Origin of the sequence: Corynebacterium nasorum (genome assembly GCF_022347325.1) — a bacterium.
Lineage (GTDB): Bacteria > Actinomycetota > Actinomycetes > Mycobacteriales > Mycobacteriaceae > Corynebacterium > Corynebacterium kefirresidentii.
Map to the genome: position 1 here is coordinate 1 of NZ_JAKRDU010000013.1, position 55,315 is coordinate 55,315.

Sequence of the window (55,315 nt, forward strand, 5' to 3'; positions counted from 1 at the left end):
TTGCGGCTTCACGCCGGTACTCCGGCGTGTACTTCTTGCGCTGTTGATTCACAATGAACATCCTCTCCTACGGACACAAGATCCATACAAATAGGGTGTCCACTACTTGAGGGTAACCTCAAAAATTCACGTACAAAACCAGTACGCAACCATTTCACCAAACGAAAGGAAAACAAATGATTGCAGATCTCGTAACCAACGCACAAGAAGCAGCACACGCAGCCATCTCCAACGGCTGGGACATCCTCGAGCAGGCAAGCCTTTTCTTCCGCAAGCTGCCATACCTCATCCCTGACGCACTCAACGAGTTCAACCGCAACATCCTCGGCTTCTAAAACACAAGCCAAAACACCCCCGAGAACCGCGAACTGAACTAGCCCCCGAAAGTTGGACTGGTTTAATTCTAGGCGGTTAGGGGCACAAGGGTCTGGTTCCGATGTTGCATCGGGGTCAGGCCCTTGAGTCGTTTTTAGATGCGTTCGATGTTATACCATTTGATATATTCTTCGATAGCTTGAAGCTCTTCAACCGTGTCGAAGGCTTCACCGTGATTGATATCGATTCAAAGTAACCGAAGAATTTGGTCCTTGCCCCTGTTTGGTAGACGCTTAATGTCCAGCCCGGTTGGGTTGGCAAGAAAGGAAATCTACCACCATGCCTAGGTATTCCGAACAGTTCAAAGGTGATGCTGTGGCCCTCTATGAGAGTAATGGAGACTTCTCACTAACGAGCCTGCACGAAGATCATGCACGATGAAGCCGGACCCGACAAAATTAGTAATCCATTCCGATCGGGGTTGCCGCTATCGAGGTAATAGTTGGATCCAAGCCTCCCGAGACATCGGTTTTGCTCCTTCAATGTCGAAGAAACGGTGCTCAGGCCTGGCCCCCGGAAAGTAGACACGTCGGGGGGTTAGCTATGCTGCTTGGGTCAGTGTAGCTGAATTAAGCGTTTCGAAGTCATTGGGGGCTAGAAGGTTGCATCAGGAGTGCCGCCTGCGCGTGTTGTAGCGCATGCACCACAGGAAGATTTCCCGGCGGCAGCTGATTGGACTTTCAAAGAGTTTCCTATCACGCAGAACTTCACGCTTTAAAGTGGCGTTAAAGGATTCTGCTAGGGCGTTATCAGCACTGGTTCCAACTGCTCCCACGGATTGGTACACACCAAGTCGGGCGCAGTGGTCCCTAAATGCCTGTGAGGTGTACACACTGCCGTGATCGGAATGGAAAATTGCCCCTTTAAGGCTTCCGCGGACCTTTCTGGCACAAGACAAAGCTTCGATAACTAGCGATACCCGCATGTGGTCAGCAAGTGCATGACCGACAAGTTTGCGTGAGTAGACGTCAATGACCGCAGCAAGGCACATGTTCTTTTCACCCTTACACGGCAGGTACGTAATGTCGCCAACATAGGCGTGGTTCGGCCTGTCGGCGGTGAATTTACGGCCTACTAAATCTGGCATGACACGGTAACCATGCCTGCGCTTGGTGGCGATGCATCGACGCCGTTTCGTAAAGCCTTTGAAGCCCCCTAGATTTCATGATGCGTGCAACCTTCTTGTGATTGATCGGGCTGAAATCCGTATCATGGTTGAGACTTGCAGCGATGCGTTTAACACCATAAAGCCCGTGCTCATCATTGAAGATGGTCTTGATTTTTGCAGCAATAAGGGCATCGGAACACATCTTTAAACTGCGTTTTCACGGGTTCTGACCCATTTGTAGAACGAGGAGCGATTGAGCTTTAACACGTGACACATCCGTGTGAGCCGAGTACTCGGTTCGGTGGTCATAGAAAAACTGGAAGCCGATTACCAGCGTGTCTCTTTAAATAAAATGCTTCACGGCCTTGCGCGGGATATCGCGTTCTTCGCGCAACTTTGCGTTTTCCAGCTGGCGGATCCGCTGAGAATCAGTCGTCGCCTGAGCTTTATCACGCATGTTTTTCGAGCGGGCACGTTTGCCGGTGCCGTACTGCTTAAGCCAGGAATAAGGTGAAGAACGATTGATTACAAGCTCTATTGAAGCCGCGTGAAGTGGATAGGTCCTCATTGTTTTCGTAGACAGCCACAGCATCACGTTGGAACTGTTCGGAGCACCTAGGCATGGTGGTAGATTACCTTTCTTCCCAACCCAACCGAGCTCAATATCAGGTGTCTACCAAACAGGGGTCAGGTCCCTCACCCGACAATTCGGCGTGTGAGGGGTTGTCCGGCCGAATGAAAAATGCGATGTTCTATGGGCGTAAGTGGCGCCATCGTGAGGAATTAGAGAAAGCAATTCATGAATATGTCGGCTCCTACAACGACCGAAGAATCAGAGTTAAGTAGCAAAATGTGTGTCCGCTCGGCGTTTCGCGGGGCGGGTACGCGGTTGGTTACTTCATGGGCCTTTTCTGATTCCTATCGAGTGTTCATACTCGGTTGGGATAGCGTTGTCGTAGAAGGCTGGTCGGCCTGTTTCTTGGTCGGCTTTGTTGTGGTCTTCTTCGGCAAGACCGTTGACTTTGGCGAGTTGATCTTGACCAAAATTGCACTGCCTGGCGATATCTAGCGGATCGTCAGGCAGTTGCTTTTTGGTGTGGAGGTACCACTCGAGAATTTTTCGTTGGCGTTCCCCAGACCTGCCTCGATGCGCATCGGCGATGCGTTTGAGTTGGGCGCGCTGATTCCGCCTTCAAGACTGTTTGTCGTTGAAACCCAGCGTTTAAGATCAAGCGCATTCGGTGGTGGCTGCAGGTAGGTAAACAGCCAATTGTTGCGCGATAGGTGCAGCAGTGAGTTATAGGCTTTGCGCACCCGCAGATGAGTCCATTCCCACTGGTTATTGAGTGTTTGGCGCTCTTTGGGCACGGAGGTTTTCTCGTTGAGTAATGTCTTGAATGCCTGACCGAAGTCGTGTAGGCGCAGCGTCCACTCCTGTGCCTGGTCGAAAGTGGTGATACGGGTCAGTTTCAACGCCTGTGCGTAGATGCCTTTGCGGGGGTCGGTGCACGGCCGTGAGGTGGTGTAGCGGCGGATGACACGTTGCGCATGGACGAGACAACGCAGAATCATTGCGTTCGGCCAGCAGGCTTTAATCGCGGTGAGTGCGCCTTGTCCGCCGTCGAAGACAACGCAGAGCGGCTCGGCGATTTTGCGAAGTAGCTGCGTGTATGCGTGGACGGTTTCGTGTTTGGTCCAGTGCCAAGCAAGGACGTGGTCGCGGCTGGCTACCACAAGCAGGCAGCCAGCCGCCGCGTAGGTGTAGTCGATGAAGATCTGTTCGTGGACGCGCTGCGGGGCACCGTCGTTGGGGATGTCGATGAGCCAAAACGGTTCGAATCGGCGATCAAGTGTCCAACGACTCACCCTTTGTTGCTGAGCGAGTTCAGACAGCGTCGCTGTGGAGATGACATAGGACACGAAGTCTTTAAGGTCGCGGGCCTACGTGCGATCGGTGCGGGTTCGTGTCATGGCACTACCGCAGTTCGGGTCTTTGCACCGCCACCTAGTTGTGCCTTGGATGTGGTTCCATTTTCTTCATTTGCCCAGAACATACCGGGCATCGTGGTCTGCTTTTACTTACCCGGAAAGCACACCACCCCCCGACTAGCACATGCGGGTGCCAGTCCGATGGATTGAACACGAATCAGGTGGATATAAACATCGAGACCTTATACCCACCCGATTTACTCAGCCTGATCAGCAAGATTGCTGTAACTCAGACACACTTTTTGCTACTTAACCCAATAATCAAGCTTGAGTTCGACAGATTAATCATCAACCAACGCCGGCGCAAGCTGCTACTCTGAATATTCCTAAAAATGTCCGCATCCACTTTTGCTACTTTCCCCCTTTTCGAGGATGGGTCAGCGCTGATATGAAAAGTACTCGCGATGGTGCCCTTTATGGGCACCAAAACGCGGCTTCACCTAGGTTACAGATACAACACGCTAGCGAATGCAACAATGCGCTACCACGCGTTCATCACATTCAAGACCTGTGGCTTAGAACGATTGAGCTGATAACCAAACTGCTCCCAATTATGCAGCCCCTGAGCTGGATAACTTACAGTAGGATTCAATCCCTGTAGCCGAGCTGCACCTTCCCACACGTGAGTGGTTATATTAGATCCGACCTCCAAAGCCGCGCCAGCAGCTTGATGCTCCGGTAAATAGTGACTGTCGCCAGGCCCCGGAATACCAGAGGCTGATGAAATATATAGATTGGTGTTTCGCAACTGCGGAATTAACAACAGTGGGTCGTTTTGGAAACGCTTCGGATTAAATAGCGATCCGTACATTGCATTGATATTAAAGCCGCCTGCATCCAACATGGCTAGACGCATGAATGTCTGTGCACCGGGGACAGTTGTAGTCAAGAAGCCAGAGAAGGACAGCGCCTGACGAAATTGATTAGGGTGCTTCGCTGCGAGGGTTAGCGCAGCACCAGCTCCCATCGACAAACCTGCAATAGAGTTATTATTACGTGCCACGCCGAAGTTGCGCTCCAGATAGCCTGGGAGTTCGCTGGTCAGAAACGTCTCCCACTTGTAATTAACAGGATTTGACAGATCGTAGGTCGCAGGTCCCTGCCAGTCCGCGTAGAAAGAGGCGGCTCCGCCAACCGGCATCGCAAGTGTGATGTTGTGTGGTTCATAGGTCTTCGCCGCATTAACATCGTTTACCCACGCATTTGTAAGATTAGTTGCGCGCAGACCATCAAGCAGATAGAGTGCCGCATTTCCACCCCGCTTCGCCGGCTGTATCTGTACGGGAATATTACGGCCCATCGCTTGCGACCAAACGTCGCAGCGCTGGACCCACCAGGCAACCTTGTCCCACTCACACGTACCAGTGGCGTCACGGCGCAACCAGTCGCGGTTGGCGGCCTCTGCCGGCTGGGAACCCGCCACGACGGCTAGGCCCAAAGCTACGGCAACTGCCATGATGGCTGAAAGGACGCGACCCTTGATGGAAGCAGTCATCTTTCTCCTTCAAACTACTCGGTGATTGTCACTAAGTTCTATCGTCCGAACCCTGTATATCGTTAACGTCACGGATCGATAACAATGTCACAGGTTAGTGTAACTTAGGTTGGCCCTAAAGTCTGCATTTGAAGGAATTAGTGCAGGTAGTCCGAGGGATCCGAGGAGAAGGCTATGGTCCGCCCGTCTGTCAGGGAGAATTTAATATTTTTCCAGAAACGGTCCCAAGTTAAAGGATCCCTGTAGGTAGCGAAGAGTTTCTGAAAATCGGCGTCGGCAAGAGCGGCGCGAGCCTTGGCAGCCTCGTACTTATCAATCCACGCCGGAACCTCGTCAATATCGACGGCAGAGTCTGCCACCTGCCACGACGTATCCAAGCTCTTGTCGTGCCCAATGCGTCCACCCACGATGCGTGGCTGGCGCGCCGCCAAAGGATTGCTGAGTCCAATATTGTCCAGCACGCGAATATCCAGCGGTGCATTCATGGAAGAAAGGCCCAAATTGAGCAGGTAAACGGTCGGTGGGTCGGTGCGCGAGGGATCTGCGGGGGCCGCCGTCCACGAGAACCTATCTTCCCCCTTGATATAGCGGAAGGTCATGGCGTCGCCAGCCTCCAGCTCGTCGATGCCCTCTTGGTAGTCCTCCATAAACTTGGCGTCGAGGAATTCTTCGGCCCGCATGGGAGGATCCTCACGCTGGGTCGCGTTGGTCCAGAAATCGCGTTCATCCACGATGGAGATCTCGCCCTCGTAGATGCTGCGGTCCACCGGATGTCCGCGCAGAACGATAACTAGCGCCCATACCGCACAGAACACGGAGGCTATCCATGCTCGAACGCTCACCACAAAAATGGGAAGCAGTGCCGCAAAAAGTGGGAGCAAAAGCATGCGACCATGCATGAAATCTCCACCCACGCGCAGCACGTAGAGCGTGTGAATGAGCGCAGTGCCTTCAAAGAGATAAATAGCGGTGGCAGTAGAGCGCACCGCGGTGGGGCGCAGGTTTGCCTTCCATAGACCTGCCACGGCGAGCACGATAAGCGGCAGGAAGAGCCAGTATGGGCCGGCAAAATCCGCCAGGTAGGTAAACCCCTTGCCCCATTCGGAGCCAGCCGCGGACTTAGCCACAGCCGTGTGTGGGGTCAGCAGGCCGTAGTAGCCCATGCGGAAGACCTCATAAGCCAGCGGCAACGGCACCGCGACAGCGATAACTTTCCACGATCGATGAGACACGAGGAGAATGATTCCCACCAGACCGCCGTACAGGGCGAGCTCTGGGCGCACCAGCCAAGACAATCCGGCCCAGAAAGCTAGCCAGTAGGCGTCGCTATTGCTATTGGAATGGCGGGCCGGCCGCGACCAACGCAGCAACAGCGACCAGAGCACAGCTAGATAGAAAATGCAGAGGCCCCACTCCAGTCCCGAGGTGAAGAAGTCCCTGGCCGGCGGAAGGGCCAGATACACCAGCGCACCGGCCGGAAGAACAGCGCCAGAGCGAATGCTTGCCGACGCCCCCGTACCGACCACCATTGCTACTACCGCCAGGATGAGCCCCAAGTAAATGGCGATGCCTTCTAGGTTTGCGTGGGTCACCCAGCGCACCAGGAAAATGAGGTACTGCCACAGCGTGGAGGTATTGGCCTCTACGCGTTCGCCCATATTGAACACGGGCCCATTTCCGGCTTCGAGGTTGCGCACGGTGCGCAGGACAATGAGTCCGTCATCGGAAATCCAGCGGCGCGCAAAACCGCCCCACAAAGATAAAACACCGATCACAAGAACGACCGCCGGGGTACTCCAGCGGGCGATACTCTTGTGGTCGGTGTTAAGCACGGGAAGAAAGTTTATCAGCCCCGCGGAAAATTTCTATATCGATTCAGCTGTGTCTAGAACAACGGCATGATATACACCGCCATGGCGATGCAAGCGAGCCAAGCCAAAGCGAGAACCTGCAAAGTGCGGTCCTCCAGTGCAATCTCATCCGGAGCGCCACCCTGGCCGCGGTCCACATCGGCCGCATAGCGCAAGATGGCGATGGTAAACGGCACCATGGAGACTTGGTACCACACGCCACCGGTCTGGGCATCGTTAGCAAGCTCGAAGCCCCAGAGGGTGTAGCAGATAACCACCGCGGTGGCGGCTAGCGTCCACACGAAGCGCAGGTAGGTAGGTGTATAACCTTCCAGGGACTTGCGGATTTTCGCGCCGGTTTGCTCCACAAGAAGGATCTCCGAGTAGCGCTTGCCAGAGGCCATAAACAGCGAACCAAAGGCCGCCACCAGCAGGAACCACTGCGAAAGCTCGATGCCTGCAGCCACGCCACCGGCCATGGTGCGCAGCATGAAGCCGGAGGAAACTAGGGCGATATCAATCACCGGCATGTGCTTCCAACCGAAGCAATAGCCCAATTGCAACGCGATATAAATCGCCATCACGATTGCCAGCTGCGGGCCAGCGGTAGCAAGGAAGGATAGCCCGATGGACAAGCAGATGAGCACCACGGCCATTACATAGGCGAGCTTGATGGGCAGCACGCCGGAGGCAATCGGGCGGAAGCGCTTGGTCGGATGCTCCTGATCCTCGCGCCAGTCCTTCGCATCATTGATCAGGTAGATGGAGGAAGCGCCGAGGCAGAAGACGACGAAGGCCAAGAGGACATCGACAAGCACGCGGCCGTGAAATAGGGCATCGGCGCCGGCCGCGGCGGGGGCCGCCAGCACGAGGACGTTTTTGACCCACTGCTTGGGACGCAGGGCCTTAATCATGCCATCGACAAGATTCTTCGGCGGCTTGCGCTTGCGGCCGGTATCTACGCCAGAGGTGTGCGGTTCCGAATGGAAAAAGTGCTGGTTTCCATCATCACTCATGCTTCATTCCTTTCATCACGACCTCTGCGGTAGCAGCGCCGATGGCCGCACCCACTGCCGTATCTGTTGGGTAGTGCACTCCGAGCACCATACGCGATGCCATCATGACTGGCACGCCGAGAAGCGGCGCCTTGCAGCCGGTAAGGCGACTCGCCGCCACCAGGAATGCAGTAGTCGAGGTCGCGTGCGAACTGGGAAAAGATAGCTTGGAGGGAGTCTTTACCCCCACGCGCACGTACGGATAATCGGGGCGCTTGCGGCGCACGATGCGCTTGAGCACCACGCTAGCGGCGTGCGCGAGAAAAGCAGCAGCGCCCACCCGGATCCAGCCCTCGCGGCGGCGCTTGTCGACGCCCGCCCCTACCGCAGCGCTGCCCATCCAACCCAGGGCATGCTCGCCCCAGTGGCTAAGCCCGCGGGCGGTAGGAAGCACGCCGGGCACGTCAAAGGCCGCACCCTGGAGGGATTCGAGAACGCGCGATTCTGCTACGGAAACCTTATTGGGCATCGAAGACCTTCTTCCAGGACTCGCGCGAGGTTAGCTCCGGCTGCGCCGCACGGTATTCAGCGCGCAGGTCATCGAAGTTTTCCTCGATCTCCTTCAACAGCTCGCGGGTCTGCGATACGAGGTCCTTGGCTAGGTCGCGATCGCGCTTGCGGAAGGCCACGCCGGTACCACCTGCGGTGGAGACGGTGGCAGAATCCACGCGGGAAAGGGTAAACCAACGGGCCTCGTCCGGAGTGAGGTTAAGCTGTGGCGCCTCGTGGTGCGCAGCGTCTTCCTTGCTAACGAGGTGCTTGAGGCCCTTAATGGCCCACGGGATCTTCTTGATCTTGGCTAGGCGGCCGCCGATATTGCGCGTAGGCACGCCCGGCGCGCCGGTGGGAGCGGGCAGCTCATCGGCGGATTCCAAAATGACAGCATCGGAATAGTTCTTGCGAATTTGCGCGATGCGCGGCAACGAGGACTCCAGGATGTCAAAGAGATGGTCCGGCCCCGCTAGGAAGTCGCGCATAGCTTCAATCTGGATGGCCATGGTGGAGTATTCCATGCACATGGTGTGCTTGAGGGTGGACTTGAAGATGGACTTGGTAATGCCCTTGGCCGGTCCCTCGTGGTACATCGCAGCAACGATGAGGCGGTTGCGCAGGTGGAAATAGGCCTGCCAGTCAATGGCATCATCCTTATCGGCCCAAGCCATGTGCCAGATGGCGGCACCCGGCCAGGTCACCGTGGGGAATCCATTGCGCGCCGCGCGCAGGGAATACTCGGTATCGTCCCATTTAATAAAGAGCGGCAGTGGTTGACCGTTGGTTTCTGCCACGATGCGCGGGAAGAGGCACATCCACCAGCCGTTGTACTCCACGTCAACGCGGCGGTGCAGCGCGCGGGAATCGTACTTCTTCGGATCTATGTGGGTTTCGCGGGTACCTATGGCGCGCAGCGGGTACTTGGCAAAGTCGTGGTCGTAGACGGCGTGCGGTGCCGCGCCCCACATGAAATCGGCACGGTTGACGCGCTCGCCGGTGGTGCGCAGCTGGGAGCGCTCCTGCAGGTTAAGCATCTGGCCACCGACGATAATGGGCTTAGCGGCGTAACGGGCCGCTTGCACCGCGCGCAGCACGGAATCCGGCTCGATGGCGATGTCATCGTCCATATAAAGGATGAAAGGCGAATCGGTATTCTCCAGCGCCTCGTACATGATGCGGGAGTAGCCGCCGGAGCCACCCAGGTTGCCCTGACGGAACTCGCGGAAGCGCTCGCCAAAGTGAGCGACTGCCTCGTCATAGCCTGGCTCATCGGCAGGGTGCTGGTTGCCTTGGTCCGGCATGAGGACGAAGTCGATGATTTCATCGACTACTGGGTCCTCGGCCAATGCTTTAAGGGCTGCTACGGCATCGGTCGGGCGGTTAAAAGTGGGAATGCCTACCGCCACGCGCTTGTCTTGGGCCGGCTGCTCGGTGCCGTCCGGCAGCACCTGCGGGCCGGGGGCGTGGGGGGAGCACCAGGCGGCGTCGGCAAGCGTGGTGTCCTGCTCGGCGGTGATATCGAACCACAGCCAGCCGCCGTCCTCAAAGTTTTTGAGTGGCAGCTCGAACTCATGGTGGCCGGTGCTTACCAGGTGGTTGGCCACGGAAATGCGCTGGCCATCCTGCTTGGAGCGGTAGAGGGAAATATTTGCCTGGCCCTCAATGTCCAGGCTGAGGATAACGGAGCGCAGCTGGGACCAGCGGCGCCAGTAGGAGGCTGGGAAGGCGTTGAAGTAGGTTTCAAAAGAGGCTTCCTCGCCGGCCGGGATAGTAACGGACGTGCGGTTAAACCAGCTGAGGCGTTCGCGGTTTTGCTCGGCCTCGATGAGGTAGAGCATCCGCACATCAAAGGGCTCGCCGCGCTTAGGCAGCAGAATGCGCTGCAGGGGCTCATGGGCCTGGGTGTTGTTGGCAGTCACGATAACTTCGATTCTCCAAACGGTATAAACAGTAGTCAGCGATTTAGCGTAGTTGCTTTTGCATAACTACTACGGTTTACACGCGGAGCCCGTAAGATGGAACATCATGAGATGGGTTCCTTACGCGGTAGTAGTAGCTCTTTTTGCTGCAGCTGGCGCACCCGCCGCCCTCGCGAAGGACAAGCCCGCGGTGGAATTTTTGGACCACGCCCAGATTCTGAGCTCTTCGGACGAAGAGGCCGTGAAATCGCAAGCACAGTCCATGCACCTTCCAGATTCCGTGCACGAGGTTGTCTACGCCACGTATCCGAATTCGGGCGAGGATTTTTCCCGCACCCTTTTGCATGACTTGGCGCGCGAGCACCCACAATTCATCAGCAACGGTGAACTGCAGAAGAATGTACTCGTTATCGCCGTAGGCTTTGAGCCCAATAGCATGGCCGTGCGCTGTGGCGCCCAAGTGTGCCGAGACATCAAGATCTATGACGCAGGCCGCGTGGACGGCATCCTGGATCAGATGCGGCCGGCGCTGGAGGACGATGACTATACCGTCAGCATGATCTTGGCCACGCGCGCCGCCGCGGATCCGACCGTGCGCCGGCAATATGCGCAGGAGGCGCCCACGTGGTCTATGTTCATTGCCACCACGTCAGTAATCGTGGTCCTCGCCGCGGTGGGGCTCATTACTTACTTGCTCACCCGCCGCGCCCGCCTGCGCAAACGCTTTGACTATATTGCGGGAGTTCGCGATAGCGCCGAGGAGCTCATCGAGCGCACGGAGGCGCGCATTAATGCCCTGCAATCCCCCTTGGCGGGCGATTCCCTCAAGGTCCAGTGGCGTTTCCTAGTCAATCAGTACACCGATGCGCGGCCGACGCTCAAGGCCTTAGATCACGTCCAGGACTTTTCCTCGCATGCCGCCTCCATCAAGGAGTCCTATAAGGCGCTCAAGCAGATCCATACGGCCGCAGCGCAGATAGATTCCCTGGAAAAATTCTGCGATGGCGATACTGCGGTACGCGCCGGCGAGACGCAATGGCTGCTTAACGACGCCCAAACGGCCCTCTCCCGTCAACCCGACAACGCCAGCCTCCGCCAGATGACCCAGCGCATTAGTAACCTATCTCAGGACCTTTCGCGGGATGACTTTGACTTCGCCTTCGCTCGCCTCTTAGAGGACTACCACCCACTGGTGGGTGCGCTGCCAGAAAGGCTATATCCACAGCGCGACCGCCAGACTCCCCCGCTGTTGGGCACGCCGGGATGGCGCCCCGGCATGGGCACACACTATATGCCCTATAGGTTCGCGGGCTTCTGGGTGGCCAACAATAATGTCTCCTCCCAGCTGCCCAACCCGTATCGCTTTTAGACGTTGACCGGCTCAGTGACCGGATCAATGCCCAGCTTATTGAGCATGTAGAGCACGCGGGCTTCGAGGTCATCGGCCAATTCGCGCGCCTGCTCTACGGTATCCGCAGCAGGAATATCCCAGATTTTGATGTCTTTGCCTGCCTCATCGCGTTCGACCTCACGGCCTAGGAACACGATATAATCCGGCATCGCTACCGTCTGCACCTCATCAAGGTACTTATTTGGAGCCTCACCCATACCGCGCTCGTTCATGACGTGGGCGAGGTGGCCTTCTGCCTCGTTTTCCGGGTGGGCAACGGCGGTATCTACAAAGAGCGCCTCGCCGGCGTGCTTGCGGGTCAGTTCCGCCGCAGCCTGGGCCAGCGCATTATTAGTACCGGCGGCAAAGCGGATATGAAGGCGGTGAGCGCCGAAGTATTCACGCACCTCACGCTCCACCAATAGCGGCACGAATTCTTCGAGCTCAGCCTTCTTGGTGTGCTTGGCAATAACCTCATCGAGCTTGGCATCGATTTCTGCGGCGGTGTACTCGTGGCCGTAGTTTTCGTGCAGATCCTGACGCAGGGTTTCAAACTGGTTCATTGTTATCCCCTTTCTCGGATTATTGTCCCGTTTGCTAAGTGTTAACCTGGCGTTAACTTTACAGGTTAACGGTGGGTTAAGTCAAACGGTTGGGAGAAACCCAATAGTTTTCTGCACGGAAAATGCGGGAAGGCCCGCCGGGAGTTCCGGCAGGCCTTCTTGGACTGTTCCTTCTTTTTATCGGGAATGCGCGATGCACGGCTACGCAGTTTTAGATGCTCTTGCAGCCGCTCCGGCGACATTTTCCACATGCGGCGATCAGCCATACCGTCACCTCCTTCCTGTAGAGGTGATCAAGTTTAGTGGCCACGCTCCTGTTCGATAGCCTTGCCCTCGTTCCAGAATGGCGCGAGCTTATTATCAAACATGGACAGCGCGGAACCGATAGCCATGTGCATATCCAGGTACTGGTAGGTGCCCAAACGGCCGCCGAAGAGAACCCTATTGTCCTTCGATTCCTGGGCGGCGAGCTTGCGATAGGCCTCCAGCTTGGTGCGGTCTTCCGGGGTATTAATCGGGTAATACGGCTCATCGCCTTTATCGGCGAAGCGCGAGTACTCCTTCATGATGACCGTCTTGTCCTTCGGATACTTATCCTTACGCTCCGGGTGGAAGTGGCGGAATTCATGGATGCGGGTGTAGTCCACGTCCGCATCGTTGTAGTTCATCACGGGCGTGCCCTGGAAATCGCCGGTGTCCAGCACCTCCAGATCAAAGTCGAGGGTGCGCCAGCCCAGCTCGCCCTCGGCAAAATCAAAGTAGCGGTCCAATGGGCCCGTGTAGACCACGGGCGCATCCGGAGACTCAGCGCGCAGCTCCTCACGAACCTCGAACCAATCGGTATCCAAACGGACCTCAATATTGTCGTGGTCAGCCATGTTTTCTAGCCATGCCGCGTAGCCGTCAACGGGCAGACCCTCATAGGTGTCATTGAAGTAGCGATTGTTGAAGGTATAGCGCACCGGCAGACGGGTGATATTCGCGGCCGGCAGCTCCTTCGGGTCCGTCTGCCACTGCTTAGCGGTGTAATCGCGAATAAAGGCCTCATACAGCGGGCGACCGATAAGGGAGATGGCCTTTTCCTCTAGGTTTTGCGCTTCTTCCGGTGAGAACTCGCCGGCCTGATCCTTAATGAGCTGGCGGGCCTCATCCGGGGAGTAGTAGCGGCCGAAGAACTGGTTAATAAGACCCAGGCCCATCGGGAATTGGTAGGCGGTGCCATCGTGCATAGCAAAGACGCGGTGCTGGTAATCGGTGAAATCGGTGAACTTATTGCAGTAGTCCCACACGCGCTTATTAGAGGTGTGGAAGAGGTGCGCACCGTACTTGTGCACCTCGATTCCGGTGGTGGGTTCAGCCTCGGAGTAGGCATTGCCGCCGAGGTGGTTGCGGCGCTCCACAATGAGCACCTTCTTATCCAGCTGACTAGCGGCGCGCTCGGCAACCGTGAGGCCAAAAAATCCAGAGCCAACAACGATGAGGTCATAAGAAGTCATGGCCCCCAGTTTATTGCACTTCGGCAACCGACACGGCGCAACGGCGTGTCGCAACAGGTTTCACAGAAGTCACAAACGTACCATCACAATCAATTCTTAACTTTTGGCAACCGTTTTAACAGCTGCACAACCCCAGGGAGATAACAGTGCAACAACGACGTCGACTAGTACCCACCAGGTCCAAGTGGTCCACCCCGGTCCTCGCGGCAGTCACCTCTATCGCGCTCGCCGTGACCGCCGCATTCGGCGGCCAGCAGGTACTTAAGACCCAGGACTCCAACAATGGCGGCCCCATTGAGGTCAAAAACGCCTCCGCTAGCTTCAGCGATGGTGAATCCATCGTCGTCGATGACCCCGCCGTAGCCGCGCAGGGCGACGGCGAAGGCCGCCGCGCGGTCAAGCAATTCCACCGCGACGAAACCTTCAACATGTTCGCCGTCACGTGGGAGGGCAAGCGCGATATCAACTCCTTCGTGCGCTCCAAACAGCAGGATGGCTCCTGGAGCGAGTGGCTGCCCATGGATGCGATGAACTACTCCGAGGGCAAGAACGGCACCGAGCTCATCTTCGTGGGCGATACCAACGATGTTCAGGTCTCTATGGCCAACGTTGACCTCGTGACCGGATCCAACCTGGACAAGAAGGAAGACTCCCTCCTGGACAAAGCCGCGAAGGGCGCTGATGCACATCGCCCGGCACCGCTTGCCTACAACGTCGGCGATATCTCCCCCGTGGCCGATGAGCGCACCCAGGTTGCGGATCTCGACGCCGTGTTTATCGACGGCAATGCCCAAGCCGGCGAAGCTATCGAACCCACCGCGGAAACCGCGGGTATGCCCAAGGTTGTCTCCCGCGCTGGCTGGGGCGCCGACGAGTCCAAACGCTGCCAGCAGCCCACCTACGACGATGGCCTGAAAGCCATGACCCTGCACCACACCGCGGGTACCAATAACTACACCCGCGCGCAGGCGGCGGCACAGGTTCGCGGCGCTTATGAATACCATGCACAGACCCTGGGCTGGTGCGATATCGGCTACAACGTGCTGGTAGATAAGTTCGGCACCATCTATGAGGGCCGCTATGGCGGTTTGGACAAGGCTGTACAGGGTGCCCACGTAGGCGGCTTCAATGCCAATAACTGGGGCATTTCCATGATTGGCAACTACGAGGAAACCGACCCTTCCCGCGAGATGCTCAACTCCGTGGCCGAGATTGCGGGCTGGAAGGCAGCAATCTCTAACATCGATCCAATGGGCAAGGCTAGCTTGTACTCCGGCGGCTTCTACGGCTCCAAATTCCCGGCTGGAACCATGGCCACCGTGCCGGCCTTCGCAGGCCACAATGATTTCCACAACACCGCCTGCCCGGGTCAGTACACCATGCGCCACTGGGACGAAATCCGTAAGAACACCAAGCGCAAAGCAGATGCCATTAAGTCCGGTAAGAACAGTACGGATCTGAATTGGCAGAAGGCTCCTCAGCCCAATGCCCCCAAAACCCCGCAGCAGGTAGGTGAGGAAATCACGTCCTCGCTGGGCGACGTCGAGGTACCGGTCTCGACTATCTCCGCCCTCGCTGGAATCGCTGCCGCAGTCTTCGGCGTGCTCATCGCCAACGACCGCCTGCAGAAGCCTGATACTGATCAAAAGGTGGCGGGCAACCTGACCACCGGCGATATTCCGGAGATTGTCAATAAGGTCGTACAGGTTTCGAATAACGAAGGCCTCAAGGAGTCTTGGACCTCCGTCCTCAACGCTTTCGGCCCGGTGCTGGGCCTGGCAGTTGGCGGCCCGGATACCACCGATGGCGGCAAGATCCTCTACCAGCTCTTCCAGAATGGCGTGGTGCTCTCCTCTAAGGAGTCCGGTACAAAGGCTCTCACCGGTGAGATTGCCAAGAAGTGGTCCGAGGGCGATAATGCCTCCAAGCTCGGCCTGCCTACGTCCAACGAGGAGAAGAATGGCAAGGAAATCCGCGTGAAATTCCAGGGCGGCGAGATTGTCTACAACACCGAAACGGAAAAGGTAGACATCTTCACCGACTAGAACCAGCGCTCTAGCACCTTTGCCACGCCCGCCTGGTGGTTAGCAACGGTGACCGCGTCCGCGGCCGCCTTAACCTCTGGGTGGGCGTTTTCCATGGCCACACCGCAGCCAGCCCAGCGCAGCATCTCAATATCGTTAGGCATATCCCCAAATGCGATCGTCTCCTGCTGCGCGACGCCGGTGTGCTCAGCCAACCATTCCACCCCGCGGCGCTTAGTCACATTGGGCGCGGCAACCTCCAGAATCCCTTCCTGCATGGAATACGTCAGGTGCGCGAGCTTCGGATCGATATGGGGCGCGATGAGCTCATACAGCTTCGGAGCGGAGTAGTCCGTATTGCGGATAAGAAATTTCACGGCAGGCTGCCCCACAAGCTCGCCCATGCTGACCACCCCGAAGCCTTCAAAGAGGGCGTTTTCGGAGTAGTGGCGTTCGACTACGAAGAGGTCCTCGACGGCGTCGCCAAGCGAGCCTCCTGCCCGCTCCGCTCCAAAGCCCACGGTACCCAACACCGTCTGGGCCACATCCACCACTTCTGCCAACGCTGCGGGTGAAAGCTCGTGGGCGGACATCACGCGGTCCTCCGCGGAATCATAGAGCACCGCCCCATTCGAAGTCACACACACCGGGCGGACGGGAAGCTGCTCCAACACGGGGGCTATCCACCGGAACGGCCGGCCAGTGGAAAGCGCAAAATAGGCACCCTGTTGGACCGCCCGCGCCACAGCGTCACGGTTGCGACGCGGGACACGGTGGTTGCGGTCCAGCAGGGTGCCGTCAATATCGCTCGCGATGAGGCGAGGAGCGCGGGCAGGGAAATTCTCCATACCCGCGAGTTTACTTCAGGACTTAGAAGTCCAGATCCTCGTCCTCGTTATCTTCCCAGTCCAAGGAACGCTTAATAGCGCGCTTCCAGTCGCGGTAGAGAGCCTCTACCTCTTCCTTCTCACGCTTCGGCTTAAACACCTTCATGTCTCCTGACTGGCTACCCAAAACGCTCAGGTCATCCCAGAAGCCATTGTCCAAACCTGCCGCGAAGGCCGCGCCGGTCGCGGTGGTCTCGATATTCTTCGGACGGTGTACCTCCACGCCGAGCATGTCCGCTTGGAACTGCATCAGAAGTTCGTTCATGGTCATGCCGCCGTCCACGCGCAGCTCGGTGATCTCCACACCGGAGTCTGCCACCATCGCATCGGCCACGTCGCGAGTCTGGTATGCAGTGGACTCGAGCACGGCGCGGGCCAGGTGCTTGCGGTTGGCAAAGCGGGTTAGACCCACGATGACGCCACGAGCATCCGGGCGCCAGTACGGGGCGAAGAGGCCAGAGAAGGCAGGCACGATGTAGACGCCGCCGTTGTCTTTAACTTCCCGCGCCAGGTTCTCGATGGATGCAGCATTCGGGATAATCTGCAGGTTATCGCGCAGCCACTGCACTAGGGAACCGCCCATGGACACGGAGCCCTCCAGCGCGTATACAGGGCGCTCGCCCTCACGCTGGAAGCACACGGTGGTCAGGAGGCCATTCTCCGAGAACTTCGGGGTAGTACCCGTGTTCAGCAGGAGGAACAGCCCGGTTCCGTAAGTATTCTTTGCGGAGCCGGTGCGGAAGCAGCCTTGGCCAAACATCGCAGACTGCTGGTCACCCAGGATGGCGCGGATAGGAACACCGGAGAGCGAACCGCGCTCACGCACGGTACGGAAATCACCGAGGGATGGGCGAATCTCCGGCAGCATGGACATCGGGATGCCCATTTCCTCGCACAGTTCCTCATCCCACTCCAGCTTTTCGATGTCCATGAGCAGGGTGCGGGAGGCATTGGTGACGTCGGTAGCGTGCAGAGCCTCACGTCCGGCATCGCCCTCGGCACCGCCGGTGAGGTTCCACAATAGCCAGCTGTCAATGGTGCCGAAGAGCAGATCGCCGGCCTCGGCGCGCTCGCGTGCGCCCTCGACGTTATTGAGGATCCACTTCACCTTCGGGCCGGCCGGGTAGGAGTTAATGAAAAGACCGGTGCGGCGGCGCCACCTTTCTGGGCCTTCCTCTCCCGAGAGCTCCTTACAGATGGCGGTAGTGCGGGTATCTTGCCAGACAATAGCGTTGTAGACCGGCTTGCCGGTGTGCTTATCCCACACCACGGTGGTCTCTCGCTGGTTGGTGATACCTACCGAGTCAATGTCTTCCACGGTGATATCGCCATTGGCAAGAGCCTCACCGACGGCGCGACGGGTATTGCTCCAGATTTCTTCCGGGTCGTGTTCTACCCAGCCCTTTTCGGGAAAGATCTGCTCGTGTTCGAGCTGACCAACGGCAACCTGCTCGCCATCGTGGTTAAAGATAATGCAGCGCGTCGACGTAGTTCCCTGATCAATTGCGGCGACGTATTTCTTGTTAGTCATGTGTCTAGTCTCCTGTACAAAAATGGATTTAGAGCGCAACGGACAACAGGCCAACGGCTACAGCCGCGACCAACGGGGCCACGATAGGGACCCAAGCATAGCCCCAGTTCGCACTGCCTTTGTCCTGGATGGGCAAGATGAATGCATAGGCAATTCGCGGGCCCAGATCACGGACCGGATTGATGGCATAACCCGTGGGGGTACCAAGGGACAGACCGACTGCCACAACAACGAAGGCAACAGCGAAGTAGCTCATGGGGCCTAGCTCACCGCCGGTTGGGCCGAAGGCGATGAACATCAACAGCACGCAGGTAGCAATAAACTCCGTCACCGCATTCCACCCGTTTTTAGGGTGGGCCGGCTTGGTAAAGAAGATACCGTTCGTGTTCTTATTGGCGCCAGTGACATTTCCGGCGTCGTCGTAATTATTGGCGTCGAAAAGCTGCTTGAACGCAGCCCACGCCAGGATGGCACCCAAGATGGCGCCGAGGATCTGGCCCAGGCAGTAGTACGGAACTAGGGACCATTCAAGCGAACCATTGACGGCCAACATGACGGTGACGGCGGGGTTGAGGTGCCCGCCCGTGGGATCGGCCACGCTGGCGCCGACAAAGACCGCCATGCCCCAGCCTAGGGCGGTAACGACCCAATCGGAGCCGCGCGCGCCAGAGGTGCGCAGGTTTACCAGCGCACATACGCCGTTACCTAGAAGGAGCAGCAACGCAGTGCCGATAAACTCCCACAGGAATGCATCAAATCCGGTCATAACTTATACCTCGTTTTGGGTAGGTCGGGCAGATCCTGCGCGGACCAAAATGTCATTGGCCTCGCGGTCAGTTACCGCAGCTTCTGCTTCAAGTTCGGCCTGGGTGTGGGCCTTGAATTGGGATACCTCGCGCTCCTTGTCGGCCTCGCTCCAGCCCAGCAGTGGTGCCACAAAGTCAGCAACTGCCGGGGCGGCATTTACGCCGCGGTCACCAAACTCGATGGCGATACGCAGACGGCGGGACAGGATGTCCTCCAAGTGCAATGCGCCTTCGTGAGTGACGGCGTAGCGGACCTCGGCCCACAGGTAGGACTCGGCACCTGGAACTGGCTCCAGCAGCGAAGCATCCTCGGCTGCAGGTGCCAAAACCTCACCCAGCAGGGAGCCATAGCGGCCAAGCAGGTGCTCGATGAACTTTTCGCTCAGGTTGTAGCGACGGGCCAGAGATGGGACTTGGTTAGCTAGAGCATGGTAGCCAGCGGCGCCCAAGATCGGGGTTTGCTCAGTGATGGACTCTGGCACCTTGGTATCTAGTTCTTGGACTGCTAGATCCACGGCGTCCTTACCAATGACGCGGTACGTGGTGTACTTACCGCCGGCAACAGAGACCATGCCTGGGGCCACGCGCGCAACGGCGTGGTTACGGGAAAGGTTGGTGGTGGAATCAGACTTGCCGGACAGCAGCGGGCGTAGACCGGAGTAGACGCCCACGATGTCATCGCGGGTGATCTTACGGCGTACGCGCTGGTTAACCTGGTCCAAAATATAATCAATATCGGACTTGGTTGGTGCCGGATCCGGCAGGGACAGTCCCTTTTCCCAATCGGTGTCAGTGGTACCGATGATCCAGTACTCGCCCCATGGGATAACGAAGAGGACGGACTTTTCGGTTACGAAGCACAGGGCCGCGTCCGCATCGAGCGCATCCTTTGGCACAACGATGTGCACGCCCTTGGACGCGTGCACGGTGAACTTGCCTTCCACGCCGGCCATCTCTTGAACCTTGTCATTCCACACGCCGGTAGCGTTGATGAAGACCTTGCCGCGCACAGTGGTTTCGCGCCCAGTGGCGGTATCGCGGACCTTGGCACCTACGATGCGGCCGCCGCGGTCCTTGTCAAAGCCAATGACATCGGTATTGGTGCGGACATCGGCGCCGTACTCGGCGGCGGTACGCAGCACGGTCATGGTATGGCGGGCGTCATCCACGAGGGTGTCGTAGTAGCGAACGCCACCCACAATGGCATCATCCTTCAGGCCCGGGGTCACCTTCAGCACGCCCTTACGGGTCAAGTGCTTCTGCATTGGCACGCTCTTCGATCCGCCCATGAGGTCATACAGCGTGAATCCACCGAACATCATGACGCGCTCCCACACGTGGTGGGTCAGCGGGAAGATGAACTTCAAAGGCTTCACTAGGTGAGGTGCCAGGGTGGACATGTTGAGCTCGCGCTCCTTGAGGGACTCAGCCACGAGGCGGAAGTCAAACATTGCCAGGTAGCGCAGGCCACCGTGGAACATCTTGGAGGAGCGGGAAGAGGTACCTGCGGCGAAGTCGCGTGCCTCAATGACGGCGGTCTTGAGACCGCGGGTGGCGGCATCCGCTGCCGCTCCGGCACCCACGGAACCGCCACCGATAATGACTACGTCGTAGTCCTCATCTGCGTACCCGTTCCATAGATTTTCAAAGTATTCGGGGTTAAAGGATTGATTGCTTTGCTGGATCATTACTGACCGCATCTCCTTCCTTGGTGCTTGCATGTGCCTGGGCCATAGGTCCGTGAATGAGATGGCATAAGCACAGCTAAAAGCAGGTAATTATGGGTTCGGTGGAAAGTATCGCACCGGGGCTACAGAGACTTCATCTCCTAAAATATATGTTAGGGGTCACCGACTTGAGTTACACATGTGGTTACTCACACGTAAGTTTCAGGCCCGTAAGCAGTCAGTTTCCTTAAAATACTTAGACTTCCAAAAAGAAAACCACCCCCTCGCGGGGGTGTAAAGCGGACGAAAAACTGTCGCTATTTCTTCGCTAAACGCGCCATCGCCTCGAGTACCTCTGACATTCCGGCCTTTTCTGCCGAGTAAGTTACCGCTTGAGCACCCTTGACCACCTCTATCGGGGCAGTTTCCAAAGCCACCACCGGCATCCATTCGAGGAAGTCCTCATCCCCCGGCTCATTTGCAAAGACCAGAGTCTCTTCTGGCTCATCTTGCAGATCCTCTAGGATGCGCTCCACGCCTTGTGCCGCACTGGCGGCAGTAACGGACATTGCTGCAGCATCGAGGCGCGGCTGTGCAACATCCTCATCAATGACAATGGTCCACACGGCTTGTGGAACATCCACATCGCCCGCGGGCGATACCACTATGAGAACTTCGGCCGCCGGGTAGATATCCGCAAAAGCCTTGCGCAACCGCGGGGTCAGTGCTCCATCCTCCCAATTCAGCGCACTACTATGCGCTACCACCACACGCGGGATGGAGGAGAATTGAGCCTTCATGCGGTGCGGCAGGCGCGAGACGATAAGCCGGGATTGGGTAGCTGCTGCCAAAAGGCCCTGCTCAGCTTTAGAACCGGCCCAAATCTCTTTGCTGCTGGCGGTAATGGAAGCCTGGGTTTGCGCCACATCAGATTTCAGTTGCGCCATAATATCCGCGACCTTATCGCGGCCTTCATCCAAACCACGTGTTGCCTCTTCCACCACGGCGTTGAGATTGGCTTTGATCCAATCCAAAGTCTCTGGGGCGGTGCGTGCCTTAGTCTTGGGCACATCCTCTTCATCCCCCTTGGCGGCGGCCATGCGGTTGCGCACTAGGTCAACCGTGGTGACGGATACGCGTTCTTTAAGCCCCACCAGATCATCACGTAGCCGGCGCACACGGTGGCGCTCAGTTTCTACTTCAGCGTCCTGCTCCTCCGCCTCTTCGAGGGTGGGAGCGCCGCCGCCCTTACGGGCGGGCACCCAATATTCGCCCGCTGGCATGGGGCCAAATTCAGCTTCGAACTGTTCCCATAGCCCTTCCAACGCCTCTTGCATTCGGCGCCTAATCTCCGCGGTATCGACTTCCGCATCACCAGTGGGATAGTACGGTTCTAGGGCAGTGATAAAGACTGGAGTCTTCGTCCGTCCCAGATTCTTTTTATGCCCCTTGGTCCACAGGCGCTGGGAGCCGAAGATGACCTGCGGGATTACCGGCACCCCAGCCTCATAGGCGATGCGGGAGGCACCACTTTTCATGCTGCGAATTTCGAAGCTGCGGGAAATCGTGCCTTCAGAAAACACCCCGACAAGTTCGCCCTCTTTAGCGAGCCGAACCGCCTGCTGCATTGAGGCACTGCCATCGATACGATCAACTGGCACGTGGTGCATGGCCTTGAGCAAGGGACCCGCTAGCGGGGCTTTAAAGATGCCAGCCTTTGCCAAGAAGCGCACGAGGCGCTTTTTGCGGTAAGCCAAAAAGGCCCCGAAGAGGAAGTCCATGTAGCCGGTGTGGTTACAGACCAATACCGCGCCGCCTTCATCGGGGATATTTTCTTCACCCGAAAGGCGCATTTTTAATCCCTGCGCCAGAGTCACCCCCCTACCAATGTGAGTGATCTGGCGATACAGGAAATTCGTCGCAGCGTTCATAACTCTCCAGGACGACGGCGGACTTACTGCGGGGTGAGGACATCCTTGCCCACGAAGGGGCGCAGGGCCTCAGGGACAACGACAGAGCCGTCGGCCTGCTGGTGGTTTTCCAAGATAGCAACTAGCCAGCGAGTAGTCGCCAGGGTGCCGTTCAAGGTAGCTGCGGTCTGGGTCTTACCATTCTCGTCACGGTAACGGGTAGACAGGCGACGAGCCTGGAAGGTGGTGCAGTTCGAGGTGGAAGTCAGCTCGCGGTAGGTGCCTTGGGTAGGAACCCAAGCCTCATTGTCGAACTTGCGGGCTGCCGAAGAGCCGAGGTCGCCACCGGCAATGTCGATGGTGCGGTAGGGCAGCTCCATGGCTTCAAGCATGTCCTTTTCCATGGATAGAAGGCGCTGGTGCATTTCCTCCGCATCTTCAGGCTTGCAGTAAACGAACATCTCCAGCTTGTCGAATTGGTGGACGCGCAGGATGCCGCGAGTGTCCTTACCGTGGGAGCCGGCCTCGCGGCGGAAGCAGGAGGACCAGCCAGCGTACTGCAGCGGACCGTTAGAAAGGTCGATAATCTCATCCTTGTGGTAGCCGGCAAGGGCCACCTCAGAGGTACCGACTAGGTACATATCATCGGCTGGGAGGTAGTACACCTCATCGGAGTGCTGTCCCAGGAACCCGGTGCCGGACATAATGTCTGGGCGAACTAGAACTGGCGGAATCATTAGCTTGAAACCAGCTTCGCGCGCCTTCTGTGCTGCAAGCATAAGCATTCCCAACTGGAGGAAGGCACCGTCACCAGTGAGGTAGTAGAAGCGAGCTCCACCTACCTTAGCGCCACGCTTGACATCGATAAGGCCCAGGGACTCGCCCAGCTCAAGGTGATCTTTCGGTTCGAAGTCGAACTCAGGAATCTGGCCGACCTCTTCCATCACCACGAAGTCATCTTCGCCGCCGGCTGGGGCGCCTTCAACCACGTTATCCAGCTTGTACTGCAGCTCTTCCACCTTGGCCTCAGCGGCAGACTGTGCCTCTTCCGCTTCCTTGACCTTGGCCTTCAGCTCATTGGAGCCCTCTAGCAAAGCCGGGCGCTCTTCCGGGGAGGCCTGGCCGATCTTCTTGCCAAAAGCCTTCTGCTCGGAGCGCAGTTCGTCGGCCTTTTGAATAGCAGCACGGCGCTGCTCATCAGCTTCCAAGAGCTGGTCTACGAGGGAGGGATCCTCACCTCGATTCACCTGGGAAGCACGGACAACGTCAGGGTTTTCGCGGAGTAGCTTGAGATCAATCACGAATGTAAGTTTAGCGTATTGACAACACCTTGCGGTGGTAATAACCAGCGAATTACCATGGAGTTATGTCCGCCGTTCAGCTCCCCGCCCGCACTATTACGGACGGCCCCGTTCCAAAACACGCCCAATTGCACGATATCCTCGAAGAATTGTGCCGCACGACCCTCAAACCCGGCGATACCCTCCCCGGCGAAAGGCTCCTTGAAGAGACCTACGGGGTGTCACGTATCACAGTACGCCGCGCCATCGGAGATCTCGTCGCGGCCGGGAAATTGCGCCGCATCCGCGGTAAGGGCACCTTCGTGGCCCCCAATCCCCTAGTCTCCCGGCTCCACCTGGCCTCATTTTCAGATGAGATGGGCGCCCAAGACGTCACCGCCTCTTCTAAAATCCTTACTAGCGGCCGCAGCAGCGCCCCAGAGGATGCCGCCATCTTTTTTGATACGCCCGCTAACACCGAACATATTCACCTGCGCCGCCTGCGCTTGGGCGATGGCGAACCGTACTCCATCGACGATGGCTGGTATAACTCCACGTTCGCGCCCAGCCTTTTGGAAAATGACATCTACAACTCGGTCTACGCCATCCTCGATTCTGTCTTTGATGTCCCCATTACCGATGCGGATCAGACGGTCTCTGCAATATCGGCCGATGCGGACACTGCCCCGCTTCTCGACGTCCCCGTGGGCACCCCGCTGCTCCACATTGTGCGCTACTCCCGCTCGGGCGATAGGCCGGTGGAGTGGTGCTCCTCGGTTTATCGCACCGACCGCTATCGCCTGACTACCCGGGTGGCTAGGGAGAACAGTCTCTAGCCAGCATCCAGGTTAAAAGGTAAGATTAGGGGCCTTATGAAGAAATCACCTGCGTGGCGTTCCGCTGTGGCCGTCCAGATTGTCTTGATTGCGGCAATCGCGGCGGCCGTTTTCATGGGCATCTACGGCGTTATCAGCTCCCAGAAATCGGGCAGCGATGAGACCACCGCTGCCCAGCAGCACGATAGCGGGGATAATTCAGAAACCGCTGCCCCTAAACCGGAACCTTTCACCGCCGCGGCCGCTGGTGCCTGCTTGACGTGGGATATAGCGCAAGATGGCTCCGCCACAGGGTTCAAGGAAGTACCTTGTTCCGAACAGCACCGCTTCGAGGTCTCCAAGACCGAAGACTTAAGTGTGTACCCCACCAGCGAATTCGGTCCAGATGCTACTCGCCCGGCACTTACCCGCCAACACCAATTGCGCGATGAGCTGTGCGAATCCGCCACCGTGAACTACCTGCACGGCAAGTGGGATCCCAACGGCAAGTACGACGTAGCATCCATTCTCCCGCCGCAGTCTGCCTGGGATCGCGGCGACCGCACCCTACTCTGCGGCCTGCAAACCACCGATGACCACGGCGTACCGCAGCTTAATCTCGGCAACGTAGAAGCCTCCGAGCAGGCCAACCTCACCAAGCCGGGCGAATGCTTGGCCATCGATGACAAGCAGGTTCCACACGTCGTTGACTGCGCTAAGCCGCACCAGATGGAGACCGTATCCGTCATTGATGTGGGCAAGCAGTTCCCTGATGGCTACCCGGATGGCAAGGATATGGACAAATTCCTTTCCGATACCTGCACCGCCGCTACCGAGGACTACCTCGGCGGCGAGGAACAACTCTATCAATCCACGCTGCAACCGTTCTGGGGTTCTATCACCGAGGCCTCGTGGAATGGCGGCACGAAGTCCGTCAATTGCTTCCTTGTCCATGCCCGCGCAGGCGGCGGCTTCTCCGCCATCACCGGCTCCGCTACCGGTGGCCGCCAGGCGCTGACTATCGATGGCAAGCCGCCGGAGGAGCGACCTGAGCGCAATCCGCTGCGCGAGGATAAGGACAAAAATCCGCCGCCCGAATCCGCCGCCCCCGCACCAGCCCCAGCACCCTAATGGTGGAGGTTTCGGAAGAGCGCTTCGATGAAATGGTCAACGCGGCGCTGGATCAGGTCCCCGAGGAATTTGTGCGTCGCATGCGCAACCTCGTCATCTTGGTCGAAGATGAAAACCCCGATAACCCGATGCTGCTCGGGCTCTATGAAGGCGTGGCACTGCCCCGCCGCACCTTCGATCACACTGGTTTCCTGCCCGATGCAATCTTTATTTATCGCAAGACGCTGCAGCGCTGGTCCGGCAGCGAGGAAGACCTAGCAGAGCAGGTCAAGGTGACGGTATTTCACGAGCTCGGCCACTATTTTGGCCTCGAGGAAGAGGAGCTGCACCGCCTAGGCTGGGGCTAGAGCTCCGTATCTGCCCATCGGGTCAATGTCCACTGCCCAAAGTCCTTGCCGCAGGGCTCCATCACCATGAAGCGACAATTGGGCAGATAGCCGATATAGGCAAAGTCGGCATCAACCCCCGTGGCATGCTTGGTGACCACGCGGATGGCCGCGCCGTGGCTGACAAGGATGACATCGTGGTCGTCGGCAAGCTGGCCTGCAATGCCCTCCAGAACCGGCTGGTAGCGCGCCAGCACATCCTCTAGGGTCTCGCCACCTTCCATGCCGGCGTCCTGCTCGCCATCGCACCAGCCGCGCATGGCCACCATGTGCGAACGGTGGGCATCCTCGCTGCCGTCCATTTCCCAATCGCCGGCAGAAATCTCGTGCACGCCGGCAATCACGTCCACACGCTGAGAAAACTCTGGCACCCCGCGCTCCTGTTCAAAGGCGCGCGCCGCCAGCATCGCAGTCTGCTGAGCGCGCAGGGCAATTGAACATTTAAATTCCACCTCGCGCTCGCCCACCAACTGCGCTAACTCACGGCCAACCTCCGTGGCTTGGTCGCGCCCGCGCTCAGTAAGCTCGGCCCCAGGCGGGCGGGTATCAAGAAGACGAGAAATATTGGAATAGGTCTGGCCGTGACGCAACAGGATAATTCTTCCGGGCATGCTTCTAGACTATTGGCCCCTGCGCGCCCGCGCTACCCAATCATCCGCCGCGGTGATATCGCGCGGCGGCTTGCCCGCAGGCGTTGCCGCCGGCCAAGAACCGAGAAACAGTAAATCCTCTGCCCGCATCTTTAGTGCACGCAGGGCTTCTGCAACAGCTTGGTCCTCGATATGCCCAATAAGATCCACAAAAAAGCGATAATTACCGAGTACATCTCGTGTAGGGCGAGACTCAATCCTAGATAAATCAACACCTCGTTGGGAAAAGTCCTGCAGAGCTCCGACCAGGCTACCCGGCCTATTGGGAAGAGAGAAGAAGACACTTGTCCGGTCATGGCCAGTTCGGTCCGGTGGCTTTCCTGGCAACCCTACCAAGATGAATCGGGTTTTTGCATTAGGAAAATCCGCTATATCTCGCGCAATAGACTCCAGCCCAAAGAGCTCCGCGGCGCGACTCGGTGCTGCGGCTGCGTCCATCTGCCCTCGCATTACGGCCTCTGCAGCCGCAGAGTTTGAGCTAGCCGGGACAAAATCTGCCTCGGGTAAATTTTGCTTTACCCAAGAGCGAATCTGACGAAACGCCACCGGGTGGGCGCTCAACCGCCTAATCGTTCGTTGATTCGGCAAAGTCATAATGTTGAACGCGATGGAAATATCCGCTTCGCCATAAATCTGGACCGGTCCAGATTCTGTGAGCGCATCATAGGTCGAAGTAACGGCACCTTCTACTGAGTTTTCGAACGCTAAGCATGCATATTCAGCAGTTCCGCAGTGAAGAGTTCCAATGACCTCCGAAGGAGAACCCATCGAAAATATCGTCGCTCCCGAAAACTTACAGCTTAACGTTTCAGCGGCGATTTGGGTAAAGGATCCTGGCGGCCCAAGGTAAGCAACCCTTGGCGTGGAATCATGATTCAGTGTGCAAGTCGTCATATTGGCTAATTTCATGCCTACAATACGGCGGGGCGCACGCCTTAAATCTTAGTGCAACGGCAGGTAATTGGACAAAAGAGAAGTCTAACGCAAAACCGGCAGGCGGGATAAACTTCTCAAGTCTAGCCTCGTCAAAATATATGCGGTGCAAAGATAATATCAGCTGGGAAAATTCATCTAAGCAGAGGGCTCTCGACCCCGCCATACAGTTAACACCTATCCACTACTAAAGGGGCGACCGCGACACCGCCATGTATAGCTCGGCCTTCTTACCAAGGTAATGTTTGAACAATACCGAGCAGTTGCGGTGCGGCATTCTGGACTGCATTTACTACGGAGTCGACGAAACTATCGAACACTCCACTGTAGTAGTTAAAGATCATAGTAAGTGGACTACTCGGATTCTTGGTATCTAAGAGCACGATTGAGTATGTTCCTTTTGGAAGACTGAGTTAAATTAGCGGTACTGTGCAGCAACGTGACGGGAAATTTCATTTACCCCGACATCTGTCAAATGGAGGGCAAGATTATTACTACTCGTAGTAGTATCGATCAAAACCCCGCCTACCCAACGGTCCTCGGGCGCAGCACATTCGCCATGATCCTTGGAAAACTCGCGTGTGTCGATATATCCCACGTTCTTGCGCTCGGCAGCCTGCTGCATCCAAGTGTTAGAGTTTATTTCTCCCCTGGTATCCCAATAAATCGGGAAGGCATAACTGGTATCGAAGACATTATCTCGTCCCCGTCCATACCCCACATGATATAGGCATTGCCAGCCGCCTGGACGATCGTCAGTGATGGTATGGTATCCCACCAGCTTTACCGTAGCGTTTGGAGCCGCTCGTTTAACACGGTCGATAACCCTATCCATGGCCCTCGCAAAAAGATCCCGTTGCGTGGGTGAATTCAAAAGTGCAGCCAGTTGTTCGTCATTAACGCGCTCTCCCGATGGCACTGTATAATTGTTATACACGTCATTGTATCCGGCCTGAATAGCCACATATTTGGTGCTAGGACTTAACGCTCCATCCCGAACGGCGCTGTCTACCTGAGACAAAATTGTATTGCCGCCGTTTGGCGAGTAAAGAGTTGCGCCAGGGCAGGAGTAGTCATTCAACGGAGCATTCAAGTTAGCTGCTAGTGACTTAGGGATGCTCGGAAAGCCCTGCGCACATCCGCGTGCACTGATATTAGGTGAGGCTGCACGCATAGCCGAGCGAACCCCGCTATCCTGTACCCCTCGAGTAGCCATGCTATATGCGGCGTCACCAGCAGTGGGATTACTAAAAATAGAGTCGCCAAGTGTCACAAGATTATTTGGAGAAACCTTCTCGACAGCCTGATTGGCATTTAAATCCTGGAGATTTACTCGTGATGGATCCAAATACGGCAGCTGCCGTTCGTCACTACTAAATGGCGCTGCTCCGGCGGGAGAAAGAGAAGTAGCCATCGTACAGAAGAATAGCGAAGCAGCGACAATTCCCTTACGAACTTTTTTCACATTGAGAAACCTTGTCGAGAGCCTTTTTAACGATACAAACTTTAGCCAGTATACTTTAAATCTTACGATTTGTAAACTTCAGATCAACTGTAATCGTAAATTCCCTTGCCGCTTTCGACTCCCAGACAGCCTTTAGAGATGTACGCCTCGGTTAGATAGTCAATAATTTTTTGGGACCCCTCGATGCCGGCTTCAACTTCCAAAGACAAAACCGAGACGATCGTGCGCAAGCCGACTATGTCGACTACTCGAAACGGCCCTTCAGACCCCATCACGGCTTCCCACACTGCATCTATGTCCTTTGGGGAAGCAACGCCTGTCGCCGCCAAATCCAGCCCCGCCCTTAGCCAAGGGATCATTAGAGAGTTTAGTATATATCCAGGCTGCTCCTTCATTAGAGGAACAGGGGTTAGCCCGACTTCCTTGACAAACTGTGTTACTTCATCCATAAGCTCCGGTTTCGTTCCCGGATGAGGCATGATTTCCGCTGTACTACGCTTCCATATTTCGTTTGCCAGGTGAATAGCTAGGAAGCGAGAACCATCTTTTAGGTATTTCACCAACGAGCTCGGTAATAAAGTTGAAGAATTTGTAGCGACGACCACTTTATCACTGTCGATATTTGCCTCAATTGTTTCAAGTACCCTTTTTCTTAACTTCTCTGGACTCGCTTGTGCATTCGAATACGAGGTCGGTGTCGCTCAATGCTTCCTTTGGCCAACTGGAAACTTTGATGCTTTTCTGCGCCCGGAGAACTTCTTCAGCCGTGAAGGACGTTTCTTCCTCATATTTTTTGGAATATGCACGAATGCGACTGAGTGCCTTTTCCAAAGAATTATCGGAACGGCCTAGGACCGTGACCTGCTTTCCGTAAAGTGCGAATTGCAATGCCGCTTGGGCACCGAGGGTCCCGCCGCCAAATACAGTTACGCGATTAATATTCATGTTCTCTCCAGTCTAAACTCGCAACACATTAGGAATGTAGTCAGTTCGCTACATAAACGTGTTCTCGCGTCAGCACATATACCGTTACCACGTGCGTACTTATAACGCACCATGTTATGCGAATAAGGGCCTCAAGTTTCGCTAACGCTTTGCAAGAACTCGCTATTAAGGTTCATTCGCCTTATAATTTATTCGCCTTATAATTTTTACGCTTCGTCTCTATCCAACCTGAAAGGACAACCGTGCGCTTTATTAGAACCCTAGAAAATGCCAAAGCGACTGCAATCGGCATGAAGTTCATGCTTCGAACAGCCCATAACGCCGGGTTTATCGGACTTGGTAATAACCCAAAGGCAATTCTTATGGCGTTGCCCAATATAATCCGCTATCATTTTTCTTTCGCCCGCAACTTGGAAAATGCCCGGCTGAACCACCCCAACAGGATAGCCGTGATAGACGATCGCCGGTCAATCAGCTTTCAAGATTTGAGCGCCGAAATTCAACACGTCTCCCGTTGGCTGATTGATTATGCAGAAAGTCACGGAGTGAAGCGTCGAGATTTTTCGTATGGCGTACTTGCACTAAATTCGATTGAGACAATCGATGCCGCTATAGCAAAATCGTATAATGGCATGTCGTGCAATATGCTAAATGTGCAAGCCTCGAAAGAACAGTTAACAACACTGATCAACCAAAACAATATACGTTTAGTTTTCGCGGATAGCGAGTTAGCCCATAAGCTGCCCAGCACCGTTGAGGTAGTTATCCTCAACGGTCCTCGAGCTTCCAAGAGCACTCACCCTCGCATCGTAGACTCCATTTCACATGTTCTTGACCAGACCCCGAAAGGCAAGCTTCCGCTCATCCCCGGACAGTCCCCTAATGTTCTGTTTTCCTCCGGCACGACTGGTACCCCTAAAGGAGTCGGTAGAAATGATCCAATGTTCCCCATTACATTGGGGCAAATCCTTTCGGTAATGGCTTGGAGACCTCTCCAAACAATATACATGCCTTGCACACTTTTCCATGCATGGGGACACGGCGGGCTTAATATTGCATTCGCCGGAGCAAATACCCTGGTTATTCGGCGGATCTTCGACCCTAAAGAGGGCATGGAACTCATCGATCGCTACCAATGCGAAGGGAGTATCTCTTCTCCTATCTTCTTGAAGGACATGCTCAGCGATGACTACTCGCTTGAAAGCTTAAAATGGATAGGGTCAAGCGGTAATAAAGTTACGAAGGATTTGGTCGAACGCGCTAATTCACGTTTTGGCCGTCCGATTGTTTCCAATCTGTACGGGTCAACTGAAACTGATATGACAACCTGCGCTTCCCCTGAGGTCGTCCTCCGTGATCCTTCAATCGTAGGAAAGCCATCACCTGGAATGAAAGTTTTAGTTCATGATGGCAACGGAAATAAAGTACCTACTGGCCGTATCGGACAAATCGCAATGAAGAGCCCGATGATGCTAGACGAGTACACGAATCCCGACAAAGAACCACCTTACGTCACTAACACCGGAGGCATGATTAACATGGGTGACATGGGCTTCTATGACTCCGAGCGATACCTACATGTTGTCGGGCGCTCAGACTCCATGATAATTGTCGGCGGTGAGAATGTTCATCCCGAATCCGTCACCGAAGTAATAGAGAAACATCCCCATATTAAAGAAGCCTTCGCAATCGGGGTTGACGATGCCGAGAAATTCCAACGAGTTGCGGCTATTGTAGTTACCGATGGATCTTCTGTAACCGAAGACGATGTCCGAGACTGGGTGGATGACAATTTAGCCTCCCATTCAATTCCAAGAGATGTCTACTTCACTGATTCTCTCCCCCGGAATGCAATGGGGAAGGTCATGATCAACGAAGTAAAGCAGCTTATCGATCGGATGGCATAACAAGTGCGGCAGCCTTCGGTTAGGATCAAATCTGTTTTGCTCCAATAATTTTGATTCCCATGCAAAGCCCGCATTCCATGTGAAACTGGTAATCGGATTCTGGAGACTATGCCGCATGCCAGCACACTTTTCGCTTTCCGCTTGATAAGGTCTCTGGCTCGGAAACTAAGTAAGGAGGTTATGGACTTCGACCAATTCCGTTGGGATCTAGCAAGGTGCACAATCCCTATACCCCGATACGCTTGGATTATCTTTAGGCATTGACCCTGGCTCACCAAGCTGTCTTCGCTCGCTGGCTTTCGTGTCAAATAAATGCGAACGAGTTAACAGATCCCGACTGTAGTACGCCTGTGCCCTAGGCTCATCCCGCCGCGAGTAGCGTACTCGGTTCCTATCGCGACGCAACTTGTATCCTAAGAGGACGGCCTTGAAATTATTCTTCCTAGGCATACTGACCTCCTCTTTCCTGATCGCTAGGTGGGCCACCCATAACAGAACCTAGAAGTTCTCTCCCTCGCTTTTGCTGAAGTACTACTGGGCAAGCGTTTCCACCTAGTAACAGCTTCGAGTCGATCCACAGGGACTCTATATTGAGGATTTATGGACTTTTCCGTAGAACAACTCCGTTCAGCTCTGCACGGCCTTTCCGCTGCAGAGCATGGTTTTACCTACGTGGATCTGGACCGCAAGCCTTCCGCCTACGGCCGGCTAAGCGGCTGGGTCCTGTCCGCTAAGGATCTCTGCGATGTCCGCGGCATGCCCACTACCTTGGGAAACATCGATCGTACCTACTACCCTGAGCGTAGCGATTCCTTTATAGAGGACTTGGAAAAGCAGGGCGCGCATATCATCGGTAAGTCCTCCGCTCCGGAGCTCGGCCTGCGCGTAGATACGGAACCGGTGGGCCTGCCCCACCCCGATAATCCCCTCTACCCCGGCTGCACCCCAGGTGGTTCTTCGGGTGGCGCGGCGGTGCAGGTCGCGCGAGGATTGCTGCGAGCAGCCCACGCCAGCGATGGCGGCGGATCCATCCGCGTGCCGGCCGCGGCCTGCGGCGTCGTGGGTTTCAAACCGGCGGGTGCGGAGCTAGGTGTGCAGGGTTTTATTACCCGAACCGTGGCCGATAATGCGTTTTTGCATGGCCACCGCATGATCACCCCGCGCGCCCGCATCGGTCTGCTGCTGGAGCCGTTGTTTTGCGATGTCAGCGTCGCTGCGCACCACCTCCGCGCCGCCCGCGAGGCCGCCCAGCGCCTACAGGCTGCCGGCTTTAAGGTAGTGCCCATTTCCCCCTACCCTCAGGCTCGGTCTACCTTTGCGCATTTCCGGAATATTTTTACCTCCCGCCTAGCGGAGCTTCACCCAGCAGAAGGCTACGCCGAGTGGATTGCCCAGCAGGGGCGGCGCGTCAGCTCTGCTGAGGTGGCCGCGGCGCGGGCACACGTTCGGCAGCTGCCGGACCTACTGGCCCAAGAGTGGGGCGTAGATGCCATCCTCACCCCGATGCTGACCACGGATCCACCGCGCACCGGATATTTCCTGTCTCTGTCCCATGAGGAGAATTTCGCAGCCCAGACCCGGTGGTCCCCGTGGGGTTCGCTGTTTAATATGGCCCAACTTCCCGCCATTTCCGTGCCGTGGACCATTCCTAATCACCCACCGGTGGGAGTACACCTGGGAGGCATTACGCTTTCCGACGCCTCCCTCCTCGGCCTCGCCCATATCCTGCACCCATGACCAAGTCTCTACGCGCCGAACTGCTCATCGTCCTCACCCTCACCTTTGGTATTTCCGGGGTGCGGGCGGTGTTGAACCTCATCAATTCCTTCGCCTCACCGCAGCGTCTCAATGAGCAATCGGTCACGCTCAACTCCAGCCTCTCCTCTTTAGCCTGGGTGGATATGGGCCTGCAGCTGTGCTCGGCCGCCGTACTCTGCTCCTATGGTGCTTTAGCACTCTTCCTGCTGGCTAAGGACCATATTTTCCCGCGCGCCTACCGCGCCTGCGACTGGCTGGAGGGGGCAGGGCTTGCCGCACTTATTGGAATTCCGGGACTCGCCCTATATTTCACGGCAGTCCACTTCGGGTGGAGCAAAGAGGTCATCCCCGGCGATTTTGCCAATGCTTGGGTGCATATTCCCGTTTCCCTTTTTAAGGCAGCGGCTAATGCCTTTGCGGAGGAAACCGTGGTGGTGATGTGGTTTATGACGCGCTTGCGCCAGGCCCGTTGGTCCCTGCCGACAATACTTGCCGCGAGCTCTATCTTGCGCGGTTCTTACCACCTCTACCAGGGAGTTTCTGCTGGATGTGGCAATATCGTGATGGGGTTAGTGTATGGCTACTACTACCACCGCACGGGACGGGTATGGCCGTTGGTCATAGCGCATTTTCTTATCGACGCCGTCGCTTTCGTGGGTTATTCCTTCCTGTGAAAATGCCCTTAGGGGGACGTCGCGAAGCGGGCGAAACTCCCCGCACCTTGTAAGGTATAGCGCATGACTGAATCAGGACGAGATCCGCATAGGGAGGCCCGCCGCGCCGGCGACGGTTCCTCCACTGAATTCGTCCTTGGGGCCGATGGGCGTCCCCTCAAGGATCGATACGGCCGCCCCATTCGACGCCGTTCCTCCGCCCGCCCGACGCCGCGGCGCGTCGAACCGGAACAGCAATCCTTCCGCGCTCCGCAGCCACAGCGGCAGCAACAGCCACCGCGCCGCACCCCGCCCCCAACGCCGAGCCGCTACCCGAGTCAATACCGAGCGCAGCAACGACCGCCCCGTCGGACCGAACCCCGACCGGCGCCCCGCCAGCGCCCGCATAGCCGCCGCAAGAAGGTCAATCCGGCCAAGCGCGCCCTTGGTTGTATTGGTATGGCGCTTGTTGTCCTCTTGGTATTCAACCTCGTCTTCATGTTTTGGACCGATGCTCGCCTGACCCGTATCGAGGCGCTCCCCGAAGACCAAGTGCCTAATACCGCCGGCACCAACTGGTTGCTTGTTGGTTCCGATTCCCGTCAGGGACTCAGCGAAGAACAGCAGGCTGAACTGGGCACCGGCGGCGATGTGGGCGAAGGCCGCACCGATACCATCATGCTGCTGCACATCCCTCGCACCGGCAAGGCCAAGCTTGTGTCCATTCCGCGCGATAGCTACGTGGAAGTCCCCGGTTTTGGCATGGACAAGATCAATGCCGCCTTTACCTACGGTGGACCGCAGCTACTCGCCCAAACCGTTGAAGGGACAACCGGTCTGCACATCGACCACTATGCCGAGATCGGTATGGGTGGCCTGGCCAATGTGGTCGATTCTGTCGGCGGCGTGGACGTGTGCGTGAAAGAACCCATCAATGACCCGCTCGCCGGCATCGATCTCCAAGACGGCTGCCAGAAACTCAAGGGCCGTGATGCCCTCGGTTACGTGCGCACCCGTGCTACTGCCATGGGTGACCTAGACCGCGTGCAGCGCCAGCGCGAATTCTTCTCCGCTTTGCTGGATAAGGTGGCTTCTCCTGCCACCATTATCAACCCATTCCGCGCCTACTCCTTGGTCAACCACACCGCTTCCTCGTTCATCGTGGGCAACGGTGACCACGTCTGGCATCTTGCCCGCGTGGCGCTTGCCATGGGCTCCGGTGTGGAAACAGAAACCGTCCCCATCGGTGGGTTCCAAGACACCGAGGTAGGCAACGTAGTCCTCTGGGACGAGGAAGCAGCCTCTGGGTTGTGGGATTCCCTCAAATAGGGATCAAAAAATGGCACCTCCGCCACAGTAGGTGCCATTTTTTATGTCTTTAACGCAAGGTCACCTGACGAGACTTGATGTTTTCGAGCTGCTTGCGCTCATCGGCGCTGAGCTGAGCATCATTAGAAATTTCCTCCTCCAGGGCCTTATCCACGCGGGTGAGGTGGTCCTCATAGGAAGCGTGGTCAACCTCTGGATCCAAGTCAAAGACTGGGGCAATAAGGCCGTGGGTGCGGAAGACACCGGCAAACTTGGTATCTTCACCGAGGTTCAGCTCACCGCGGGCGGCTACGCGTGCCAGCGCATTCAAGAATGCGGATTCATCGTCACTCGGGCGGACCCAACGAATATGAGCCTTGCCACCGCCGGCATTTGCCCAGAAAGCAGCGCCGGTGATGTTCTCGCCCACTTCGTGGGACTCGATGACGGAATCATTAGCTGCGCGCAGGGATTGCGCAATCTGCGGGGTGACCTGTGCACCCTCCGGGATCCACCATTCGAAGTCTTGGTGCACCTGCACGTCGAGGGTAGCGGAGGCGTCGATAAGCTCTTCCAGCTTCGGCTCCGAGCCATCAGCCGCAGTGGATTCCAGGGTGGCGCCAGGCTCATTATTCTTCACCCAGTTGAGGGCAAAGGCGAGGTCGCGGCCCGGGTTATGGGTATGCGACTGTACCTGCAAGCCCACGAAGGCATCGCCGCCAAATTCGGCATCACGAATTAGCGCAGCAGAAGCACCCGGCAAGACGGTGGCTACATTTACGTTCTTATCGCAGCCCTTGACCTCAAGCTTGGCAAAAGCGGAGGGGACGAACTCCTGCATGGCGACCAGGCTGGCCTCTGCAGCAAGTCCACCGTAGGGGCGGGGATCCTTTTCTAGGGCAGCGCGCTCCTTGGCGCGGGCGGCGAGCTTTGCCTGGCGGCGGGACATGCCCTCAGGCAGCTGTTCCTTGTTCTTTTTCTTCTTGGCCATGCTTCCAAGATACCTGGTTACTAGAGCTCAATGGCATGCAGGGCCACTTCGGGTTGGTTGGTAGCGAGCATATCCACCCCATTGGCCCACGCCCACTTCATATCCTCCGGCTTATCTACGGTCCACAGGTAAGTAGGCAATCCCTGGGCACCGATAATTGCTGGCTGTAGCTTCGCACGCAGCAAGGATACGCCCAGCGCGGTGGGCTTGGACAACATCACATCGGGCCGGTTGACGTGGCGTTCCCAATCGCGGCGGAGATAAATCCGGTCCATATGCGGCGCCAAGTTTTGCATCCGCCGAATGGCGTGGTGGGAAAAGGAAATGACGTGGATCCGGGGATCGTCGAAAAGCCCCGCATAACGCAGGCGCAGCACCGTTTGCTCCTCCAAGATGTCGCCCTGCCCGGAGGGGTGCTTGGTCTCGATGTATAGGTGGTGCGGTTTGCCCTCGAGTAGCTCCAAGAGTTCATCGAGAAGCATCATGCGTTGGCCCGAACCGATGTCCACGCCGCGCAATTCTTCCCAGTCCAGCTTGGAAATGCGGCCGGGACGCCCCGCAGTGCGGTCCAACGTGGGATCGTGTTGGACCACTACCTTTCCATCGCGCGTCAAGCGCACATCGCACTCGACGCCATGAATTGGCAAATCTAAAGCCTTCTCAAAAGCTAGAGGGGATAGCTCTGGATATTTTCCGGAGTATCCCCTGTGGGCGACAATCTTCACTAGCCGAAGAACTCTTCCTTGATGTCATTCAGGGTCTTCGCAGAAGCATCGAAACGCTCCTTTTCGTGCTCATTGAGCTGCAGCTCAATCGCGCGCACGATACCGGAACGATTGATAATGGCGGCAGTGCCGATGTAGAGATCTTCTACGCCGTACTCGCCCTGCAGATACGCAGACACTGGCAGAGCCACGTCCTGGTTCTGGATGACGGCGGCGGTAATGCGGGCTAGGCCCATGCCGATGCCGAAAGAGGTAGAACCCTTGGCATCAATGATGGAGTAGGCAGCATCGCGGGTATCTTCGAAGATCTTCTCGATGCGCTCAGCGTACTCCGGATCCGTGTCGAACTTCTTGGACAACGGAACACCAGCGATATTGGCAGTAGAGACGGCCGGCAGCTCGGAATCGCCGTGCTCGCCCACGATGTAGGCGTGAACGGACTTCGGGGCAACGCCTTCTAGCTCACCCAGCATGTAGCGGAAGCGAGCGGAGTCCAGCACGGTGCCGGAGCCGATGACTCGCTTGTGGTCCAGGCCGGAGGCCTTCCATACGGCGTAGGTCAGGATGTCCACTGGGTTGGAGGCGACGAGGAAGATGCCGTCAAAGTCATTGGCCATGACATCGGAGACGATGCTGTTCATGATCTTGACGTTTTTGCCCACCAGGTCGAGGCGGGTTTCGCCCGGCTTCTGTGCGGCACCGGCGCAGATGACAACCATATCGGCGTCTGCGCAATCGGCGTAGGTGCCCTTGGTGACGCGAGTGCGGGTGGGGGCCCAAACAACGCCGTGATTGAGGTCCATGACGTTGCCCTCTAGCTTCTTTTCATCGATGTCGATGATTGCCAGGTGGTCAACGATGCTTTGGTTGATGAGAGCGAAGGCGTAGGCGACTCCCACGTCGCCGGCGCCGATGAGAACTACCTTGTTTCCTACATGATTTGCCATGACCCCATTGTGCAACTTTTTTGGGGGTTTTGCACGGGCTAGATCTCACCCTGAAATTCCCACCGAAATCTGGGACAATCGGGCATCATGAAACGCGCTCTCCGCCGCGCTGCACTAATCGCTCTTGGCGTAGCCGCGGATCTCACGCCCATCGTCCGTATGACCAGCCGGCAAACCTTACCGCCCAATATGTCGGCTGGAATTTTGGGTGCGGAATTAGCCACGTGGGCAGCAATTTCACCCTCTCTCCTCCCTCGCCCGTGGTGGGTGACTGCCGCCAATGTAGCCATTGGCCAGGGCATCGGACATTTGGGGGCGGCTTCGACAAGCTTCCTACTCAACAGCATTGGTAAGCGCCCCCAGGACCGCCTGGGGCCACAACATCGACAGATCCTGCACCTTGCTATCGGCGCCGGCACCGCCTTTAATGCCGTACTTTCGTTGCGCAACCAGAAAAAGCAGGCGGAGTTAGTAAATAAACAGCTCGTGCGCGGGCCCGTTACGGCGGCGATCGGCTTGGCCGCTGGCACCGCAGGCTATGGCACACTACTGCTTATCGGGGAAGCCACACAGCTGGCCGTTACTAAATTATCGCGCCAGTTGGGACGCTGGGTTCCGGCGCTTATCGCTTGGCCGGTTGTTACCGCAGGACTGAGCCTAACGGCCTTTGCCCTTTCTGATCGCGTGGTTTTTCGGCGCTGGTTGCGCTCACTTTCGCACCAAGCGCAAAGAATCAATAAGCAAATTTTCCCCGGCACCTCCATGCCTTGGGAGCCGGAGCGGTCCGGTAGCCCGTGGTCGCTCGAGCCGTGGTCGGCGCTGGGGCAGCAGGGGCGCCGCTTTGTTTCTAATGGCCCCCGCGCCCGCGATATCCGCATGGCAACAGGAATCAATGCGAAAGAGCCCATCCGCATCTATGCCGGATACATTCCGGGGCGTTCCTTCCGGCAATCCGCAGAGAAAGTTCGCGCCGAACTCGAGCGCACTGGTGCCCTAAGGCGCGAAACTATTGTTATCCAGATGCCTGCGGGTTCGGGATGGATAAATAATTGGGGCGCGTGCTCCTATGAGTTTTTAACCGGCGGTGATTGCGTCACCGTCACCATGCAATATTCCTATCTGCCTTCGGTCTTTGCTTACCTTGTAGATAAAAACGCCCCGAAGCAGGCAGCCCGCGAATTGATTCGGGTGATACAAGAAGAAATAGATAAGCTACCGGAGGAAAACCGCCCTCGGCTCTATTTTGCAGGTGAATCGCTTGGAGCCTACGCCATTATGGATAACTACCATAATGTGGAGGACCTACTTTCTGCCTGCAATGGCGCCGTCTTTTCCGGCCCTCCACGCATGACGCATTTTACCCAGCGTTTGCGCCGAGACATTGGCTCTTTGGAACGTCTGCCCGTTATCGATGGCGGTAAACATGTGCGCTACGCGGCGGCCCCGGACCACACGCTGCACGACGCCTTTGGCAACGACTTCGCCCATACCTGGCGCCGGCCCCGCATGCTCATTGCCCAACACGCTTCCGACGCCATCGTGTGGTGGGACCTGAATCTCCTTGTGCGCAGGCCCACATGGATCCATGAACCGCAGCCGGAGGCCCTGCACGCGGATACCTTCCGGCAGCTGCACTGGGTGCCATTTATTACCTGGTGGCAAATTGGCTTGGACCAAATCAATTCCCTCAACGTCCCCGGCGGGCACGGACACAACTATTTTGAGGAAATGCTCTGGTATTGGGACGAGGTTTTAGGATCCCAATCGCGCCAATCGCTCACCCCGAAGTTGGCTAAGAAGATTGCCCGCTTCATCCGACGCGACGCTTAATCGCACTTCACCCCGGTGCTGTGGTGCGGGCAGTATCCATGGGGCACCTTATGTAGATACTGCTGATGCTCGTCCTCAGCTAGGTAGTACTCCCCGGAATCTGTATCGGAGAGGAGTTTAACCTCCGTGGTGGTATCTCCGAATCCGAATTCCTTGAGCTTGTTTGCATAGGAATCCACGATGTCCTGGATTTCTGCCCGCTCATCCTCCGTGCGTGGATAGAAGGCAGAGCGATATTGCGTGCCTACATCATTGCCCTGACGGAAGCCCTGGGTGGGATCATGCGCCTCAAGGGCCTGCACCACAAGATCACGCAGGCTGATGCGTTGCGGGTCATAAACCACCTCAACCACCTCGGCATGGTTGGTCAGTCCGCGGCATACCTCGTAATACGTAGGATTCGGGGTAGTGCCACCCGCATAGCCCACCGAGGTGGACTCCACTCCTTCTGTCTCCCAGAACATCTTCTCCGCACCCCAGAAACATCCCAGTGCAATGAGGATGGAGCGCTGCCCTTCTTTCCACGGTCCGGTAATCGGCGTTCCTAAAACAGCATGCGGGGCAGGGGCCAGAATCGGTTCGGCTCGCCCTGACAGGGCTTGGTCTGCGGCAACGAGCTTGGGCTCTGGTTTAAACATCCACATGAGGCATAGCTCCTTCCTTATTCCTTCTTCCCAACGTTGTACTGCGAAAAGCTATTCCACAGCCAGTTAATATTCGCGCTGGTTCCACAATTCGAATTAATCATGGCGAAATCTTTCAACCGTGCCTATCATCGGGACACGTACCCGAAGAAAGGATTAAATTAATGGCTGTTTACGAACTTCCTGACCTCCCATACGCATTCGACGCACTGGAGCCACACATCTCCGCAGAGATCATGGAGCTCCACCACGATAAGCACCACGCAACCTACGTTGCTGGCGCTAACGCTGCACTCGAGGCGCTCGAGGAAGAGCGCAACGGCGAGGCTAACCCGGATCGTATCCGTGCCCTGTCCAAGAACTTGGCATTTAACCTGGGTGGCCACACCAACCACTCCATCTTCTGGAAGAACCTGTCCCCGAATGGTGGCGGCGAGCCAACCGGCGAGCTGGCAGAAGCTATCAACCGCGACTTCGGCTCCTTTGAGAAGTTCAAGGCTCACTTCTCCGCTGCCGCTACCTCCCTGCAGGGCTCTGGCTGGGCAGTTCTGGGCTACGACCACATTGCTGGCCGCCTGATCATCGAGCAGCTGACTGACCAGCAGGGTAATACCTCCATCAACTTCACCCCGCTGCTGATGCTGGATATGTGGGAGCACGCTTTCTACCTGCAGTACAAGAACGTTAAGGCTGACTACGTAAAGGCCGTATGGAACGTCTTCAACTGGGATGACGTTGCTGAGCGCTTCGCTGCAGCCACCAAGTAACTCCTTTTAGTTACACAGGCCGCCCCCTCTGGGGCGGCTTTTTCTATGCCCGGATAAACTCCCGGAATTGCTGCACCGGAGGCGCATCGTCCCCGGCGCGCCACACCAAACCGAGTTCGCGGTACGCCGGCGGCGTAAGGGGAACTAGGCTTCCCACCTGTAGATAAGGATCATCCAGCGGCAAGAGCGCCACCCCAAGGCCTGCCGCTACCAGCCCCGCAACGGTGGTAAGCTCCATCGATTCGAAAACAAGGTGGGGACTAAAGCCGGCATCTTCCGCCAGGGAATCAAGGAGCATGTGCGTGCCATAGCCGGGAAGCATGCCGATGAACGGCTCGGCCGCACATTCCGCAAGATCTACCTCTTGCCGGTGTGCTGCCCAGTGGCCTTCCGGTACCGCAAGACCTAGGCGCTGCACCTTTATCTGGTGCCAGCCCAATGCGGCATTCGGCCGCGGGCCTACCAGCGCGAGGTCGGATTCGCCATTTTCTACTCTGCTCACCAGCTCTTGCGCCGCCCCTTGGTGCAGGCGAATATCCACGTGGGGGTGCAGCGTGCGATAACTTTTGATCAGATCCGGAACCAGCCAGGTGCCGAGCGAGTGCATGAAATCAAGGCGCACGGTACCTCGTTCGGGGTCCATGAGGCGGGCTACATCGTCCCGGCCTGACTCATAGGCGCGGAGCATTTCCCGTCCTGTCGCAGCGAAGACGGTTCCGCGCGAGTTTACATGCAGGGTGTGCCCAGTGCGCTCAAAAAGACGGGCACCGAGGCTTGCTTCTACGCGCTGTACGCGGCGGGTCAGTGCAGATTGGGAAATCCCCAGCTCATCGGCCGCAGCGCCAACCCGACCGTAATCCACCACGGCGAGGAAGCCGCGGATATCTTCAACATTCATGCATGCTCCGCATCACTTTTTGTAATTTTCCACATTTTACACATGCAGTGCCACAAGGCAGGCTAAATGACATGACTAGAACGCGGCGTGCAACGGTAGCCATGCTCCTAGTGGGCTTGGCCATCTTCTCCAGCCTTTATTCCACCCAAGCCATTCTTCCCACGCTGGTACAAAACATGGGTCTTTCCTCCACCGAGGCGGCCATGACCGTATCGGCCGCTACGGGCGCGCTGGCCCTGTGCGTCGTCCCCGCTTCCATCCTCTCCGAGCGCTTCGGCCGCGGCCGCATCCTGCTTATTTCGGCCGTTTCCGCCACCAGCGTGGGGCTCATTGTGCCGCTCGCTGCCGAAGGATGGCATCTTATTTTGCTGCGCGGCCTGCAGGGCGCTCTCCTCTCCGGTGCACCTGCCACCGCGATGGCATGGCTTTCTGAAGAACTCGATGATAAAGCGCTGCCGCACGCCATGGGGCTCTATATTGCAGGCACCTCCGTCGGCGGCCTTACCGGCCGTCTCATTCCTACCGGGCTGGTAGAGATTTCCACGTGGCGCTGGGCCCTTTTTGGTTCGGCGCTAGTTTCGCTCGCCTTTGCCATCACGTCGTGGCTCCTGCTTCCCGCGCAACGCAATTTCCGGCCGAAATCCATCCATCTCACCAGCGAAAGTCGGGCGCTTTTCGGCCACTGGGCTAACCGGGATTTGGCCTTGCTCTTTCTCACCGCGTTCCTCTCTATGGGCACGTTTGTCTCCATGTACAACTTCCTGACCTTCCGGCTCATCGATGATTTTGGGTTGGCCCCTTCACTCGCCGGCTTGGCCTTCGTCTTCTATCTTTCCGGCACGTGGTCCTCTGCGCGGGCGGGCTCTCTCGTGGCACGGATCGGGCATGGGAAAACCCTCTGTGCTTCGGCCGCACTTTTTACCCTTGGCATCGCATTATGCGCCGGTAACCTTCCCATGACACTCCTGGGCATGATCGCCTTTACCGTGGGCTTTTTCGCCGTCCACTCCACTGCCTCCGGGTGGGTAGGCCAGATTGCCACCCATGACCGCGCGGAGGCGTCCTCGATGTACGTATTCTGCTATTATTTCGGCTCTTCTGTGGTGGGGGCGTGTGCGGGCATGCTTTTCGACGCCCTTTCTTGGCCCCTCTTCATTGCCTTCTTCACCGCGGTGGCCCTTAGCCTTAGTGCACTGACTTGGACCAGGATTAAATCCGACTAATATCGGTTTTATGCCTGAGAATAAGTGGTCGGCGCGGACGTGGCACCGAAGGGCCTCTCGGCCCGTATCTCTGTGGATGATGGTCTTCATCCTCGTGGGTGCCACGCATACCCTGGTGCCGAACTACCGATGGGTGCTCATTCACCTGTTCACCCTCGGACTAGTGAGCAATAGCATCATGGTCTGGTCACAGCACCTGACGGAAAAATTCACCCAACAGCGCCTCCCAGATTCCGCCCGGCCCGCCCAATTGGGTCGCATCTATGGCCTCAATGCCGGCATCATCATCACGCTACTCGGCCAAATCCTTATGGAATTCTGGTCCCATCACTGGATAGTCACCCAGGTGGGAGCCACGCTCATTACTCTCATGGTGCTTTGGCATGCGGCATCGCTCTTCCGGCAATGGCGCGGCGCCAAAGAAAAGCGCTTCCGGCCGGTGGTGGGCGCCTATGCACTTTCCGCCCTCTGCCTGCCGGTAGGCGCCATGTTTGGCGCACTGCTAGCGGTCCACCCCGGCCACCCTACGCTGCTGCTCGCCCATATCGCCGCAAATATCGGCGGTTTTATCGGCTTGGCAGCGGCCGGCTCCCTCACCATCCTTTTCCCCTCCATTTGGCGCACCCAAGGTATCAATCGCCACATGCGTTCCTCCTTTGCCCTGCTCGCCGTCGGCGTGGCCGCCACCATCATTGGGGCCTTCCTCGGATTCCCCCAGTTGGGCCTAATCATGTACTGCTGCGGTTGGGTACTGAGTCTGCAGCAGTGGCTCGATAACGTGCTCACAGTGGCTAAGGACCCGCGCGATCGCATTACTTTCGCCTCGGTCTCCGTCCTTATGGCCTCGTTATGGCTGGTGCTGTCTTTGGCGTATTACACCGTCCAGCACTTTTTCGCCCCTGCACCGGCACTGCCTTCCCTCGCCTTGCTGGTGGGGTTTGCCGGTCAGCTCCTCATCGGCGTCATGAGTTACCTCTTGCCCACCACCATGGGTGGCGGCCCCTCTGCCGTCCGAGCGGGCCTACAGCAGCTAGACAAACTCGGCTTATTGCGTGCCACATTCGTCAATGGCGGGCTACTCATCTGGATCGGTACCGATATTTCCCTGCTCAAGGTGGCCGCCTCCCTTCTGTGCATCCTTTCTCTGGCTGTCTACCCCGTGCTCATCGCCCGAGCGGTCAAAGCCCAGAAACAGGTCTTAATGAAAAAGGCGGAGGGCCCAGATCCCAAGCCGGAACCTGAATGGAACCAGGTATATATGGGCATAGCGATCCTCGCGGTCGTGTACGCCCTATTTACAGCGCTTTAACCCCCGGTGCTCCGGCATCCATCCACTCGCGTACCGCGCGGGTGGCCTGTACATCGCCGGAGTTATAGTCCAGCAAACGCTGCCGCGCCACGAGGTCCCCGGCTAGCGCCTCGCGCCGCGCATTCACGGATTCTTCGCCGTCGAAATCCTCTTCTGGCCACGTAAACCCAGCCTCAGGCGCAACAACCTTCAGGCCCAGGCCAAAGGGGCCGGCGAAGGATCTTTTAACGTGGGCGAACATATCCACCCACTCGGGCGAGGAGATGAACTCTTCTACCTCCCGCTCATCCACCTCGTGGAAGCGCCGCGCGGACATACGCATCCAGTGATTCTCGCCATGGGCAGAGTAGCAATAAGCAGCAAAGGTTTTACCCTGCGCATGCGCCTGCGCCCGCAGGTCCATCAGCCAGCGCCAGAAGGCCGCAAAATTTTCCGCCTCGGCGCGCCCTCCCAACGGCTCCCAGGTCACGAAAGGGACATACTCGCCGTCGCACCATGCTCCCCATAGATACGCGCCCTGGTCCAGATAGGCTTCCATATCCACGTCTACTTCCACGTCCGCCCGCGGAACGTTCACGTCACCGCGGCGCAACAATACTTCCCCGGCGCGCCAGGCGGCTGCAAGGCGGGAGGGTTCGCCCAGGTCGGCGTCGATAAGCGCCTGCACGGAAGTAATACCTCGCTCGCGGTAAGGCTTAGCGCGGTCGCCGGATAAAAAGAGCGAAATATCATCCGTCGCCACCAACTCTGGTTCACACAAAGACCAGAAGCGGCAGCTAGCACACTCTTTAACCCGTACCGGCGCAGTAGGCAGCGGCTGATTCCACGCGCGTTCCAGATCAAACCTGGCCGTGTCAGTAAAAAATGCTCGCGTGCGATCCTGTCCAATGGCTCCGCCCCGGCCCGAATCAAGCCCTAGATCCTGCAAAGCACGAGCGGCAAAAGCTAAGCGGTAGCCATCCACCGCATGGTGGCGCAGCTTATACGGGGCTTCGAGCGGCTCGCTCAGCCCCAACCTGTGGGTGGGCACCGCCAGCGTCGTCTTCGTGTCATTCTTGCGGGCCACACGATGATTGGAGACGATGATCGGGGTGTATTTATCGCCCTCACGCAGCAGCACATCCACGTGCACCATCCACTCCTCGGTAGCAAAGACCGCATTGGTGATGTGCGTATATCCGGAAACCACAGCCTCAAGGGTGCGCATGGAGCGCTCCCACTCATCGCCTTCTAAATCGATGCGGCGGAACCGGCCGGAACCCCTGCGCGGAAGCAACTGCATGACCGCCTCCACGGCGGCGGCGTGGCGCTCCGCCCGGACGATTGAGGCATGGGTACGCGGCATTTCGGGGTGCGCACGCCGCTGCACTAAGCGGTAACGGCATCCCACAAGGTCCGAAGCAACAACCACATCCTCCACACCGGGTGAGCTTAATGGAACGGCAAGGTAAAGTTGAATCCAGACTCGATCAAACGTGAGGGAAATTAAATGAGCATTTTGAAGAAAATTAAAAAGGCCCGCCAAGAAGCACGCGCACAGGCAAAGGCTGCCAAGACCCGCGCTAGGGCAGAGGTAAAGGCCCAGTCTAAAGACCGCCGTCGCCAGCAAAAGCTTCTGGCCAAGCAGGAAAAGCACCTCATCAAGTCTGAGGAAAAGGGCCTAAAGAAGCGCCGCAAGCACGAGCAAAAGATGGCCAAGAATGAACTGGCCAAGCTCAAGGCCGGCCGTTTTAATTCCGAAAACGTCAAGCGCTACGCCGGTGCACTGCGCACCGCCGCTCCCCTGCTGCTGCCACTTCTCTACCGCGGCTACGTAGGCTTGAAAACCGAAGGCGAAAAGCGAAAGGCCGCCAAAGCCGGCGTAACTTCGGACCAGATGGCTTCCTTCTCTGGCTACGGTGCACCACTTAAGGCCCGCACCGCCGGCATCCGCAACTCCCTCGACAACACGGATATCCCGGCCGGATTCAAGCGCGATGTGCGCGACCGCCTCCAGGAAGTAGACTCCGCCATCGACAATGCTGAGTTTATGACTGAGCAGCAGCGCCGCCGCGCACACAAGACCATCAGCTCGGAGATTGACTCCATTACTGCGGAAATCCAGCAGCGTCTGGCCCAGTAAAATCATTTATGCCACCACCGAATAGGGGGCGGTGGTGGCATATATTTATTTTCCATAAAGTTCCGGAATTTTTCGGGGAAAGTCTTTTCAGCCAGAAAAAGATGCTGATAATCTTCTAATCGCCCTATCCCTTAAACACCGTTTATGCTCTCTTTGCTTGGTGTGCATTTAGAAAATTGGAGGCAAAATGTCCCGCCGTGAAGTGACCCAATTTTACGACGACTTGGACCACACCCTAATTCCCGAAGACCAGCTAGAAGTCATTCGCTTCAGCGTGAACGGTCAAAACTACCTTATCGATCTCTCCACGGATAACGCGCGTCGCTTCCATAATCTTCTCGCCCCCTACGTGGACGCCGCCCGCGTTGCCCCGGACATCAATGCACAGCGCGCCAATCCGAGTCAGATCCGCGCATGGGCACGCACCCAAGGGCTGCCAGTGGCGCACCGGGGCAAGATCCCGCAGGACGTCATCGAGGCCTATAACGCTGCCAACTAGAGCACGCCCTGCTCGCGCGCAGCCGCCACGGCGGAGGTGCGCGAACGCACACCCAACTTGTCATAAATGTGCACAAGGTGGGACTTCACGGTGGCCTCAGACAACATAAGATCTTGTCCAATCTGGCGGTTTGAAGCACCGGCTGCCACCAGCTGCAATACTTCTAACTCGCGCGGTGTAAGGGAAGTACGCGGCGTGCGTACGCGAGTCATTAGCCTATCGGCCACGATAGGAGAAAGCGCCGAATCGCCCTCCGCAGTCGAGCGTACCGCCGCGAGCAACTCCTGCGGTGGTGCATCCTTGAGGAGATAGCCCACGGCGCCGGCCTCAATCGCGCCGAGAATATCCGCATCGGTGTCATAGTTAGTGACCACCAGAACCTTGGGCGGGGCGGCCATGGCGGATCGAATCTGCGCGGTAGCCTCCGCACCACCCATAACGCGAGTCCCTTCCACGCCGGCGCCAAAGCGCAGGTCCATCAGGATGACATCGATGCCGCCCGCCTGCGCAGCCGACACCGCAGCTTCGGCCGTAGCGACCTCCCCTACGACGTCGATATCTTCTGCGCCCTCCAGCACGGAGCGCAAGCCTAGCCGGACGATTTCGTGGTCATCTGCTAATAGGACCCGAATCACGACATTCCTCCTATCGATGTCATTGTCAACCAAAAGTTTAATCTACTCGGCTGTTTAAGGGCATACTAGCTGACACAGCAGTGCCCTCCCCCGGCGCGGATTCAATAATGACCTCCCCGCCTAGCTCCTGCGCGCGGCGCCTGATTGCGGCCAGCCCAATATGTCCCAGACCTGCAGGGGTACTCTCCACCGCAGCCGGATCAAAGCCCTTGCCATTATCCACCACGTCCAGGCGCACCTCATCACCCTCATAGGTCACCGTAATCCGGGCGCGGCTCGCCCCTGCATGCTTGACGACGTTCCCCACAGCCCCCTGCGCAATCCGCAATAACGCCGCCTCCACCTTCATGGGCAACTGTTGTACTTCACCTTCGGATTCCACCTCTACGTGGATATCTCCAGTAGCACCAAAATTCTCCGCCATGCGGGTCAACGCCGCCTCAAGGGAAGCCTCATTGAGCGTTGGCGGCTGCAAGGCCGCAATCATCGCCCGAGCCTCATGCAGATTATCCGCGGCCGTCCTTCGGGCCAGTTCAATTCGCTCTCGCGCCTTGTCCACGTCCTGCTTATCCAAATCGCGGTCCGCCGAATGCAAAAGCATTTGAATAGAAGACAGCCCTTGGGCAAGGGTGTCATGAATCTCGTGCGCAATGCGCTGACGCTCGGCCACCATGCCAGCATCGCGCTCCGTGGCAGCTAGCTGCGACCGAGTTTCAATCAGCTCCTTATTCATCCGTGACAGCGTACGGAAGGCATAGGTAATCGCTATCGTCACCAACGCCGAGACCGCCGGTCCCATTACCCCGCCAAAAGTTAGCCCCTGCGGTATCTGCACCGCCACGGTGATGATTGAGGCTCCAATAACGCAGACTATGCCCGCCGCCATATCCAGCACCGTGAGGTACAGGAAGAACATCGCGAAGACCAAATAGATTGCCGCTGGAGCCACAGAAAGGTCCGCTATCCACAGCACCGATAGGATGCATAGCCATAAGTAGCGCACCGGCCTAGCCCAGTTCTCCCCGTACACCGAGCCCGCGAAATATACCGCCGCAAAACCCACCAAGAGCAGCAGGTTAATAATCGCTTGGGAAAGCGGCATCCGCGCCGAGGTGAAAATGCCGACCACCAGCAGGCCAGCGGTGAGGATATGGATGCCGGTGCGGAGTGCATCGGTATCCCGGTCTATTGTGGAGTTCATGCGCAAAAGCCTACTTCCCCTTTTCACCCTAGCCGCTTTTGGGATCGCCGGCTGCGATTCATCCACGCCCGCCCCTGCGCCAAACACCCCGGTAACCCCAGAATCATCGCAAGCACCCGAGGTTAACGTCTCTCAGACCGCGGAGGTCAATGACTGGAGCGATTGCCCCTATATCGGCCCCGGCTGGCTAGAAAAAACCAACGGCCAGCGCCTGACCAAACAGGGCATCGACACGCGCTTTCCCACCCCAGCCTGCGTATTCTGGTCTTATCAGGACGACCCGCAAACCACCGTCATCGTGCGGGATATGCCCACGGCCGAAGACGCTCGCGCCGCAGTGGATTGGGCCGCACCTATCGACGCCACCGAACCCGCCTCTTTTGACGGTTGGGAAGGCGGCCGGGGCGTGGTCGATGAACACGCCGTATACGCCGTGCAGAAGGACACGCACGCGGTGCTGGTCTGGAGCAACCAGCAACAAACGGTTAAATCAGAGCAGATCGCCCACGAGGCGATTGCGAACTTAGGCCTTTAGACCGCGACATCGTTATACGGCATCATTGGCGACAGCCACGGGAATACAACCTCCATCAGCAGGAAGAAAACTCCCACCGCAATGGCGATGGCCAAGATGACTTTCACCGGTGTCGGCCCCGGCAAAAAATTCCATAAAGCGCGATACATTATTTCTCCTCTTTTTCTACTTCCATAGCGTGCACAATCATGCGCTCCGCATTGGAAAATTGCGGGTGGCACGTGGTCAGGGTAAGGATCTCGCGATTCGGCGCGGCGTCAGACTCTGGTACTGGGTTGGTCACTGAGACATCGCCAGGCGTTGTAATATGCCGGCCAACCACGTGGGAATACTCCGGCGGTATTCCGTTAAAGCAATCCGCCTGCTCTCCATCAATGGGCAGTACGCGATAGGTGATTCGCTCCGTTTGCGTCTCCACCACGATGTCATCGCAGGTCTCCAGCTTGCCTAGATCATTAAAGGGAGCCCCCTTGCCCACGCGGTGGCCGGCAACGGCAAAGTTTCCCATCTCCCCCGGCATCTGGGAATCTACGTAGCGACCAGGACCGCGGAGCAGATCATCTTCATTGGTGCCCTCAATGATGGCGAAGTGATAGTCAGAACCAAAGGTGGGAATGTAGAGCTGGGCGAATGCCTCGCCCAATTCCGGCTCCATCTTCTGGCGTGGGTTCCTCCATTGCTCTTCAAGATCGGCACTCGCCTCTTCTTGCAACTGCCCGGATTCTACATTTGTCCAATAGGCTTCATAGAATGCAAAGAGTAAAAGAACCACGCCAATGGTTAGCATGAGTTCCCCAAGAACTTTAGTCATGCCTTAGACCATACTGCCCATGAAAGGTTAAGTATGTACGAAGTCTTCATGTACCCGGTTTCTGGAATCATGAAATTCTGGCACTGGATCGTCAGCAGCTTCGTCAGTGAATCCACGGCTTGGCTGATCTCGATCATTCTGCTCGTTATCACCGTGCGTGGCGTCGTTGTCCCCCTGAACTGGATTTCCGTACGTTCCGCCCGTATCGGCGCACTCATCCGCCCAGAAAACAACCGCATCAAAAAGCAGATGAACAACGCCACCACTACCGAGGAAATGGTGGAGCTCATGCAAGAGGAAAAGAACCTCATGAAGAGCTACAACTATAACCCTGCAGCGGGCTGTTTTCCCCCACTCATCATGATCCCGGCCTTCATCGGCCTCTACCAGGTGCTCCTGCGCATGTCTAATATCGAGCGCGGCTCCACCACCGTGGGAATGCTGAATGCCTCCGATGTGTCGGCCTTCCGCCAAACTACCTTCTACGGCGCCCCGTTGACGGATTTCGCCCGCGAACACGGCGACCTCATCAACCCCATCTTGATAGCCGCTATTACCTTTACCATGGCTAATTCTGTTATTTCTCTGGTGCGCAGCTTCCGCACCACTCAGTTTGATCAAAAGGTCAACCGTCGCGTCTTCATCATCATGGGCTTTTTGCTCTTAGTCATCCCATTCTTCCTATGGCACTTGGCCCAAACCGGACCAATCCCGGTAGCAATCATTCTCTACTGGGGCTGCGCGTATCTCTTCACGCTGATCCAAACCGCCATGTTTGAGATCATTTTGCACCGCGACTACCCACTTACTGAGGACGTTCATACTATGCGCCGAGACAGCATCCGCCGCTGGCGCAAGCGCGAAAAAGAACCCGCCCTCTCCAAGGAAGAGAAGAAGCGGGTCAACCGGCTACGTATGGAGGCACGAAAGTACCTTAAATCGAATAATCAGCAGGGGGAGCAGAAAGCATCTGAGTAGCCAGTTCGCGAGCCGTCTGCAGCGGCCCAATCTCCTTGGTGAGCCGAGCGCCGGCGCGACCACCATCCAAGAAGATCAAAAGCTGGCTCGCCTGCGAAGAGGATGGGTACCCATTGCGCTCAGTCAACAATGCCGTCAAGGTAGAGTGCACCCAGTTACGGTGCTCAATACATGCGGCCACGATCCCGTGCTCAGCTTCAGTTTCTGGTCGCGGATATTCTCCGGCCGCATTCAAAAAGTGGGATCCGCGGAAATCCTGCTTGGGTTCTTCCTCAATCGCTTTATCAAAAAAGGCCAGGATCTTTTGATCCGGATCCGTCATCTCCGCAGTGCGCTGCTCCCAATCCTGGCGGAACTTCTCGTCCAAAGCTTCCACATAGGCGATTACGAGCGCATCCTTGGAACCAAATAAGGAGTACAAAGAAGCCTTAGCTACGTCCGCCTCACGCAGGATGCGGTCAATTCCGATGACACGAATGCCCTCGGTAGTAAAAAGCTTGGTCGCCGATTCCAGCAGCCGACTACGCGGGCTGGGCCGATTACGGCGCGACTTCTTTTCTGCCATGGTTTCCTCTCTAAAACGACAAAGCCGGTTCATCTATACTTTATAGACAAACCGGTTTGTACGCGAATTAAATGCGGGCTACTTCTTAATGAGCCCCACGATCCACAACAGGATACAAGCACCACCAGTAGCGGCAATCAAGGAGAAGATCCATCCGCCTTCCTCAATGTTCAGGAAGTGGATAATCATTCCGCCGATAATGCCGCCCAGCACACCAACAATAAGGTTGGTCAACAAGCCGTGGTCGCGCTTCATAATCTTTTCTGCCAGCCAGCCAGCAATAATACCGATAACAATCGAGCTAAAAAGCCCCAAACCCAAATTCATGCAATCCTCCTAAATTAACGGGCACACTCCAACGTACACGAGCGAACCGGCTCTAGGGGGTACGCAACAACAAAGGTGCTCCGCCTACATGGGCGGAGCACCTTATACGCAGTAGCTTTTAGTTGTCCTCATCCGGGCGAACAACCATCATCGGGCATGGTGCAGACTGCAGCAATGCGCGAGAGGTCGAGCCCAAGAGCATACCCTTAAAGCCGCCGCGGCCATGGGAGCCCACAACCAGAAGCTGCGCACCTTCTGCGGCTTCGGTCAAAGCGCTCACTGGACGATCCCGGGTGATAAGCTGCTTGACCTCTACGTCTGGGTACTCCTCGCGCGGCTCCTTGAGGTTTTCAGCCAACAGCTCGCTCTGCTCCTTCTCGATATCAGCCCACTCAGACTGGGCGGCCGAAAGACCAGCCAAGGAAGCCTGTACCTGCATATCCATCCAGGTGTGAACCGCAATCAAAGCGGCGCCACGAGCCTGCGCCTCACGGAATGCATAAGCAGTGGCCTTCTGCGAGACCTCAGAGCCATCCACACCGACCACAACAGGACCGTACTTGGTGGAGTCCGTAACGTGATTATCTTCGCGAACGACAACCACTGGGCAAGAAGCGTGGGAGACAACCGAAGCGGAGACAGAGCCCATCACCATGCCAGACAAGCCACCCATGCCGCGGGAACCCATGACGATCATGGTGACATCATGCGACATTTCCAGCAGCATATCGATCGGGGAGCCCTCAGCCACCGTGTGACCAATCTTCAGCTCTGGGGCAACCTCATGAGCGATAGCGCGAGCCTCTTCGATCTTTTCCAGCGTCTCGGCCTGCAAGTCATCGAAAAGTTCCTTCGGCGGAACCATGCCCTCTGCGTACAAGAACTGCGGCATGGTGTAGCTCGATGCAATTCGAAGAGGAATCTCGCGCTTCATAGCCGTATTTGCGGCCCAGCGGACTGCATTCTTGGATGCTTCCGAACCGTCAACGGCAACGACTACAATGTCTTCCTTGGCCATGATGTGTCCTTTCCGTGGTTATACCTTAATTGTAGTACGGATTAGGCTTGAGGGTTGATGGTTGCGGCCTCAGAATTCGACGGGAACATAACGGTGTAAACAAATTCCAAGACGGTGCGAATTACGGCGCCGATACCTTCAGAGAAAAAGGCAACAACCGGTTCAATGAGAGAGTTAAAATCCATGGACAAAACCTTAGTACATCGCAGAAAAGGTTTCACGCCTTTACCGATTAAAGACGGCCTAAACCCAACCCGCGTGCGCACCCCTGAGGCAAACATAACCGCCTGGGATTTTCTTAGTGCAGTAATCTCGGCACAACGCCACCGGCATCCTCACGATGACGCCGCCGCGCTCCAAGCGCGCTTTGACTCCGGCGAGGTGGTCCTACGCGACCAAACCCAGCTCCGACCGGAATCCGTCTTGCGCCAAGATGAGGACGTCTTTTTCTACCGCATGCCGGCGCCCGAGATACCGGTGCCTTATGACATCCCCGTTCTCTATGAAGATGAACACATTCTCATCGCCGATAAGCCACCGTTCATGGCCACCATGCCACGGGCGCGACATATCGTACAGACCGCTACAGTCCAGCTGCGGCGAATGACCGGAAATAGCGAACTAGCACCAGCACACCGTCTAGACAGACTTACATCCGGAATCTTGCTATTTACCAAACACCGTGAGGTGCGCGGTGCCTACCAAACCCTTTTCGCTGAAAAGAAAGTCTCAAAAACCTATCAAGCGATCGCCAAATACCGGCGCTTTCCGACGCCCCTCCAATGGTCCTCGCACCTCACCAAGACCCCCGGCGAAATCCAGGGCCGAATTGGCGACGGTCCCCCTAATGCGTTCACTACCCTCGCTTCAGTCGAGCGCATAGACAATGCCCCTTATGATAAACTACACGGCCACCTGCCAGAATTAGGAATTTACACATTAAACCCCACCACGGGTAAGACCCATCAATTGCGTCTCCATATGTGGCAAGCAGGCGTACCTATCCTGGGTGACCCAGTCTATCCAGAAATCTTTCCCGAAGAAGCAGAGGATATGCGTATCCCCATGCACCTAACGGCCACGCGCATCGAATTTACTGATCCCCTGAGTGAAAAGCCGCGCGAGTTTGAGTCCGCCCTGCCGCTATACACACACCGTCTCATCGATTTTCAGTAGCACAAGCCCGGTACGCCGAGCCTCGTGCTAGCGGCTTCTCGGTGGCCTATGTTGAAACCGATGGCTGCTACAGGATAGGCAGTGTGGTGGTAGTAAAAATAGCTCAATAGCCCGAGACTGCATAGACAGCTCGGGGCACCCTTGCCACGTTGTGGGCCGGTGACAAGATGTGAGTCCGCCCAGACTCTCCCCTCCATAGCCTTCAGCCGTACTCTTGGCTTTGCAGATGAGGCCCTCCACCAGCCGGGAGGGCTGGTAAAACGCAAGGAAGAGGGCGGTGGTATACCGTCCTCTTCTTTGTTGTATTTTGTTGTGTTGTTGTTGTT

At 56.9% G+C, this 55,315-nt stretch carries 53 protein-coding genes and 3 pseudogenes; 20 read left to right on the forward strand and 36 right to left on the reverse strand.

Annotated features, from left to right (window positions below; genetic code table 11):
* The first annotated feature begins 176 nt into the window (after positions 1-176).
* A complete protein-coding gene (locus MHK05_RS09610) occupies positions 177-335 on the forward strand; it encodes a hypothetical protein (protein WP_239206360.1) in 159 nt (52 codons plus the stop codon).
* Between the two features lie 68 nt (positions 336-403).
* Here MHK05_RS09610 and MHK05_RS09615 read toward each other — a convergent pair.
* A pseudogene (locus MHK05_RS09615) lies at positions 404-562 on the reverse strand (IS3 family transposase).
* 354 nt (positions 563-916) lie between these two features.
* Positions 917-2,106: pseudogene (locus MHK05_RS09620) on the reverse strand (IS3 family transposase).
* 112 nt (positions 2,107-2,218) lie between these two features.
* On the opposite strand from MHK05_RS09620, the gene MHK05_RS11920 reads away from it, so the two are divergent.
* Complete coding sequence (locus tag MHK05_RS11920) at positions 2,219-2,329, forward strand: IS3 family transposase (RefSeq protein ID WP_367403376.1); 111 nt, start codon at positions 2,219-2,221, stop codon at positions 2,327-2,329.
* 52 nt (positions 2,330-2,381) lie between these two features.
* On the opposite strand, the pseudogene MHK05_RS09625 reads toward MHK05_RS11920, so the two are convergent.
* From MHK05_RS09625 to MHK05_RS09650, 6 genes and pseudogenes are all read right to left on the reverse strand, one after another.
* Positions 2,382-3,524 (reverse strand): annotated as a pseudogene (locus tag MHK05_RS09625) (IS1249 family transposase).
* A 429-nt stretch (positions 3,525-3,953) separates the two neighbouring features.
* A complete protein-coding gene (locus MHK05_RS09630; RefSeq protein WP_239206362.1) occupies positions 3,954-4,967 on the reverse strand; it encodes an alpha/beta hydrolase in 1,014 nt (337 codons plus the stop codon).
* Positions 4,968-5,104: 137 nt separating this feature from the next.
* Positions 5,105-6,799: an arabinofuranosyltransferase AftB family protein gene (locus MHK05_RS09635; RefSeq protein ID WP_239206364.1), complete on the reverse strand. Its 1,695-nt coding sequence runs from the start codon at positions 6,797-6,799 to the stop codon at positions 5,105-5,107.
* A gap of 53 nt (positions 6,800-6,852) precedes the next feature.
* The gene (locus tag MHK05_RS09640) at positions 6,853-7,833 is read right to left on the reverse strand and encodes a decaprenyl-phosphate phosphoribosyltransferase (protein ID WP_023020079.1); all 981 of its coding nucleotides are present in this window, start codon (positions 7,831-7,833) and stop codon (positions 6,853-6,855) included.
* Positions 7,826-8,341, reverse strand: coding sequence for a phosphatase PAP2 family protein (locus tag MHK05_RS09645; protein WP_239206366.1), 516 nt, complete (start codon positions 8,339-8,341; stop codon positions 7,826-7,828). The genes MHK05_RS09640 and MHK05_RS09645 overlap by 8 nt, the downstream gene beginning before the upstream one ends.
* Positions 8,331-10,283, reverse strand: a complete 1,953-nt coding sequence (locus MHK05_RS09650; protein WP_239206368.1) for a glycosyltransferase — start codon at positions 10,281-10,283, stop codon at positions 8,331-8,333. Before MHK05_RS09650 ends, MHK05_RS09645 begins: the two co-directional genes overlap by 11 nt.
* A 106-nt stretch (positions 10,284-10,389) precedes the next feature.
* Between MHK05_RS09650 and MHK05_RS09655 the strand changes: the two genes are divergently transcribed.
* Positions 10,390-11,652 (forward strand): hypothetical protein, encoded by a 1,263-nt coding sequence (locus MHK05_RS09655; protein WP_239206370.1) that lies wholly within the window; start codon positions 10,390-10,392, stop codon positions 11,650-11,652.
* On the opposite strand, the gene MHK05_RS09660 is transcribed toward MHK05_RS09655, so the two are convergent.
* From MHK05_RS09660 to glf, 3 genes are all read right to left on the reverse strand, one after another.
* Positions 11,649-12,236 (reverse strand): three-helix bundle dimerization domain-containing protein, encoded by a 588-nt coding sequence (locus MHK05_RS09660; RefSeq protein ID WP_239206372.1) that lies wholly within the window; start codon positions 12,234-12,236, stop codon positions 11,649-11,651. The two genes, MHK05_RS09655 and MHK05_RS09660, sit on opposite strands and share 4 nt — an antisense overlap.
* A 65-nt stretch (positions 12,237-12,301) precedes the next feature.
* Positions 12,302-12,502, reverse strand: coding sequence for a DEAD/DEAH box helicase (locus tag MHK05_RS09665; protein ID WP_239206374.1), 201 nt, complete (start codon positions 12,500-12,502; stop codon positions 12,302-12,304).
* Positions 12,503-12,535: 33 nt separating this feature from the next.
* Positions 12,536-13,732: a UDP-galactopyranose mutase gene (glf, locus tag MHK05_RS09670; RefSeq protein WP_023020085.1), complete on the reverse strand. Its 1,197-nt coding sequence runs from the start codon at positions 13,730-13,732 to the stop codon at positions 12,536-12,538.
* 146 nt (positions 13,733-13,878) lie between these two features.
* Here glf and MHK05_RS09675 point away from each other — a divergent pair, with 146 nt between their 5' ends.
* Positions 13,879-15,777: an N-acetylmuramoyl-L-alanine amidase gene (locus MHK05_RS09675; protein WP_239206376.1), complete on the forward strand. Its 1,899-nt coding sequence runs from the start codon at positions 13,879-13,881 to the stop codon at positions 15,775-15,777.
* Here the strand turns inward: MHK05_RS09675 and MHK05_RS09680 are convergent.
* The 6 genes from MHK05_RS09680 to serS form a co-directional block, all read right to left on the reverse strand.
* The gene (locus MHK05_RS09680; protein WP_239206378.1) at positions 15,774-16,604 is read right to left on the reverse strand and encodes an HAD family hydrolase; all 831 of its coding nucleotides are present in this window, start codon (positions 16,602-16,604) and stop codon (positions 15,774-15,776) included. The genes MHK05_RS09675 and MHK05_RS09680 overlap by 4 nt on opposite strands.
* A 22-nt stretch (positions 16,605-16,626) precedes the next feature.
* Complete coding sequence (glpK, locus tag MHK05_RS09685) at positions 16,627-18,174, reverse strand: glycerol kinase GlpK (protein WP_239206380.1); 1,548 nt, start codon at positions 18,172-18,174, stop codon at positions 16,627-16,629.
* Between the two features lie 28 nt (positions 18,175-18,202).
* A complete protein-coding gene (locus MHK05_RS09690) occupies positions 18,203-18,940 on the reverse strand; it encodes an MIP/aquaporin family protein (RefSeq protein ID WP_239206382.1) in 738 nt (245 codons plus the stop codon).
* 3 nt (positions 18,941-18,943) lie between these two features.
* The gene (locus MHK05_RS09695; protein ID WP_239206384.1) at positions 18,944-20,668 is read right to left on the reverse strand and encodes a glycerol-3-phosphate dehydrogenase/oxidase; all 1,725 of its coding nucleotides are present in this window, start codon (positions 20,666-20,668) and stop codon (positions 18,944-18,946) included.
* A gap of 296 nt (positions 20,669-20,964) precedes the next feature.
* Positions 20,965-22,500 carry a lysophospholipid acyltransferase family protein gene (locus MHK05_RS09700; RefSeq protein WP_239206386.1) on the reverse strand — a complete coding sequence of 512 codons (1,536 nt, stop codon included), beginning with the start codon at positions 22,498-22,500 and terminating at the stop codon, positions 20,965-20,967.
* A gap of 101 nt (positions 22,501-22,601) precedes the next feature.
* Positions 22,602-23,858, reverse strand: coding sequence for a serine--tRNA ligase (gene serS, locus MHK05_RS09705; RefSeq protein ID WP_023020092.1), 1,257 nt, complete (start codon positions 23,856-23,858; stop codon positions 22,602-22,604).
* Positions 23,859-23,923: 65 nt separating this feature from the next.
* On the opposite strand from serS, the gene MHK05_RS09710 reads away from it, so the two are divergent.
* From MHK05_RS09710 to MHK05_RS09720, 3 genes are read left to right on the forward strand one after another with little or no spacing between them, the layout of a single operon-like run.
* Positions 23,924-24,673: a GntR family transcriptional regulator gene (locus tag MHK05_RS09710; RefSeq protein WP_239206388.1), complete on the forward strand. Its 750-nt coding sequence runs from the start codon at positions 23,924-23,926 to the stop codon at positions 24,671-24,673.
* 36 nt (positions 24,674-24,709) lie between these two features.
* Positions 24,710-25,783: a septum formation family protein gene (locus tag MHK05_RS09715; protein WP_239206390.1), complete on the forward strand. Its 1,074-nt coding sequence runs from the start codon at positions 24,710-24,712 to the stop codon at positions 25,781-25,783.
* A complete protein-coding gene (locus MHK05_RS09720; RefSeq protein WP_239206392.1) occupies positions 25,783-26,130 on the forward strand; it encodes a metallopeptidase family protein in 348 nt (115 codons plus the stop codon). The genes MHK05_RS09715 and MHK05_RS09720 overlap by 1 nt, the downstream gene beginning before the upstream one ends.
* Here MHK05_RS09720 and MHK05_RS09725 read toward each other — a convergent pair.
* The 5 genes from MHK05_RS09725 to MHK05_RS09745 all read right to left on the reverse strand — a co-directional run bounded on the left by MHK05_RS09725 (position 26,127) and on the right by MHK05_RS09745 (position 30,162).
* Entirely contained in the window at positions 26,127-26,780 is a 654-nt protein-coding gene (locus tag MHK05_RS09725; RefSeq protein ID WP_239206394.1) for a histidine phosphatase family protein, read from the reverse strand. The two genes, MHK05_RS09720 and MHK05_RS09725, sit on opposite strands and share 4 nt — an antisense overlap.
* Positions 26,781-26,789: 9 nt before the next feature.
* Positions 26,790-27,728 carry a prephenate dehydratase gene (pheA, locus tag MHK05_RS09730; protein ID WP_239206396.1) on the reverse strand — a complete coding sequence of 313 codons (939 nt, stop codon included), beginning with the start codon at positions 27,726-27,728 and terminating at the stop codon, positions 26,790-26,792.
* 442 nt (positions 27,729-28,170) lie between these two features.
* The gene (locus MHK05_RS09735; RefSeq protein ID WP_239206398.1) at positions 28,171-29,217 is read right to left on the reverse strand and encodes a GDSL-type esterase/lipase family protein; all 1,047 of its coding nucleotides are present in this window, start codon (positions 29,215-29,217) and stop codon (positions 28,171-28,173) included.
* An 83-nt stretch (positions 29,218-29,300) separates the two neighbouring features.
* Positions 29,301-29,822: a 3-hydroxyacyl-CoA dehydrogenase family protein gene (locus tag MHK05_RS11925; protein ID WP_239206400.1), complete on the reverse strand. Its 522-nt coding sequence runs from the start codon at positions 29,820-29,822 to the stop codon at positions 29,301-29,303.
* A gap of 31 nt (positions 29,823-29,853) precedes the next feature.
* Positions 29,854-30,162, reverse strand: coding sequence for a 3-hydroxyacyl-CoA dehydrogenase NAD-binding domain-containing protein (locus tag MHK05_RS09745; RefSeq protein WP_239206402.1), 309 nt, complete (start codon positions 30,160-30,162; stop codon positions 29,854-29,856).
* A 242-nt stretch (positions 30,163-30,404) separates the two neighbouring features.
* Between MHK05_RS09745 and MHK05_RS09750 the strand changes: the two genes are divergently transcribed.
* The 4 genes from MHK05_RS09750 (at position 30,405) to MHK05_RS09765 (ending at position 35,809) form a co-directional block, all read left to right on the forward strand.
* Positions 30,405-32,069: an AMP-binding protein gene (locus tag MHK05_RS09750; protein ID WP_239206404.1), complete on the forward strand. Its 1,665-nt coding sequence runs from the start codon at positions 30,405-30,407 to the stop codon at positions 32,067-32,069.
* A 600-nt stretch (positions 32,070-32,669) separates the two neighbouring features.
* A complete protein-coding gene (locus tag MHK05_RS09755; protein WP_239206406.1) occupies positions 32,670-33,806 on the forward strand; it encodes an amidase in 1,137 nt (378 codons plus the stop codon).
* Positions 33,803-34,501 (forward strand): CPBP family intramembrane glutamic endopeptidase, encoded by a 699-nt coding sequence (locus MHK05_RS09760; protein WP_239206408.1) that lies wholly within the window; start codon positions 33,803-33,805, stop codon positions 34,499-34,501. Before MHK05_RS09755 ends, MHK05_RS09760 begins: the two co-directional genes overlap by 4 nt.
* Positions 34,502-34,564: 63 nt before the next feature.
* Positions 34,565-35,809, forward strand: a complete 1,245-nt coding sequence (locus MHK05_RS09765) for an LCP family protein (RefSeq protein WP_239206410.1) — start codon at positions 34,565-34,567, stop codon at positions 35,807-35,809.
* 49 nt (positions 35,810-35,858) lie between these two features.
* On the opposite strand, the gene MHK05_RS09770 is transcribed toward MHK05_RS09765, so the two are convergent.
* The 3 genes from MHK05_RS09770 to MHK05_RS09780 are packed head-to-tail and all read right to left on the reverse strand — an operon-like array spanning position 35,859 to position 38,451.
* Positions 35,859-36,779, reverse strand: coding sequence for a DUF5926 family protein (locus MHK05_RS09770; RefSeq protein WP_239206412.1), 921 nt, complete (start codon positions 36,777-36,779; stop codon positions 35,859-35,861).
* 20 nt (positions 36,780-36,799) lie between these two features.
* The gene (locus MHK05_RS09775; protein ID WP_086588568.1) at positions 36,800-37,504 is read right to left on the reverse strand and encodes a glycerophosphodiester phosphodiesterase family protein; all 705 of its coding nucleotides are present in this window, start codon (positions 37,502-37,504) and stop codon (positions 36,800-36,802) included.
* Complete coding sequence (locus tag MHK05_RS09780; RefSeq protein WP_023027783.1) at positions 37,504-38,451, reverse strand: L-lactate dehydrogenase; 948 nt, start codon at positions 38,449-38,451, stop codon at positions 37,504-37,506. Before MHK05_RS09780 ends, MHK05_RS09775 begins: the two co-directional genes overlap by 1 nt.
* Before the next feature lie 87 nt (positions 38,452-38,538).
* On the opposite strand from MHK05_RS09780, the gene MHK05_RS09785 reads away from it, so the two are divergent.
* The gene (locus tag MHK05_RS09785; protein WP_023020104.1) at positions 38,539-40,281 is read left to right on the forward strand and encodes an alpha/beta-hydrolase family protein; all 1,743 of its coding nucleotides are present in this window, start codon (positions 38,539-38,541) and stop codon (positions 40,279-40,281) included.
* On the opposite strand, the gene msrA is transcribed toward MHK05_RS09785, so the two are convergent.
* A complete protein-coding gene (msrA, locus tag MHK05_RS09790) occupies positions 40,278-40,925 on the reverse strand; it encodes a peptide-methionine (S)-S-oxide reductase MsrA (RefSeq protein WP_239206414.1) in 648 nt (215 codons plus the stop codon). The genes MHK05_RS09785 and msrA overlap by 4 nt on opposite strands.
* A gap of 164 nt (positions 40,926-41,089) precedes the next feature.
* Here msrA and MHK05_RS09795 point away from each other — a divergent pair, with 164 nt between their 5' ends.
* The gene (locus tag MHK05_RS09795; protein ID WP_005325362.1) at positions 41,090-41,692 is read left to right on the forward strand and encodes a superoxide dismutase; all 603 of its coding nucleotides are present in this window, start codon (positions 41,090-41,092) and stop codon (positions 41,690-41,692) included.
* A 43-nt stretch (positions 41,693-41,735) separates the two neighbouring features.
* Here MHK05_RS09795 and MHK05_RS09800 read toward each other — a convergent pair whose 3' ends face one another.
* Positions 41,736-42,590, reverse strand: a complete 855-nt coding sequence (locus MHK05_RS09800) for a LysR family transcriptional regulator (protein WP_239206416.1) — start codon at positions 42,588-42,590, stop codon at positions 41,736-41,738.
* A gap of 71 nt (positions 42,591-42,661) precedes the next feature.
* On the opposite strand from MHK05_RS09800, the gene MHK05_RS09805 reads away from it, so the two are divergent.
* The gene (locus tag MHK05_RS09805; RefSeq protein ID WP_239206418.1) at positions 42,662-43,813 is read left to right on the forward strand and encodes an MFS transporter; all 1,152 of its coding nucleotides are present in this window, start codon (positions 42,662-42,664) and stop codon (positions 43,811-43,813) included.
* Between the two features lie 10 nt (positions 43,814-43,823).
* A complete protein-coding gene (locus tag MHK05_RS09810) occupies positions 43,824-45,122 on the forward strand; it encodes a copper oxidase (protein WP_239206420.1) in 1,299 nt (432 codons plus the stop codon).
* Here the strand turns inward: MHK05_RS09810 and MHK05_RS09815 are convergent.
* The gene (locus MHK05_RS09815) at positions 45,109-46,542 is read right to left on the reverse strand and encodes a TM0106 family RecB-like putative nuclease (RefSeq protein ID WP_239206422.1); all 1,434 of its coding nucleotides are present in this window, start codon (positions 46,540-46,542) and stop codon (positions 45,109-45,111) included. The genes MHK05_RS09810 and MHK05_RS09815 overlap by 14 nt on opposite strands.
* Before the next feature lie 69 nt (positions 46,543-46,611).
* Between MHK05_RS09815 and MHK05_RS09820 the strand changes: the two genes are divergently transcribed.
* On the forward strand, positions 46,612-47,244 hold the full coding sequence (locus MHK05_RS09820; RefSeq protein WP_239206424.1) for a DUF6474 family protein: 633 nt from the start codon (positions 46,612-46,614) through the stop codon (positions 47,242-47,244).
* Positions 47,245-47,431: 187 nt separating this feature from the next.
* Positions 47,432-47,743: a histone-like nucleoid-structuring protein Lsr2 gene (locus tag MHK05_RS09825; RefSeq protein WP_086588574.1), complete on the forward strand. Its 312-nt coding sequence runs from the start codon at positions 47,432-47,434 to the stop codon at positions 47,741-47,743.
* On the opposite strand, the gene MHK05_RS09830 is transcribed toward MHK05_RS09825, so the two are convergent.
* Entirely contained in the window at positions 47,740-48,378 is a 639-nt protein-coding gene (locus MHK05_RS09830; RefSeq protein ID WP_239206426.1) for a LuxR C-terminal-related transcriptional regulator, read from the reverse strand. The two genes, MHK05_RS09825 and MHK05_RS09830, sit on opposite strands and share 4 nt — an antisense overlap.
* 37 nt (positions 48,379-48,415) lie before the next feature.
* Positions 48,416-49,579, reverse strand: a complete 1,164-nt coding sequence (locus tag MHK05_RS09835) for a sensor histidine kinase (RefSeq protein ID WP_034655582.1) — start codon at positions 49,577-49,579, stop codon at positions 48,416-48,418.
* Between MHK05_RS09835 and MHK05_RS09840 the strand changes: the two genes are divergently transcribed.
* A complete protein-coding gene (locus tag MHK05_RS09840) occupies positions 49,578-50,114 on the forward strand; it encodes a DUF2020 domain-containing protein (RefSeq protein WP_239206428.1) in 537 nt (178 codons plus the stop codon). The two genes, MHK05_RS09835 and MHK05_RS09840, sit on opposite strands and share 2 nt — an antisense overlap.
* Here MHK05_RS09840 and MHK05_RS09845 read toward each other — a convergent pair.
* The gene (locus tag MHK05_RS09845) at positions 50,111-50,263 is read right to left on the reverse strand and encodes a hypothetical protein (RefSeq protein ID WP_023020115.1); all 153 of its coding nucleotides are present in this window, start codon (positions 50,261-50,263) and stop codon (positions 50,111-50,113) included. The two genes, MHK05_RS09840 and MHK05_RS09845, sit on opposite strands and share 4 nt — an antisense overlap.
* On the reverse strand, positions 50,263-50,925 hold the full coding sequence (locus tag MHK05_RS09850; RefSeq protein ID WP_200288526.1) for a class E sortase: 663 nt from the start codon (positions 50,923-50,925) through the stop codon (positions 50,263-50,265). The genes MHK05_RS09845 and MHK05_RS09850 overlap by 1 nt, the downstream gene beginning before the upstream one ends.
* Positions 50,926-50,958: 33 nt before the next feature.
* Here MHK05_RS09850 and MHK05_RS09855 point away from each other — a divergent pair, with 33 nt between their 5' ends.
* Positions 50,959-51,903, forward strand: a complete 945-nt coding sequence (locus tag MHK05_RS09855; RefSeq protein ID WP_023020117.1) for a membrane protein insertase YidC — start codon at positions 50,959-50,961, stop codon at positions 51,901-51,903.
* Here MHK05_RS09855 and MHK05_RS09860 read toward each other — a convergent pair.
* The 4 genes from MHK05_RS09860 to MHK05_RS09875 form a co-directional block, all read right to left on the reverse strand.
* Positions 51,860-52,468 carry a TetR/AcrR family transcriptional regulator gene (locus tag MHK05_RS09860; protein ID WP_023020118.1) on the reverse strand — a complete coding sequence of 203 codons (609 nt, stop codon included), beginning with the start codon at positions 52,466-52,468 and terminating at the stop codon, positions 51,860-51,862. The two genes, MHK05_RS09855 and MHK05_RS09860, sit on opposite strands and share 44 nt — an antisense overlap.
* A 78-nt stretch (positions 52,469-52,546) precedes the next feature.
* Positions 52,547-52,795 carry a GlsB/YeaQ/YmgE family stress response membrane protein gene (locus MHK05_RS09865; RefSeq protein WP_005325340.1) on the reverse strand — a complete coding sequence of 83 codons (249 nt, stop codon included), beginning with the start codon at positions 52,793-52,795 and terminating at the stop codon, positions 52,547-52,549.
* Positions 52,796-52,913: 118 nt separating this feature from the next.
* Complete coding sequence (locus MHK05_RS09870) at positions 52,914-53,813, reverse strand: universal stress protein (protein WP_239206430.1); 900 nt, start codon at positions 53,811-53,813, stop codon at positions 52,914-52,916.
* Between the two features lie 41 nt (positions 53,814-53,854).
* Positions 53,855-53,998, reverse strand: coding sequence for a hypothetical protein (locus MHK05_RS09875; protein ID WP_023020120.1), 144 nt, complete (start codon positions 53,996-53,998; stop codon positions 53,855-53,857).
* Between MHK05_RS09875 and MHK05_RS09880 the strand changes: the two genes are divergently transcribed.
* Complete coding sequence (locus MHK05_RS09880) at positions 53,979-54,989, forward strand: pseudouridine synthase (protein WP_411339007.1); 1,011 nt, start codon at positions 53,979-53,981, stop codon at positions 54,987-54,989. The genes MHK05_RS09875 and MHK05_RS09880 overlap by 20 nt on opposite strands.
* Positions 54,990-55,315: the final 326 nt, after the last annotated feature.

Bases quoted from the DNA above. Each gene is read 5' to 3' on its own strand.
- MHK05_RS09610 (WP_239206360.1), top strand. From the start codon at position 177: ATGATTGCAGATCTCGTAACCAACGCACAAGAAGCAGCACACGCAGCC.
- MHK05_RS11920 (WP_367403376.1), top strand. From the start codon at position 2,219: ATGAAAAATGCGATGTTCTATGGGCGTAAGTGGCGCCATCGTGAGGAA.
- MHK05_RS09630 (WP_239206362.1), bottom strand. From the start codon at position 4,967: ATGACTGCTTCCATCAAGGGTCGCGTCCTTTCAGCCATCATGGCAGTT.
- MHK05_RS09640 (WP_023020079.1), bottom strand. From the start codon at position 7,833: ATGAGTGATGATGGAAACCAGCACTTTTTCCATTCGGAACCGCACACC.
- MHK05_RS09645 (WP_239206366.1), bottom strand. From the start codon at position 8,341: ATGCCCAATAAGGTTTCCGTAGCAGAATCGCGCGTTCTCGAATCCCTC.
- MHK05_RS09655 (WP_239206370.1), top strand. From the start codon at position 10,390: ATGAGATGGGTTCCTTACGCGGTAGTAGTAGCTCTTTTTGCTGCAGCT.
- MHK05_RS09660 (WP_239206372.1), bottom strand. From the start codon at position 12,236: ATGAACCAGTTTGAAACCCTGCGTCAGGATCTGCACGAAAACTACGGC.
- MHK05_RS09665 (WP_239206374.1), bottom strand. From the start codon at position 12,502: ATGGCTGATCGCCGCATGTGGAAAATGTCGCCGGAGCGGCTGCAAGAG.
- glf (WP_023020085.1), bottom strand. From the start codon at position 13,732: ATGACTTCTTATGACCTCATCGTTGTTGGCTCTGGATTTTTTGGCCTC.
- MHK05_RS09680 (WP_239206378.1), bottom strand. From the start codon at position 16,604: ATGGAGAATTTCCCTGCCCGCGCTCCTCGCCTCATCGCGAGCGATATT.
- glpK (WP_239206380.1), bottom strand. From the start codon at position 18,174: ATGACTAACAAGAAATACGTCGCCGCAATTGATCAGGGAACTACGTCG.
- MHK05_RS09690 (WP_239206382.1), bottom strand. From the start codon at position 18,940: ATGACCGGATTTGATGCATTCCTGTGGGAGTTTATCGGCACTGCGTTG.
- MHK05_RS09695 (WP_239206384.1), bottom strand. From the start codon at position 20,668: ATGATCCAGCAAAGCAATCAATCCTTTAACCCCGAATACTTTGAAAAT.
- MHK05_RS09700 (WP_239206386.1), bottom strand. From the start codon at position 22,500: ATGCGCCTTTCGGGTGAAGAAAATATCCCCGATGAAGGCGGCGCGGTA.
- MHK05_RS09710 (WP_239206388.1), top strand. From the start codon at position 23,924: ATGTCCGCCGTTCAGCTCCCCGCCCGCACTATTACGGACGGCCCCGTT.
- MHK05_RS09715 (WP_239206390.1), top strand. From the start codon at position 24,710: ATGAAGAAATCACCTGCGTGGCGTTCCGCTGTGGCCGTCCAGATTGTC.
- MHK05_RS09720 (WP_239206392.1), top strand. From the start codon at position 25,783: ATGGTGGAGGTTTCGGAAGAGCGCTTCGATGAAATGGTCAACGCGGCG.
- MHK05_RS09725 (WP_239206394.1), bottom strand. From the start codon at position 26,780: ATGCCCGGAAGAATTATCCTGTTGCGTCACGGCCAGACCTATTCCAAT.
- pheA (WP_239206396.1), bottom strand. From the start codon at position 27,728: ATGAAATTAGCCAATATGACGACTTGCACACTGAATCATGATTCCACG.
- MHK05_RS09745 (WP_239206402.1), bottom strand. From the start codon at position 30,162: ATGAATATTAATCGCGTAACTGTATTTGGCGGCGGGACCCTCGGTGCC.
- MHK05_RS09755 (WP_239206406.1), top strand. From the start codon at position 32,670: ATGGACTTTTCCGTAGAACAACTCCGTTCAGCTCTGCACGGCCTTTCC.
- MHK05_RS09760 (WP_239206408.1), top strand. From the start codon at position 33,803: ATGACCAAGTCTCTACGCGCCGAACTGCTCATCGTCCTCACCCTCACC.
- MHK05_RS09765 (WP_239206410.1), top strand. From the start codon at position 34,565: ATGACTGAATCAGGACGAGATCCGCATAGGGAGGCCCGCCGCGCCGGC.
- MHK05_RS09770 (WP_239206412.1), bottom strand. From the start codon at position 36,779: ATGGCCAAGAAGAAAAAGAACAAGGAACAGCTGCCTGAGGGCATGTCC.
- MHK05_RS09780 (WP_023027783.1), bottom strand. From the start codon at position 38,451: ATGGCAAATCATGTAGGAAACAAGGTAGTTCTCATCGGCGCCGGCGAC.
- MHK05_RS09785 (WP_023020104.1), top strand. From the start codon at position 38,539: ATGAAACGCGCTCTCCGCCGCGCTGCACTAATCGCTCTTGGCGTAGCC.
- msrA (WP_239206414.1), bottom strand. From the start codon at position 40,925: ATGTGGATGTTTAAACCAGAGCCCAAGCTCGTTGCCGCAGACCAAGCC.
- MHK05_RS09795 (WP_005325362.1), top strand. From the start codon at position 41,090: ATGGCTGTTTACGAACTTCCTGACCTCCCATACGCATTCGACGCACTG.
- MHK05_RS09800 (WP_239206416.1), bottom strand. From the start codon at position 42,590: ATGAATGTTGAAGATATCCGCGGCTTCCTCGCCGTGGTGGATTACGGT.
- MHK05_RS09805 (WP_239206418.1), top strand. From the start codon at position 42,662: ATGACTAGAACGCGGCGTGCAACGGTAGCCATGCTCCTAGTGGGCTTG.
- MHK05_RS09810 (WP_239206420.1), top strand. From the start codon at position 43,824: ATGCCTGAGAATAAGTGGTCGGCGCGGACGTGGCACCGAAGGGCCTCT.
- MHK05_RS09820 (WP_239206424.1), top strand. From the start codon at position 46,612: ATGAGCATTTTGAAGAAAATTAAAAAGGCCCGCCAAGAAGCACGCGCA.
- MHK05_RS09825 (WP_086588574.1), top strand. From the start codon at position 47,432: ATGTCCCGCCGTGAAGTGACCCAATTTTACGACGACTTGGACCACACC.
- MHK05_RS09840 (WP_239206428.1), top strand. From the start codon at position 49,578: ATGCGCAAAAGCCTACTTCCCCTTTTCACCCTAGCCGCTTTTGGGATC.
- MHK05_RS09835 (WP_034655582.1), bottom strand. From the start codon at position 49,579: ATGAACTCCACAATAGACCGGGATACCGATGCACTCCGCACCGGCATC.
- MHK05_RS09845 (WP_023020115.1), bottom strand. From the start codon at position 50,263: ATGTATCGCGCTTTATGGAATTTTTTGCCGGGGCCGACACCGGTGAAA.
- MHK05_RS09850 (WP_200288526.1), bottom strand. From the start codon at position 50,925: ATGACTAAAGTTCTTGGGGAACTCATGCTAACCATTGGCGTGGTTCTT.
- MHK05_RS09855 (WP_023020117.1), top strand. From the start codon at position 50,959: ATGTACGAAGTCTTCATGTACCCGGTTTCTGGAATCATGAAATTCTGG.
- MHK05_RS09860 (WP_023020118.1), bottom strand. From the start codon at position 52,468: ATGGCAGAAAAGAAGTCGCGCCGTAATCGGCCCAGCCCGCGTAGTCGG.
- MHK05_RS09865 (WP_005325340.1), bottom strand. From the start codon at position 52,795: ATGAATTTGGGTTTGGGGCTTTTTAGCTCGATTGTTATCGGTATTATT.
- MHK05_RS09870 (WP_239206430.1), bottom strand. From the start codon at position 53,813: ATGGCCAAGGAAGACATTGTAGTCGTTGCCGTTGACGGTTCGGAAGCA.
- MHK05_RS09880 (WP_411339007.1), top strand. From the start codon at position 53,979: ATGAGAGAGTTAAAATCCATGGACAAAACCTTAGTACATCGCAGAAAA.
- MHK05_RS09875 (WP_023020120.1), bottom strand. From the start codon at position 53,998: ATGGATTTTAACTCTCTCATTGAACCGGTTGTTGCCTTTTTCTCTGAA.